Origin of the sequence: Sphaerotilus sp. FB-3 (assembly GCF_023706025.1) — a bacterium.
Taxonomy (GTDB): domain Bacteria; phylum Pseudomonadota; class Gammaproteobacteria; order Burkholderiales; family Burkholderiaceae_C; genus Sphaerotilus; species Sphaerotilus sulfidivorans.
Genome location: NZ_BQWE01000002.1, coordinates 1 through 55,930, shown reverse-complemented (window position 1 = coordinate 55,930; position 55,930 = coordinate 1). Strand labels below are relative to the sequence as shown.

General features: G+C 70.9%; 48 protein-coding genes and 2 pseudogenes. 19 read left to right on the top strand and 31 right to left on the bottom strand.

Annotated features, from left to right (window positions below; all coding sequences use genetic code 11):
* Nucleotides 1–200: 200 nt before the first annotated feature.
* Complete coding sequence (locus NFT33_RS00585) at nt 201–395, bottom strand: hypothetical protein (RefSeq protein WP_251672547.1); 195 nt, start codon at nt 393–395, stop codon at nt 201–203.
* 432 nt (nt 396–827) lie between these two features.
* Here NFT33_RS00585 and NFT33_RS00580 point away from each other — a divergent pair, with 432 nt between their 5' ends.
* Together NFT33_RS00580 and NFT33_RS00575 are read left to right on the top strand one after the other, a co-directional pair.
* Nucleotides 828–2,069 carry a tyrosine-type recombinase/integrase gene (locus NFT33_RS00580; RefSeq protein WP_220786284.1) on the top strand — a complete coding sequence of 414 codons (1,242 nt, stop codon included), beginning with the start codon at nt 828–830 and terminating at the stop codon, nt 2,067–2,069.
* 339 nt (nt 2,070–2,408) lie between these two features.
* Nucleotides 2,409–3,086, top strand: a complete 678-nt coding sequence (locus NFT33_RS00575) for a tyrosine-type recombinase/integrase (RefSeq protein WP_251672546.1) — start codon at nt 2,409–2,411, stop codon at nt 3,084–3,086.
* Here the strand turns inward: NFT33_RS00575 and NFT33_RS00570 are convergent.
* A pseudogene (locus NFT33_RS00570) lies at nt 3,080–3,316 on the bottom strand (transposase); the annotation flags it as partial. The gene NFT33_RS00575 and the pseudogene NFT33_RS00570 sit on opposite strands and share 7 nt — an antisense overlap.
* A gap of 149 nt (nt 3,317–3,465) precedes the next feature.
* On the opposite strand from NFT33_RS00570, the gene NFT33_RS00565 reads away from it, so the two are divergent.
* Nucleotides 3,466–4,581: a Fic family protein gene (locus tag NFT33_RS00565; protein WP_251672545.1), complete on the top strand. Its 1,116-nt coding sequence runs from the start codon at nt 3,466–3,468 to the stop codon at nt 4,579–4,581.
* A 162-nt stretch (nt 4,582–4,743) separates the two neighbouring features.
* Here the strand turns inward: NFT33_RS00565 and NFT33_RS00560 are convergent, their stop codons facing one another.
* Nucleotides 4,744–5,331: a hypothetical protein gene (locus tag NFT33_RS00560; RefSeq protein ID WP_251672544.1), complete on the bottom strand. Its 588-nt coding sequence runs from the start codon at nt 5,329–5,331 to the stop codon at nt 4,744–4,746.
* Between the two features lie 159 nt (nt 5,332–5,490).
* Between NFT33_RS00560 and NFT33_RS19185 the strand changes: the two are divergent.
* From NFT33_RS19185 to NFT33_RS00550, 3 genes and pseudogenes are all read left to right on the top strand, one after another.
* Nucleotides 5,491–6,567 (top strand): annotated as a pseudogene (locus NFT33_RS19185) (histidine kinase dimerization/phospho-acceptor domain-containing protein); the annotation flags it as partial.
* Nucleotides 6,545–6,772: an ATP-binding protein gene (locus NFT33_RS19290; RefSeq protein WP_376744108.1), complete on the top strand. Its 228-nt coding sequence runs from the start codon at nt 6,545–6,547 to the stop codon at nt 6,770–6,772. The pseudogene NFT33_RS19185 and the gene NFT33_RS19290, both read left to right, overlap by 23 nt.
* On the top strand, nt 6,769–7,476 hold the full coding sequence (locus NFT33_RS00550) for a response regulator transcription factor (RefSeq protein WP_251672548.1): 708 nt from the start codon (nt 6,769–6,771) through the stop codon (nt 7,474–7,476). The genes NFT33_RS19290 and NFT33_RS00550 overlap by 4 nt, the downstream gene beginning before the upstream one ends.
* Before the next feature lie 19 nt (nt 7,477–7,495).
* On the opposite strand, the gene rpiA is transcribed toward NFT33_RS00550, so the two are convergent.
* A complete protein-coding gene (gene rpiA / locus NFT33_RS00545) occupies nt 7,496–8,158 on the bottom strand; it encodes a ribose-5-phosphate isomerase RpiA (RefSeq protein WP_251672543.1) in 663 nt (220 codons plus the stop codon).
* 57 nt (nt 8,159–8,215) lie between these two features.
* Here rpiA and NFT33_RS00540 point away from each other — a divergent pair, with 57 nt between their 5' ends.
* Together NFT33_RS00540 and NFT33_RS00535 are read left to right on the top strand one after the other, a co-directional pair.
* Nucleotides 8,216–9,256 carry a quinone-dependent dihydroorotate dehydrogenase gene (locus tag NFT33_RS00540; protein WP_251672542.1) on the top strand — a complete coding sequence of 347 codons (1,041 nt, stop codon included), beginning with the start codon at nt 8,216–8,218 and terminating at the stop codon, nt 9,254–9,256.
* A gap of 41 nt (nt 9,257–9,297) precedes the next feature.
* The gene (locus tag NFT33_RS00535) at nt 9,298–9,636 is read left to right on the top strand and encodes a hypothetical protein (protein WP_149502687.1); all 339 of its coding nucleotides are present in this window, start codon (nt 9,298–9,300) and stop codon (nt 9,634–9,636) included.
* Between the two features lie 2 nt (nt 9,637–9,638).
* Here NFT33_RS00535 and NFT33_RS00530 read toward each other — a convergent pair whose 3' ends face one another.
* From NFT33_RS00530 to NFT33_RS00480, 11 genes are read right to left on the bottom strand one after another with little or no spacing between them, the layout of a single operon-like run.
* Nucleotides 9,639–10,745, bottom strand: coding sequence for an FAD-dependent oxidoreductase (locus NFT33_RS00530; protein WP_251672541.1), 1,107 nt, complete (start codon nt 10,743–10,745; stop codon nt 9,639–9,641).
* Entirely contained in the window at nt 10,742–11,491 is a 750-nt protein-coding gene (locus NFT33_RS00525; RefSeq protein WP_251672540.1) for a DUF3047 domain-containing protein, read from the bottom strand. Before NFT33_RS00525 ends, NFT33_RS00530 begins: the two co-directional genes overlap by 4 nt.
* Nucleotides 11,488–13,665, bottom strand: a complete 2,178-nt coding sequence (locus NFT33_RS00520; RefSeq protein WP_251672539.1) for an FAD-dependent oxidoreductase — start codon at nt 13,663–13,665, stop codon at nt 11,488–11,490. Before NFT33_RS00520 ends, NFT33_RS00525 begins: the two co-directional genes overlap by 4 nt.
* Nucleotides 13,665–14,285 carry a CDP-alcohol phosphatidyltransferase family protein gene (locus NFT33_RS00515; RefSeq protein WP_251672538.1) on the bottom strand — a complete coding sequence of 207 codons (621 nt, stop codon included), beginning with the start codon at nt 14,283–14,285 and terminating at the stop codon, nt 13,665–13,667. The genes NFT33_RS00520 and NFT33_RS00515 overlap by 1 nt, the downstream gene beginning before the upstream one ends.
* Nucleotides 14,278–14,937: an ATP-binding cassette domain-containing protein gene (locus tag NFT33_RS00510; RefSeq protein WP_251672537.1), complete on the bottom strand. Its 660-nt coding sequence runs from the start codon at nt 14,935–14,937 to the stop codon at nt 14,278–14,280. The genes NFT33_RS00515 and NFT33_RS00510 overlap by 8 nt, the downstream gene beginning before the upstream one ends.
* The gene (locus NFT33_RS00505) at nt 14,934–16,661 is read right to left on the bottom strand and encodes an ABC transporter permease family protein (RefSeq protein WP_251672536.1); all 1,728 of its coding nucleotides are present in this window, start codon (nt 16,659–16,661) and stop codon (nt 14,934–14,936) included. The genes NFT33_RS00510 and NFT33_RS00505 overlap by 4 nt, the downstream gene beginning before the upstream one ends.
* The gene (locus tag NFT33_RS00500; protein ID WP_251672535.1) at nt 16,658–17,887 is read right to left on the bottom strand and encodes an ABC transporter substrate-binding protein; all 1,230 of its coding nucleotides are present in this window, start codon (nt 17,885–17,887) and stop codon (nt 16,658–16,660) included. The genes NFT33_RS00505 and NFT33_RS00500 overlap by 4 nt, the downstream gene beginning before the upstream one ends.
* A 38-nt stretch (nt 17,888–17,925) precedes the next feature.
* Complete coding sequence (locus NFT33_RS00495) at nt 17,926–18,417, bottom strand: DoxX family protein (RefSeq protein ID WP_251672534.1); 492 nt, start codon at nt 18,415–18,417, stop codon at nt 17,926–17,928.
* 5 nt (nt 18,418–18,422) lie between these two features.
* Nucleotides 18,423–19,268, bottom strand: a complete 846-nt coding sequence (locus tag NFT33_RS00490) for an HvfC/BufC N-terminal domain-containing protein (protein WP_251672533.1) — start codon at nt 19,266–19,268, stop codon at nt 18,423–18,425.
* A complete protein-coding gene (locus tag NFT33_RS00485; protein ID WP_251672532.1) occupies nt 19,265–20,167 on the bottom strand; it encodes an MbnB/TglH/ChrH family RiPP precursor modification enzyme in 903 nt (300 codons plus the stop codon). Before NFT33_RS00485 ends, NFT33_RS00490 begins: the two co-directional genes overlap by 4 nt.
* 9 nt (nt 20,168–20,176) lie before the next feature.
* The gene (locus NFT33_RS00480; RefSeq protein ID WP_251672531.1) at nt 20,177–20,458 is read right to left on the bottom strand and encodes a BufA1 family periplasmic bufferin-type metallophore; all 282 of its coding nucleotides are present in this window, start codon (nt 20,456–20,458) and stop codon (nt 20,177–20,179) included.
* 115 nt (nt 20,459–20,573) lie between these two features.
* On the opposite strand from NFT33_RS00480, the gene NFT33_RS00475 reads away from it, so the two are divergent.
* The 5 genes from NFT33_RS00475 (at nt 20,574) to NFT33_RS00455 (ending at nt 26,638) form a co-directional block, all read left to right on the top strand.
* Entirely contained in the window at nt 20,574–21,155 is a 582-nt protein-coding gene (locus NFT33_RS00475) for a sigma-70 family RNA polymerase sigma factor (protein WP_220786263.1), read from the top strand.
* Between the two features lie 41 nt (nt 21,156–21,196).
* Nucleotides 21,197–21,418, top strand: coding sequence for an anti-sigma factor family protein (locus tag NFT33_RS00470; RefSeq protein WP_251672530.1), 222 nt, complete (start codon nt 21,197–21,199; stop codon nt 21,416–21,418).
* A gap of 268 nt (nt 21,419–21,686) precedes the next feature.
* Nucleotides 21,687–22,244, top strand: coding sequence for a protein phosphatase CheZ (locus NFT33_RS00465; RefSeq protein ID WP_251672529.1), 558 nt, complete (start codon nt 21,687–21,689; stop codon nt 22,242–22,244).
* A gap of 245 nt (nt 22,245–22,489) precedes the next feature.
* Complete coding sequence (locus tag NFT33_RS00460; protein ID WP_251672528.1) at nt 22,490–26,062, top strand: class I SAM-dependent DNA methyltransferase; 3,573 nt, start codon at nt 22,490–22,492, stop codon at nt 26,060–26,062.
* A gap of 177 nt (nt 26,063–26,239) precedes the next feature.
* Nucleotides 26,240–26,638, top strand: coding sequence for an endonuclease domain-containing protein (locus NFT33_RS00455; protein ID WP_219341021.1), 399 nt, complete (start codon nt 26,240–26,242; stop codon nt 26,636–26,638).
* 54 nt (nt 26,639–26,692) lie between these two features.
* On the opposite strand, the gene NFT33_RS00450 is transcribed toward NFT33_RS00455, so the two are convergent.
* The 3 genes from NFT33_RS00450 to NFT33_RS00440 all read right to left on the bottom strand — a co-directional run bounded on the left by NFT33_RS00450 (nt 26,693) and on the right by NFT33_RS00440 (nt 29,019).
* Nucleotides 26,693–27,049, bottom strand: coding sequence for an FKBP-type peptidyl-prolyl cis-trans isomerase (locus tag NFT33_RS00450; RefSeq protein WP_251672527.1), 357 nt, complete (start codon nt 27,047–27,049; stop codon nt 26,693–26,695).
* A gap of 84 nt (nt 27,050–27,133) precedes the next feature.
* Nucleotides 27,134–28,054 (bottom strand): tRNA glutamyl-Q(34) synthetase GluQRS, encoded by a 921-nt coding sequence (gene gluQRS / locus NFT33_RS00445; protein ID WP_251672526.1) that lies wholly within the window; start codon nt 28,052–28,054, stop codon nt 27,134–27,136.
* On the bottom strand, nt 28,051–29,019 hold the full coding sequence (locus tag NFT33_RS00440) for a LysR substrate-binding domain-containing protein (protein ID WP_251672525.1): 969 nt from the start codon (nt 29,017–29,019) through the stop codon (nt 28,051–28,053). Before NFT33_RS00440 ends, gluQRS begins: the two co-directional genes overlap by 4 nt.
* Before the next feature lie 125 nt (nt 29,020–29,144).
* Between NFT33_RS00440 and NFT33_RS00435 the strand changes: the two genes are divergently transcribed.
* From NFT33_RS00435 to NFT33_RS00425, 3 genes are read left to right on the top strand one after another with little or no spacing between them, the layout of a single operon-like run.
* On the top strand, nt 29,145–29,858 hold the full coding sequence (locus NFT33_RS00435) for a pirin family protein (RefSeq protein ID WP_251672524.1): 714 nt from the start codon (nt 29,145–29,147) through the stop codon (nt 29,856–29,858).
* A 49-nt stretch (nt 29,859–29,907) separates the two neighbouring features.
* On the top strand, nt 29,908–30,468 hold the full coding sequence (locus NFT33_RS00430; RefSeq protein ID WP_173804843.1) for a flavodoxin family protein: 561 nt from the start codon (nt 29,908–29,910) through the stop codon (nt 30,466–30,468).
* Between the two features lie 53 nt (nt 30,469–30,521).
* Nucleotides 30,522–31,241 carry a DUF599 domain-containing protein gene (locus NFT33_RS00425; RefSeq protein ID WP_251672523.1) on the top strand — a complete coding sequence of 240 codons (720 nt, stop codon included), beginning with the start codon at nt 30,522–30,524 and terminating at the stop codon, nt 31,239–31,241.
* Between the two features lie 24 nt (nt 31,242–31,265).
* Here NFT33_RS00425 and NFT33_RS00420 read toward each other — a convergent pair whose 3' ends face one another.
* Together NFT33_RS00420 and NFT33_RS00415 are read right to left on the bottom strand one after the other, a co-directional pair.
* Entirely contained in the window at nt 31,266–32,876 is a 1,611-nt protein-coding gene (locus NFT33_RS00420) for a hypothetical protein (RefSeq protein ID WP_251672522.1), read from the bottom strand.
* The gene (locus tag NFT33_RS00415; protein ID WP_251672521.1) at nt 32,873–35,833 is read right to left on the bottom strand and encodes a tubulin-like doman-containing protein; all 2,961 of its coding nucleotides are present in this window, start codon (nt 35,831–35,833) and stop codon (nt 32,873–32,875) included. Before NFT33_RS00415 ends, NFT33_RS00420 begins: the two co-directional genes overlap by 4 nt.
* 238 nt (nt 35,834–36,071) lie before the next feature.
* Between NFT33_RS00415 and dnaE the strand changes: the two genes are divergently transcribed.
* On the top strand, nt 36,072–39,665 hold the full coding sequence (dnaE, locus tag NFT33_RS00410) for a DNA polymerase III subunit alpha (RefSeq protein WP_251672520.1): 3,594 nt from the start codon (nt 36,072–36,074) through the stop codon (nt 39,663–39,665).
* A gap of 297 nt (nt 39,666–39,962) precedes the next feature.
* Here dnaE and NFT33_RS00405 read toward each other — a convergent pair whose 3' ends face one another.
* The 8 genes from NFT33_RS00405 to urtA form a co-directional block, all read right to left on the bottom strand.
* Nucleotides 39,963–41,255 (bottom strand): TIGR03862 family flavoprotein, encoded by a 1,293-nt coding sequence (locus tag NFT33_RS00405; protein ID WP_251672519.1) that lies wholly within the window; start codon nt 41,253–41,255, stop codon nt 39,963–39,965.
* 36 nt (nt 41,256–41,291) lie between these two features.
* Nucleotides 41,292–42,785: an RCC1 domain-containing protein gene (locus tag NFT33_RS00400; RefSeq protein WP_251672518.1), complete on the bottom strand. Its 1,494-nt coding sequence runs from the start codon at nt 42,783–42,785 to the stop codon at nt 41,292–41,294.
* Nucleotides 42,786–42,924: 139 nt separating this feature from the next.
* The gene (locus tag NFT33_RS00395; protein ID WP_251672517.1) at nt 42,925–43,602 is read right to left on the bottom strand and encodes a glutathione S-transferase; all 678 of its coding nucleotides are present in this window, start codon (nt 43,600–43,602) and stop codon (nt 42,925–42,927) included.
* A 66-nt stretch (nt 43,603–43,668) separates the two neighbouring features.
* Entirely contained in the window at nt 43,669–44,361 is a 693-nt protein-coding gene (urtE, locus tag NFT33_RS00390) for an urea ABC transporter ATP-binding subunit UrtE (protein WP_251672516.1), read from the bottom strand.
* Between the two features lie 31 nt (nt 44,362–44,392).
* Nucleotides 44,393–45,271, bottom strand: coding sequence for an urea ABC transporter ATP-binding protein UrtD (gene urtD, locus NFT33_RS00385; protein ID WP_251672515.1), 879 nt, complete (start codon nt 45,269–45,271; stop codon nt 44,393–44,395).
* A complete protein-coding gene (gene urtC / locus NFT33_RS00380) occupies nt 45,268–46,389 on the bottom strand; it encodes an urea ABC transporter permease subunit UrtC (protein ID WP_251672514.1) in 1,122 nt (373 codons plus the stop codon). Before urtC ends, urtD begins: the two co-directional genes overlap by 4 nt.
* 11 nt (nt 46,390–46,400) lie before the next feature.
* A complete protein-coding gene (gene urtB / locus NFT33_RS00375) occupies nt 46,401–47,984 on the bottom strand; it encodes an urea ABC transporter permease subunit UrtB (protein WP_251672513.1) in 1,584 nt (527 codons plus the stop codon).
* A gap of 94 nt (nt 47,985–48,078) precedes the next feature.
* Entirely contained in the window at nt 48,079–49,356 is a 1,278-nt protein-coding gene (urtA, locus tag NFT33_RS00370; RefSeq protein ID WP_251672512.1) for an urea ABC transporter substrate-binding protein, read from the bottom strand.
* 286 nt (nt 49,357–49,642) lie between these two features.
* On the opposite strand from urtA, the gene galU reads away from it, so the two are divergent.
* Nucleotides 49,643–50,521, top strand: a complete 879-nt coding sequence (gene galU, locus NFT33_RS00365) for a UTP--glucose-1-phosphate uridylyltransferase GalU (protein ID WP_220786247.1) — start codon at nt 49,643–49,645, stop codon at nt 50,519–50,521.
* Nucleotides 50,522–50,534: 13 nt separating this feature from the next.
* Entirely contained in the window at nt 50,535–50,921 is a 387-nt protein-coding gene (locus NFT33_RS00360) for a DUF2177 family protein (RefSeq protein ID WP_037479230.1), read from the top strand.
* Nucleotides 50,922–51,079: 158 nt separating this feature from the next.
* On the opposite strand, the gene NFT33_RS00355 is transcribed toward NFT33_RS00360, so the two are convergent.
* The 3 genes from NFT33_RS00355 to NFT33_RS00345 form a co-directional block, all read right to left on the bottom strand.
* The gene (locus NFT33_RS00355; protein ID WP_251672511.1) at nt 51,080–51,793 is read right to left on the bottom strand and encodes a PEP-CTERM sorting domain-containing protein; all 714 of its coding nucleotides are present in this window, start codon (nt 51,791–51,793) and stop codon (nt 51,080–51,082) included.
* Nucleotides 51,794–51,896: 103 nt separating this feature from the next.
* Entirely contained in the window at nt 51,897–54,800 is a 2,904-nt protein-coding gene (locus NFT33_RS00350) for an EAL domain-containing protein (RefSeq protein ID WP_251672510.1), read from the bottom strand.
* Nucleotides 54,801–54,802: 2 nt separating this feature from the next.
* A complete protein-coding gene (locus NFT33_RS00345; protein ID WP_251672509.1) occupies nt 54,803–55,624 on the bottom strand; it encodes an alpha/beta fold hydrolase in 822 nt (273 codons plus the stop codon).
* Nucleotides 55,625–55,930: the final 306 nt, after the last annotated feature.

Genomic DNA, 55,930 nt, shown 5'->3' with positions numbered 1-55,930 from the left:
CGGTGCCATGCAGGTTGTACCCGCTGCTGTGGCCACAGCGCCCTGTTCGATTCGGATGCATGCGCACCCATGCGAACGATTTTTAGCCTGTTGTGGCCACTGTGGCCGCTGTGGCCAGTGCAAAAGCATCCGGGAAGGCTTCACGGGGCGTTCTTCTGCTCGAGGTGCGGGCACTGCCGGCCGGACTAGCGCTGGGCTGGTCAAGGTCGAGGGCCTGCCTTCTGGCGCTGAAGGCCGGTGCCGCGGCGCTGCCGGTCGGCCTGGCCACGCCGCACCAGTGCGCCAGACCTCGAGGTGCTGCCGCTGTTCGCCGGGCCGCCGCTGGCGAGCGCCGAGCCGGTCGAGGTCGAGTGCCTGCCGGTCGGTGCCGCAGCGCTGCCGGTCAGCCTGGCCACGCCAGTGCGCCCGGCCTCGAGGTGCGCCACTGCTGGCCGGGTCGGTGCCGGGCTGGTCGAGGTCGAGGGCCTGCCCTGCTGGTGCAGGGTCAGTGGCCGTGTGCGGACCTTGCCGGTTACACGCTGGCCGGGAAGAACCAATCATGAAGAATCAGGTTCTTCAAACCATAAAAAACATTGCAAATCAATTACTTACGCGCTCAATAAGGTTGGCCCCGGCCCACCAAACCAGTGAATCACGATGATTCACGACCGCTCAAGCCCCCTAGTTAGGATCATTCCTCTAGGGGGCTTTTTTTCACGTTGGCGCACGTTGGCGCGTTGCAGCGCACGGCGAACCGGGGAACAATCCGGGGCACGAATCGGGACACCGGGGCAAACCGGGGCACATGTTCCCCGGTTCACCTACCGGGACACCCGAGGAACGCCCCCATGCTCACCGATGCCGATTGCAGAAACGCCACCTGCCCGCCGGGCCTGAAGCGCCGCCGCCTGACCGATGGGGGTGGGCTGTACCTGGAGGTGTCGCCCGCCGGCTCGAAGCGCTGGTTCTGGAAGTTCTACCCCGACGGCAAGGAATCCCGCTTGGCGCTGGGGGGCTACCCTGACGTTCCCCTGAAGGCGGCACGGCTCGCGCGGGACGATGCGCGCAAGACCCGGCAGGAAGGCATCAACCCCGTGCAGAAGCGCAAGGCGGACAAGCTCCTAGGGGCCGCCAGTGCTGCAACCACCTTCGAGGCTGTCGCCCGCGAGTTCCACGCCAGCAAGGCGCCCGGGTGGAGCGAGACGCACGCCGCCAAGTGGCTGCGCGGCATGGAGAAGGACGTATTCCCCCGGATCGGCTCACTTCCGCTGGCCACCATCACGGCACCGATCCTGCTGGACGTGCTGCATCGCGTGGAGGCCCGAGGCGCAGGCGAGACGGCGCGCAAGCTGTCGGAGGGCATGGGGCAGGTGTTCCGGCGCGGCATGGTCACGGGCAGGTGTGAGCGCAACCCCGCCGACGGGCTGGCCAGCGAGCTGCGCCCGGCCACGGTCACGCACATGGCTGCCGTTCTGGAGCCGGTGAAGGTCGGCGAGCTGCTACGCGCCATCGAAGGGTATGCAGGCCAGCCCGTGACCCGCGCCGCGCTGGCGCTGTCAGCTCTGCTGTTCCAGCGTCCGGGGAACATGCGGGCGATGGAGTGGAGCGAGATCGACACCGCCGCCGCCCTGTGGACGATCCCGGCCACGAAGATGAAGCGCACGGTGCACGGCAAGACCAACGGCCGCCCGCACCTGGTGCCCCTGTCGGCGCAGGCGCTGGCCATCCTGGACGAGCTGCGCCCGCTCACGGGTCACGGGCTGTACGTCTTCCCTTCCGTGCTGGCAGCGGATCGGCCGATGAGCGACAACACCACGCGGTCAGCGCTGCGGCGCATGGGCTACACGAATGAGGAGATGACGCCCCACGGCTTCCGGGCGATGGCCCGCACGCTCATGGCCGAACGCCTGCCCGGAATCTCCCCCGAGGTGATGGAAGCACAGCTTGCGCACGGCAAGGCCGGGCCGCTGGGCATGGCCTATGACCGAGCGGAGTTCATGGACCAGCGCCGCCAGATGATGCAGGCATGGGCGGACTATCTCGACCGGCTGCGCGCCGGGGCGCAGGTGATCCCGATCCGGGCCGCGTGAACCGGCGGTATGCTGCTGTCCGGGCACGGTAGTTTCCGAAGGAACGGTTGTTGTTGGCCAACAGGCCCGCGCATGATTCAGGTTCGAGTCCTGACGCCGTGCCCACCCGCTGCGCCTAGGCTGATCCCCGAACACCGGCTTCCCCGGCCCATTCAAAGTTCCGCGACGACTTTCAAGCGTTCGCGGAAGTACAGAAAAGCCCTAGAGAATCAACGCTCTAGGGCTTTTTCTTTGCCCGCTTGCGCCCGCATCCGTTCGCTACCAACCGCGCCCCGTCTGCGGCAACTTCTGCAGTAACCGCCCCCCGTGGGGTTCCTGCACCTGAGAGTTACTGCACCCATGCCGCGACACCTGCTGACGGACCTGCACCTGAAGAACATCAAGCCCGACGACACCCGCAAGCGCCTGAACGATGGGGACGGGCTGTTCCTGCTGCTGTCGGTCAAGGGCGGTGCGCATGCCTGGCGCTTCAGCTACACGATCAACGGGACACGGAAGACGCTGAGCCTGGGCACCTACCCGGACACCGGCCTGGCCCTGGCACGACGGAAGGCGGATGAGGCACGGGCGCAGGTCGCGGCGGGCACGGACCCGAGCGACGCACGCAAGGCAGCGAGGGCCGACAGGGAGAAGAAGAAGGCGGCACAGCAGCGGGAGGCGGCCGGCCTGCCGGCGCTCGGCAGTTTCGAGGATGTGGCCCGGGAGTGGCTGCAGGAAGTGCATAGCGTCAAGGTCAGCCCGGACCACGCCGAGCGCACCCGCATCCGCCTGGAACAGCACGTCTTCCCGTGGCTGGGGAAGATGGCCCTATCCGCCGAGTGGGCAGAGCTGGACCTTGACGGGGGCATGTGGACCATTCCGGGGCACCGGATGAAGCGCAACCTGCAGGGCAAGACCACGGGACCGGATCACCTGGTCCCCCTGTCGCGGCAGGCGGTGGAGCTGCTGCGCGAGCCCAACCTCAGACGGACTCATGCCACGGCGGCCACCGGCTCGGTCTGCGCCCGGCCGATCTGACCGAAGCGGTTGAGCAGGGCCAGCCTGAACAGGCCCTTGATGCTCAGGCAGAACTGGATCACCGCGTCCGAGAAGGTCCTCTGGCGACCGCGCTTGCCCGAGGGCGCAGCCAGCCACTGCATGTCCCGGTCCAGCCACAGCGTCAGCGCCCCTCGCGCCTTCAGCGCCGCGTTGTAGGCCTTCCAGTTCTTCGTGCGGTACGTCGTCCGTCGCTTCTTGGCTTTGCTCACGGGCTCAGTCTACAAGCAGCGACGGCGGGCTTTGTGCAACAGAGCCCCCTACCTGGGCAGCGTGGTCTGCGGTAATTAAGCGCCACATTCTCCGCACATTACGCGGAGAATGACTTGCGCTTGCGGCGAATTGGGCGTTTAATCTCCGCATGTATAGCGGAGAAAATCTCTACATCTGGCAGTCTGCGGACTGGCCGAACTGGCGCTACGACCTGTCTGCGCTGACCGGGCCACTGACCGAGGTCAGTCGCGCCCAAGGACTGCTGCTGGGCCGTCTGGCCGACGTGGGCATGACGCTGCGAGATCAGGCCAGTCTCGCAGCCTTGACCGAGGACGTGGTCAAAACCAGCGAGATCGAAGGCGAAGTGCTGAACGTGGAATCGGTGCGCTCGTCCATCGCTCGGCGTCTGGGCGTGGACATCGGCGCAGTGGCCCCGGTGGACCGGCACGTCGAGGGTGTGGTCGAGATGGTGCTTGATGCCACGTCGCGTGGTTCCGACCCGCTGACCGCCGAGCGCCTGTTTGGGTGGCACGCAGCGCTGTTCCCCACGGGGTACTCGGGCATGAACAAAATCGCCATCGGCCAGTGGCGCGATGATGCCGATGGGCCCATGCAAGTGATATCGGGTCCGGTGGGGCGACGCAAGGTTCACTTCCAGGCGCCGCCCGCCGACCTGTTGTCATTCGAGGTGGACCGGTTCCTGACATGGGCAAACGATCAGACCGACGTGCCTGAACTCCTCAAGGCAGGACTCGCGCATCTGTGGTTCGTGACGCTGCATCCATTCGACGACGGCAATGGGCGTATCGCCCGTGCCGTGGGCGACCTGTTCCTGGCCCGTGCCGACGGCAGTCCGCTACGTTTCTACAGCCTGTCGGCGCAGATCCAACGCGAGCGCAAGGACTACTACGACGTGCTGGAGCGCACGCAGAAGGGCACACTCGATGTCACCGGTTGGCTGTGGTGGTTCCTTGGCACGCTCGGGCGCGCCATCGCCAGCGCGCAAATCACATTGGATGCCGTACTGGTCAAGGCCCGCTTCTGGCAACGCTGGGCAGGCCTGCCCTTGAACGAGAGGCAGGTGAAGATGCTCAAGCGGCTACTGGACGGCTTCGACGGCAAGCTCACCAGCAGCAAGTGGGCGGCAATTACCAAGTGTTCGCCCGACACAGCATTGCGCGATATCACCCAGCTATTGGAACTCGATGTGCTCAAAAAAGCACCGGGTGGTGGCCGCAGTACCGGTTACGAGCTTGCAGACTGACTTGGCCAAATCATCGAATCCACGTCCTCAAGGCCAATGCGTTACTATCTGACACAGAAGGCGGACGCGGGTTCGGTTCCGTGTTCTGCCACCAGCTGCAAACGACAAGGGCCCGGACAAGCTCCGGGCCCTCTGTTCTTTGGCGCTCGAAGAAGCCCGAACTCAGTTCGCCGCGACGTGTTCCAGCGACGAGTGGTGCACGACGATGCGCAGACGACCCGCATCGTCCTTGACGAACTTCCAGGTCTTGTCGACGGTGGTGACCTTGCCGTCCTTGCCAGTGATGTGGACCTTGCCCATGGTGGTGGCGCTGTCGCCGGCGATGAAGACCGCGGCATTGACCGGCTCGCAGCGGGTCCAGCCCTTCAGCGCGAAGCCGGTGTCCTTCGGGAAAGCGGTGTCGCCGCCGACGAAGTAGGCCAGCGCACCCGCACGGGTGGTGCGGAAGGTCTGCGGATTGACCGTCAGCGTCGGCTTGAACAGCACCGCGCCCATCTGGTAGCCGTAGGCGGCGTCGATCACCTTCTCGGCCAGCGCCTTGGCGGCCGGCTGGCCGTCGCGGACATGGGTGGTGCTGATGTCGACCAGCGCCTGGCACCAGGCCTTCTGGGCCGAGAGCACCTCGGCTTCGGTGATGGCCTGGTTGACGACAAGCGCCTGGGCCCGGGCGGCCAGGGGCGCAGCGCCCAGGGTGAGAGCCGCCAGCGCGGCGATCAGGACGGAGTGGCGGGTCGTGTTCGTGGTGTTCATGGTCGGTTCCGGTTTCCAGCTTTCCGTGGCGTCACGGCAGTCCTCATTGGAGCGAGCGGCCTTGAACCTGCGGTGATCGCCGCATGAGATCGCGCTGACATCCGGATGAACCGCAGATGACAGGGCGCACGGCCGACATGCAGCGGAGACAATCGCCCGATGTTCCGTCGTCGCATCACCCTGGTCCTGGCCCTGTTCGCGCTGGTGATGGCGCTGGCTGCGCTGCTGGCCGCCGCCTCGCTGGCGGTCACCGAACGCCAGGTGCTGCGCGGGCGGGTGGCCAGCGACATCGCCACCGGCTTCATCCAGCTCTCGGCGCAGAAGCAGCGCCTGCGCACCTGGGTCGCGCAGATGCAGCAGGGGGCACATGCCGACAGCGGCGCGCGGGCCGAGCTGCTCGCGGCCATGCAGGGCACGCTGCAGCGGCTGAAGGTGCTGACGCAGCAGGCCATCGAGCTCGACGGCAGCGCCGAGGCCCGAGAGGAGCATCTGCGCAGGCGCGAGACGCTGGTGGTTCTGGAGCGCAGCGTGGCTGCCCTGGCGCAGGCCGTCGACCGGGTGCGTCCGCTGGAGCCCGGCGCCGATGCGCCGCAGGCCTGGGAGGCACTGTCCCGGGTGTTCGACATGCCCCAGGGCCATGACGTGCGACGGCTGATCGCCGAGAACATCGCCCGCGAGACCGCCGCCGTGCAGCGCGAGCGGGCGGCCGCCGACGCCACGCTGGCCTGGGTGCGCTGGCTGTGGCTGGGCGCTGCGGCGATTGTCTCGGTCAGCGCGATGGCCGCGGCCCTGCACTTCGGCCGTGCGCTGCATCGTCCGCTGCAGCAGCTCAGCGAAGGCGCCCGGGCGCTGCAGGCGGGCCGGCTCGGCCACCGCATCGCGCTGGCCGGCCAGGACGAGTTCGCCGAAGTGGCCGGCAGCGTCAATGCGCTGGCGGCCGAGCTCGAGCAGCACCGCGAGCGCGAATCGGCGCAGCGCCAGCGGCTCGAGGTGCAGGTCGACACCCGCACCCGCGAGCTGGCCGATGCCCTGGCCTCGCTGCACCAGGCCGACGCGCAGCGCCGCAGGCTCTTCGCCGACATCAGCCACGAGCTGCGCACGCCCACCACCGTCATTCGAGGCGAGGCGGAGATCACGCTGCGCGGACGAGACAAGCCCGCCAGCGAATACAAGGAGGCGCTGTCGCGCATCGTCAGCACCGCGCGCCAGCTCGGTGCGGTCATCGACGACCTGCTGGCGATGGCGCGCAGCGTTCGACCGCCATTTCCGCGGTGCGCTGGCGCGCAGGCACAGCCCCGACGGCAGCGGCCTGGGGCTGTCGATCGCGCGCTCGCTGGCGCGCGCTCATGGCGGACAGCTCGAGCTCCACAGCAACGCCGACGGCACCCGTGCGGTGCTGACGCTGCCCCGCCTTGCGGCCCTGCCCCAGGACATCGCATGAACATCCTGATCATCGAGGACGATCCGCGCATCGCCGACTTCCTGGGCCGCGGCCTGCGCGCCGAGGGCCACCGGGTCGAGCTGGCCAGCACCGGGCCTCAGGGCCTGGAGGCCGCCCGCCAGGCCGCGCGCGAGGTGGCCGCCGGCGGCGCGCCGGTGGTGCTGATCCTGGACCTGATGCTGCCGGGCATCGGCGGGCTGGAGATCTGCCAGACGCTGCGCGCGGAAGGCGCGGCGCTGCCGATCCTGATGCTGTCGGCGCTCGGGGCGGTCGAGGACCGGGTCGCCGGACTGCGGCTCGGCGCCGACGACTATCTGGCCAAGCCCTTCGACTTCGAGGAGCTGCTGGCGCGGCTGGAAGCGCTGGCGCGGCGCGGACGCGACTGGACGCCGGCGACGCCGAGCCGGCTGGTGGTGGCCGATCTGGTGTTCGACCGCGAACGCATGCAGGCCAGCCGCGCCGGTCAGCCTCTGGCGCTGACCGCGCGTGAACTGGCGCTGCTGGAGCTGATGATGAGCGCGCCGGGCCGGCTGTTCAGCAGCGAGCGCATCCTCTCCAATGTCTGGGGCGCCAGCGAGGATCCGCTGACGAATGTCGTCGACGTCTACATCCGCCGGCTGCGCGCCAAGATCGACGAGGGCCACGCCCGGCCGCTGATCCACACGGTGCGCGGCCTGGGCTACCGGCTGGAGGCGCCGGCCTGAGGCGAAGATCGAACGAAGGTCAGAACGTCAGCATGCGCACGCCCTCCGACGTGCCGAGCAGGCAGACACTGGCCTTGTTGCGGGCGAAGATGCCCACCGTGACCACGCCCGGCCACTGGCTGATGTCGGCCTCCATCGCGGCCGGGTCGGTGATCTTCAGGCCGCGCACGTCCAGGATGTGGCAGCCGTTGTCGGTGACGCAGCCGGCGCGCAGCGTCGCCTCGCCGCCGTACTGCGCCTTCAGGCGGCGCGCCACCTGAACGGCCGCCATCGGGATCACCTCGACCGGCAGCGGGAAGCGGCCCATCACCTCGACCAGCTTGCTCTCGTCGGCGATGCAGATGAAGCGCTCGGCCAGATCGGCGACGATCTTCTCGCGCGTCAGCGCCGCGCCGCCGCCCTTGATCATGTTGCCCCGGGGATCGACCTCGTCGGCGCCGTCGATGTAGACCGGCAGCGACTCGACCTCGCTGGCCTCCAGCACCGGAATGCCCAGCGCCTTCAGGCGCTCGGTCGACGCCACCGAGCTGGAAACGGCGCCGCGGATCCGGTCCTTGATCGCGGCCAGCGCGTCGATGAACTTGTTGACGGTCGAGCCGGTGCCGACACCGACGATGGCGCCCGCGGGCACGTACTGCACGGCCGCCTGGCCGACGAGGGTCTTGAGTTCGTCCTGGGTCATGGGAGGAATCTTCGGGAGAGTTCGGGGAGGGGTTGTGATCGGGGACAATTCACGATTATGGCCCTCGTCCCCTACGCACTCACCCGCCCCTTCCTGTTCGGCCTCGACCCGGAGGCGGCCCACGAACTGACGCTCGACGCGATCGCGCGCTTCCAGAACACGCCCTTGCAGTGCCTGTGGGCGCATTCGCGCGTCAGCGACCCGGTCAGCGTCGCCGGCCTGAAATTCGCGAACCGCATCGGCCTGGCCGCCGGGCTCGACAAGAACGGCCGCTGCATCGACGGCCTGGGCGCGATGGGCTTCGGCTTCATCGAGGTCGGCACCGTCACGCCGAAGGGCCAGCCCGGCAACCCCAAGCCGCGCATGTTCCGCCTGCCCGAGGCCGACGCGCTGATCAACCGCCTCGGCTTCAACAACGAGGGCCTCGACAGCTTCCTGGCCAACGTCAAGCGTGCAACGAGCTTTCGCCGCAATGGGGGCATCCTCGGCCTGAACATCGGCAAGAACGCGGTCACGCCGATCGAGAACGCGGTCGACGACTACCTGATCGCGCTCGACGGCGTCTATCCGCACGCCGACTATGTGACGGTCAACATCTCCAGCCCGAACACCAAGAACCTGCGCGCGCTGCAGAGCGACGAGGCGCTCGACGCGCTGCTGTCGCGGCTGCAGGCGCGCAAGCAGCAGCTCGCGCGCCAGCACGGCCGCAACGCGCCGATGTTCGTGAAGATCGCACCCGACCTGGACGAGGCGCAGGTCAAGGTCATCGCCGCGACGCTGAGGAACAACGGCATCGACGGCGTGATCGCCACCAACACCACCATCGGCCGCGACGCGGTCAAGGGCCTGAAGCATGCCGAGGAGACCGGTGGCCTGTCGGGCCGGCCGGTGTTCGAGGCCAGCAACCGGGTGATCGCGCAGCTGCGCGCCGAGCTGGGCGCGGGCTACCCGATCATCGGCGTCGGCGGCGTGCTGAGCGGCGCCGACGCACAGGCCAAGCTGCGCGCCGGCGCCGACCTGGTGCAGGTCTACACCGGCCTCATCTACCGCGGCCCCGCGCTGGCCGGCGAATGCGCCCGGGCGATGCGCAGCCGCTGAACACAGGGAACCGGCGCGCCCGGAATCGCTCCAATCCGACCATGAACACACCCTCCGAAGCCCTCGGCCGCCTGTTCCGCCTTGTCGTGCGACTGTTCCTGGTCGCCGCCGGGGCGGTGTTCTTCTTCAGCCTGCTGCTGGCCGGGGCGATCGCCGCGCTCGGCTTCACGCTCTGGAGCCTGCTGCGCGGACGCCGGCCGCTGGTGGCCGACATCTGGCGGGTGCAGCGCCAGATGCGCGAACGCGCCCAGGCTCGCGGCTTCGCCGGCGGCTGGTCGACACGCGCCTCCGGCCCGGCAGCCACCGCCCCCGAGGACATCGTCGAGGTCCAGGCGCGGGAAGTCGTTCCTGGTCAGGGTCGCATCGGTTCGCGGTCCTGAACTCAGCGCTGAGCGCAGGCGGGGGTGCCGTGGCGGCGCATGAAACCGCGGTCGATGCGGTCCTTCCAGCGCCAGATCCATGGGCCCTGCAGCGCCAGCGGCCCCCAGCTGGCGATCGCATCGCGGTCGCCGAGCGACAGCAGATTGAGCGTGTGCTGCGGCGGATGCCAGAGCGGCGCAGGGGCGCCGGCCAGCGCCGCACGCAGCCCCGCCGCCAAGGCGACGCCGGCTCGCACCGCGTAGACGCCGCTGTGCGGCAGCGGCCGCTCCAGCCGGCTGGCCACATCGCCCGCCGCAAAGACCTCCGGATGCGAGACGCTCTGCAGCGTCGGCCCGGTGGCCAGGCCACCATCCGGCGCCCGCTGCAGGCCGCAGCCGTCCAGCCAGGACGGCGCCACGCTGCCGGTGGCCAGCACCACCTCGTCCGCCGCGACCTCGGTCCGGTCGGCCAGCACCACCCCGTGCGGCCCGCCTGATACCGCGCGAGTCTCGATCAGCGTCACCGCGCGCACCGCCAGCGCCTGTCGTCCGAGCCGGCGCACGCGCTCGGGATAGTTCGCCAGCAGCCCTGAATTCCCGCTCACCAGCGTCACCCGCGCCGCCGGGCCGAGCCGGTGACGCCAGGCCAGCGCCAGCTCGAAGCCGGCCGCGCCGCCGCCGATCACCACCACCTGCTGCGGTGGCGCCTCGGCCAGCCGCTGGCGCGTGCGCGCCAGCCAGCCCTCGATCGGCCGCAGCGGCGCCACGCCCCAGCGGGCGGCGTCCTGCGCGGGACCGGTGTTGACCGAGAGCCAGTCGTAGCCGAGTGTGCCGCCGTCGTCGAGCCGCACCTGCCGCGCATCAGCGTCCAGCCCGACCGCCGCCGCCCGGCGCAGCATCACGCCCGCCGCCTGCGCCAGCGGCGCCAGCGCGATCACGCACTGCGCCTCGGTGTAGTGGCCCGCCAGCCAGCCCGGCAGCATGCCCGAATACACCTGCCGCGGCTGCGGCGTCACCAGCACCGCCTCGACGCCTGCAGGCCGCGCGCGCGCCAGCCACGCCAGCACCGCGAGCTGCGCATGTCCACCGCCGAGCAGCACCAGCCGGCGCCGCGCGCCGCGCCCGCTCATGGCGCAGCCAGCGGCCAGACCAGCGCATCGACATGGCCGAGGCTGGATGCGCCGGTGTTGTCCGCATCGCCCGACACCGCGACCGCCGTCACCGCCGGCACCACGCCGGCGGCCTCGTCGCCGAACAGGCGAAGGAAATCAGCAGCCGGCTCGCGCCGCTCCTGCTGCCAGACGCCCAGCGGATCGCCCGCGCCGCGCACGACGATCATGCGCAGCCGGCGGCTGTAGATGTTGTCGAGCACGGTGCCGACCGGCAGCGCCGGATCATGCACATAGCAGACGGTGGCTGCCGGCAGCGCCGCACCGTGGCCGCTGCGGGCGCGTGCCAGCCGCAGCACCTGCCGCTCGACGAAGGGCACCTGCGCCAGCGGCAGATCAAAGGAGACACAGACCTTCAGCGCCACATCGTCGCCGGTGCGGCGGCGCAGATCGGCCTGGGCATTGGGCCGGTCGAGCCGCCAGCGCCAGACCAGCACGCCGGCCGCAGGCCGGGGCGGCACCAGCGGATGCACCAGATGGCCGTAGCTGCCCGCCGCCTCGACCCGCAGCACCGCACGCCCGTCGAGCTGCACCGCCTCGTAGCGGGTGCGCGGCAGCGTCTGCTCCGGCAGCGTCTCCAGACGCCAGCCCGGATGCACCCGGCCGGCCTCCACCAGCGGCGCCAGCGATGCCGATGGGGCCGGCTGAGCCCGGACCGATGCAGCAGACCCGCAAGCCAGCAGCCCGATCAGAACGACCCGCCTCATGCCCGCTCCCCGCGCCGCCAGGCATGGTGACGCGCCAGCAGGCGCAGCACCCGCTCGGGCTTGTGCGCCTCCTTCCAGCGTCCGGCCACGCCCTTGGCCGCATCCGACCAGGACGGATACGGATGAACCGTGGCCAGGATGCGCCCCAGCCCGAGGCCGTGGCGCATCGCCAGCGTGAATTCCGCCAGCATCTCGCCCGCCTGCGCGCCCACGATGGTCACCCCGAGCAGACGATCGCGCCCCGGCTCGGTCAGCACCTCGATGTGGCCGACGATGTCGCGCTCGATCAGGGCACGGTCAAGATCTTCCAGAGGAAAGCGGGTCACCTCATGCGCGATGCCCCGGGCCAGCGCCTCGCGCCGGTTCAGGCCGACACGCGCGATCTGCGGATCCAGCCAGGTCACCGCCGGCATCACCCGGCCGTCGACCGGAAAGCGGCGCAGATGACCGAACAGCGCGTTGACCGCCGCACTCCAGGCCTGGTGGCCCGCGGCATGGGTGAACTGCCACGGGCCGGCGACATCGCCGCAGGCCAGGATGTTCGGATGCAGCGTTTCCAGGTACTCGTTGGTCTCGATGACGCGGCCGTGCGCGATGCCCAGCGCCTCCAGCCCGAGCCCGTCGAGCCGCGCGCTGCGCCCGACCGCGACCAGCAGGTGGTCGAAGGCCAGCGTGTCGCCTCCGGCCAGCTGCAGCATGCCGCCGGCCCCGCCCGGCACGTCCGGCACGACACGCAGCACCTGGGCGCCCAGCCGCAGCGTCACCCCCGAGCCGGTCAGCGCCTGCGCCGCGATCGCCGAGACCTCGTCATCCTCGCGGGCGAGCAGGCGCTCGCCCTGCTCGACCAGCGTGACGCCGCAGCCCAGCCGCGCCAGCGCCTGCGCCAGCTCGCAGCCGATCGGCCCGCCACCGAGCACCGCCAGCCGCTGCGGCGCCTCGCGCAGCCGCGTCCACAGCGTGTCGCTGGTCAGGAAGGCCAGATCGGCCAGGCCGGGCAGCGGCGGCACGGTCGGCGCCGCACCGCTGGCGATGATGACGGCGCGGGTGCTCAGCACCTCGGTCGAACCGTCGGGGGCCGTGATCTCGACATGCCAGGGATCGAGCAGCCGGGCACGGCCGGTGCGCACCTCCACGCCCAGCGCGGTGTAGCGCTCGATCGAGTCGTGCGGGGCCACCGAGGCCACCGCCTGCGCCACCCGCGCCATCACCGCGCCGAAATCCGTGCGCACCGGCGCGGCCACCAGCCCGAACTCGGCCGCGCGACCGACCTCATGCGCCAGTCGCGCAGCCCGGATCAGCGCCTTGCTCGGCACGCAGCCGGTGTTCAGGCAGTCGCCGCCCATGTGGTGCGCCTCGACCAGCGTCACCTTGGCGCGCACCGCCGCGGCGATGTAGCTGCTGACCAGCCCGGCAGCGCCGGCACCGATCACGATCAGGTTGCGGTCATGGCGGCGTGGACGGCGTGCACGCCACGGTGCCTGCAGCCTCGCCACCTTCAGCCGCGCCAGCGCTGCCCGTGCGATCCACGGAAACAGCGCCAGCAGCACGAAGGCCCCCAGCAGCGAGGGCGAGACGATGCCCGCCAGCGACTGCAGCCGTGCCAGCTCGGTGCCGGCGTTCACATAGACCAGCGTGCCCGGCAGCATGCCGATCTGGCTGACGACCGCATAGCGCCAGGCGGGCATGCGGGTGAGCCCCATCAGCAGGTTGACGACGAAGAAAGGCACCAGCGGCACCAGCCGCAGCGTGAACAGGTGAAAGGCGCCGTCGCGCTCGATGCCGCGCTGCAGCTCCTCCAGCCGCGGGCCGAAGCGCGCGGCCACCCGGTCGCGCAGCAGATGGCGCGAGACCAGCATCGCCAGCGTCGCCCCGGCGGTCGAGGCGAAGGACACGATCAGCAGGCCCCAGCCCAGCCCGAACAGCGCGCCGCCGGCCAGCGTCAGCACCACCGCGCCCGGCAGGGACAGCGCCGTCACCGCGACGTAGAGCACCGCATAGCCGGCAGTGACGGCCAGCGGCTGCGCCTGGCGCAGCGCCAGCAGGGATTCGCGCTGCGCCTGCAGCGTCTCCAGCCGCAGCCAGCGACCCAGATCGAAAGCCCAGGCCAGCGCCAGAAGCACCAGCAGCAGCAAGACCAGCCAAGTGCGGCTGCCCGGACGGTGGCGAAGCTTCATCACGGTGCTCCCGAGGATGGCAGAGCCCAGCCGGCGGCCAGGCGGGTGACGATCGTGATCAGGCAGAGTCCGGCAAAGCCCCAGGCCAGCACCGCGAAGGCGGACGGCCACAGGCACATCGCCGCGAAGCAGGCCAGCGTCTCGGTGCCCTCGGTCAGCCCGCCCAGATAGTGGAAGCCCTTGTGCGGATAGCGCGTGCTGCGCAGCCCGAGCCGCTCGGCCTGGATGGCATAGGCGAGAAAGGTCGACCCGGTGCCGATGAAGGCCGCCAGCAGCACCGCCGCCGCCAGCGCGTTGGCCGTCGGGTCACGCAGCGCGAAGGCCAGCGGCACGCTGGCGTAGAACAGGAAATCGAGCGCGATGTCCAGAAAGGCGCCGCGCGGCGTGGTGGCCGTGTGGCGTGCCACCGCCCCGTCGAGCCCGTCGGCCAGCCGCCCCAGCGCCATCAGCGCCAGCGCCATGCCGGCAGATCCGCCCGCGGCCAGCACCGCACTGCCCGCCAGCCCGACAGCCGCCCCGGCCAGCGTGACCGCATCGGCAGACACCCCGCGGCGCACCAGGGCCCGGGCCAGCCGGTCGACCGGACCGGCCAGCCGCGCCAGCATCCATCGGTCAAGCATCCTCATCCTCCTGGGGCTCGGGATCGGGCGCCGCCAGCGGCAACACCACGGCGCCAGGCGGAATGTCGGCCGGATCATGCGTGACCAGCACCGCCGGCAGCCGGTGATGCGCCACCGTCGCCCAGACCTGCGCGCGCATCGCCGCGCGACGTGTTGCATCCAGCCGCGAGAAGGGCTCGTCGAGCAGCAGCGCGCGCGGCCGTGCCAGCAGCGTGCGCAGCAGCGCCACCCGCTGACGCTGGCCGCCGGAGAGCTGGTGCGGCCAGGCCTGCTCGCGTCCGGCCAGGCCCGCCTCGGCCAGCGCGGCGCAGGCCTCGGCCTCGCGTGCCGCGCGGGCGCCGGTCGGCATCGCGAACAGCAGATTGCCCAGCACCGTCAGGTGATCGAACAGCAGATCGTCCTGGAACATCAGACCGAGCCGGCGGGCTTCGGGTGGCAGCGCATGCAGCGCGATGTCGCCGAGCCAGAGCCGGCCGTGCGCCTGCAGCGGCGGCGCGGCCAGCCCGGCCAGCGCCAGCAGCAGCGAGCTCTTGCCACAGCCGCTCGGCCCGGTCAGTGCCAGCACGCCTCCGGGCGGCACCTCCGCCTCGATCGGTCCGGCCAGCACCCGGCCCTGCAGGGTCAGCACGAGGCCGTCGATGCGCAGTGTCATGTGCGCTCCCCTGCTCCACCGCCGCCGCCACGGCCAACCCGGGCCGCCAGCGCAAAGGCCAGCAGGGGCAGCAGCGCCTGCAGCACCGCAAAGGCCGCCGCAGTGGCGCGCTGCCCGCCAGCAGCCAGCGTGACCGCCTCGGTGCTCACGGTGGTCAGCCGGCCCGCGCCCAGGAAAAGCGTCGGCAGGTACTGCGCGACGCTGACCGCGAATCCCACCGCCAGCGCCGCCGCCAGCGGTCGCGCCAGCATCGGCCGGCGCACCCGCCAGGCCACCGCGGCGCGCGACAGGCCCAGCGCCAGCGCCAGCTGCATCGGTCGCGGATCGGCCTGGCGCCAGGCAGGCATCAGGCCGACCGCCACATACGGCAGCGCCATCAGCGCATGGGCCGCCACCAGTGCAGCCGCATGCCCGTCCAGTTGCCATGCCAGCGCCAGCCGGTACAGCCCGGCGGACAGGAGCAGCGGCGGCATCAGCACCGGCAGCGCCAGCACCACCGCGGCCGACCGATCCCAGTGCGGCGGCGTGGCCGCCAGCCACAGCAGCACCAGCAGCACCGCCAGCAGCGCTGCAGCCAGCCCGACCGCCAGCGTCAGCCCCAGCGTCGGCAGCGCCTCGGCCACCTGGCGCCAAGGCTGCAGCGTCCAGCCGCTCGGCCACAGCACCGGAAAGCGCCAGACACCGGTCACCGAGGCCAGCACCAGCGCCATGCCCACCGCCATCCACAGCGCGCTCAGCGCTCCGGCCAGCATGCCGGCCACCGCCACGCCGCTCACCCTCGGTCGGTTCGGAAGCGGCGAAGGAGACGACCTGCCGATGCCGCGGGTCTGCCAGCGCCGGCGCATCGGCCGGGTGAGCCGCCGCACCAGCCCGGCGCCAGCCACGACCGCGCCCAGCACGCCGGCCAGCAGCACCGCCGCTGCCGCACCCTGCGCGTTGCGGGCAGGATCGGCATCCATCAGTGCCTGCCAGGCCAGCACCGCCAGGGTCGGAGGCGATCCCGGTCCCAGGATCAGCGCCATGTCGACCACCGTCAGCCCATAGGCCAGCACCGCGCCCACCGGCCAGAGCAGCGCACGCGACCAGGCCGGCCAGAGCGCACGCCACCAGACCTGCGATGCGCTCATCCCCAGGCTGCGTCCGAGCGCGATCTGCGCCCGCAGACGCGGCCCGACCTCCGGCCGGGCCAGCCAGGCGGCCAGCGTCCAGACCAGGAACGGCAGCTCCTTGAGCGCCAGCGCCAGGGTCAGGCTCCATGCGGCGGGATCGTTGACGCTGCGCCAGTCAGGCGGCGACGCCCAGCCCGCCAGCGGCGCCAGCAGCCGCGCGATCCAGCCGGACGGTGCCAGCAGCAGCGCCAGCCCGATCGCGAAGGCCGCATGCGGTGCCGCCAGCATCGCCGGCAGCCGCGCCAGCCAGCGCGCGCCGGCCGGTCGGTCCCACAGCGCAGTCAGCAGTCCGAGGGCCAGCACGGCGGACAGCGCGGTGCTGCCGAGCGCCGACATCAGACTCAGCCGCAGCGCCGGCCCGGTCTGCACATCGTCGCGCAGCGCCTGCCAGGCTGCGACCGAGGCCGCCTCCTGCAGCGCCAGGCCGAGCGCGCCCCCCAGCGGCATCAGCACGCCTGCGACGACCAGCCCGCGGGCCGCCTGCTGCGCCAGCCTCCAGCGCCACGGCAAGGCGGCCGGCGACAGCACAGGCAGCACCGCCGCGCCCGTCCTCACCGGCCGTAGCGCTGCAGCCACGCCTGCTCGATCGGCTCGACCCAGGAGCCATGCGGCTCGGGCAGCACCGGCGCCTCGCGACGCACCGCGCCCGGCACCGCGCCGGCGGCCGGAAACAGCGCCCGCTCGGCCGGCGCGAGCCGATCGAGCGCCAGCACCGTCGGGTCACCCCAGTGACGGATGTCGGCCTTGCGCGCCTGCGCCAGCGGCGACAGGAAGAAGTCCGCCACCACCTGCGCACCGGCCCGGGCCGGCGCATTGAACGGGATGGCGACGAAATGGGTGTTGCCGACCGTCCCGCCGGCATGCTGGTAGCTGACGATGGTATCGGGCAAGGTGCCCGCAGCGATGTCGCCGGCCGCGTCATTCGGATTGAAGGTCAGGCTGATCCACAGCTCGCCATCGCCGAGCATCTGGCGCATCACCGCCGCGCTGGCCGGAAACTGGCGCCCCTGGCGCCACAGATGCGGATGCAGCGCGTCCAGCGCCGCCCACAGCGGCGCGGTGATGCGGGCAAAGTCCTCCGCCCGCCGGGGGCGCGCCAGCACGGCCCGATCAACCGGCGACAGGCTCTCCAGCAGCACCTGCTTGACGAAGGTCGTGCCATGGAAGGCCGGCGGACGCGGGTAGGTGAAGCGGCCGGGATTCGCCCGCGCCCAGGCGATCAGCGCGGCCAGGTCGGCCGGAGGCTGCGCAACGCGCCGGCTCTCGGCCTGGAAGGTGAGCTGCGCCATGCCCCAGGGCGCCTCCAGCCCCTCGGTCGGCTCGGCGAAGTCCAGCCGCACGGTCGGCTTGCCCTGCACGTCGACCGCCGCAAAGCCTGGCAGCGACTCCGCCCACGGGCCGAAGAGCAGGCCCTCGCGCTTCATCGTCAGGAAGTTCTCGCCGTTGATCCAGACCAGATCGACCGAGCCCTCGGCGCGGCCGGCTGCCTTCTCGGCGCGCACGCGGCGCACCACCTCGGCCGCATCGGTGATGCGCACATGCTGCAGCGTGACGCCGTGACGGCGCTGCAGCTCGCCTGCGGCCCACTGGATCCAGGCGTTGATGCGGTCGCTGCCCGCCCAGGCATTGAAGCGCACCGTCTGACCGCGCGCCTCGGCCTGCAGGCGGGCCCAGGCCGCCGGGTCCGGCGGGGGCGCGGTGCGGCCGGACAGCGGCCAAGTCAGCGTGGCGACGGCCGCAGCGCCCAGCAGACGGCGGCGGGAGGGGATCGGAGTGAGCATGGCAGTCGTGGCAGTCGTGGCAGTCATGGCCCGAGCCATCATGCCAGCGCAGCACGCCGACCGGCTGGGTCCGATGCACCGGAATTCAGCCAGCCATCCACCGACCAGCGCCCCGGCCCCCACAGCACCAGCCCGGCCAGCAGGCTGCCCCAGAACACATGCAGCATGAAGGCGGGCTCGGGCATGTCCGGCACGCTCAGCACCGCCATCACATTCACCACCGACAGCCCCAGCGCCGCCACCCGTCCGCCCAGCCCGAGCACCAGCAGCACCGGCAGCAGCACCTCGCCGGCGGTGCCCAGCACCGCGGCGACCGCAGGCGACAGCAGCGGCACCTGGTATTCCTCGGTGAACAGCAGCAGTGTGGTCTCCCAGTCGCGCAGCTTGGTCAGGCCAGCCAGAAAGAACACCTGCGCGACAAACAGCCGCGCGGCGAGCTGCGCCAGCGGCTGCAGCGCCTCGGCCAGCGTGACGAAGGCGGCGTGGGCACGCCGCAGCGGTGCGGGCAGCAGGGCATCGGGTCGGATCATCTCGGTCACTCCGGAAGTTCAGAAACAGGCAAACGCAAGTCAAGCCGCAGCACCAGGCCGTCGGCCACCGCCGGCGCCAGCCAGGCGGCGAAATCGAAGGTGTCGCCCGCACGCTCCAGCGCCTCGGCCAGCGGCCGGGCCGCGAGCAAGGCGGACCGCACGAAAGCGGCCACCGCCGGCGTGACGACCGCCACCCGCACCGCCCAGCCCTGGCGCCAGACGATCACCGTCTCGCCACGGCCTTCGGCCAGCGCCGCACGGGCCGCGGCAAAGGCATCAGGCCGGTCGCGCACCGCCGGCTCATGGTGCGCGCGCCAGATCGATCCCGCCGGCTGACGCCCCTCCAGCAGCGCCAGCCCGGGTGCGGCGCGCAGCACCAGCTGCTGCGCGTCGGTGTCGGCCAGGCGCAGCAGCGTGTCGGGCCGGGGCGCATCGGCGTCGGCCGCCGCTGCGGCCTGCGCCACCGCGTCATCCAGCCGGGCGACTTCGGCCAGATACGGCAGATCGGCCAGCCGCTCGTCATCGGCCAGCGCCACCGGCAGCCGCTCGCCCCAGCACGCCAGATCGGCGCAGGACGGCGGCGCCTCGCGCCAGTGGCGCGCCGCGACCTGCGCGAAGGTGTCCTCGCCGAGCAGCGTCTGCACCGTCGGGTAGCGCGCCGCCAAAGCCCGTGCGGCATGCTCGTCCGCATTGGCGGCATAGGCGAGCAGCCCGCGTGCGGCATTCGCGCGCGCCAGCGGCCGCAGCCAGCCGGCCACACCGCGCACATCGCGCCGGCGCAGCGCGTCCATCAGCAGCTGCTGGCGCAGCTGCTCGCGGCGGATCGCCTCGCTGTCCGTCAGCGGGTTCATGCCAGCACCTCGCTCATCGCGGCCTGCGCACGCGCCGCCTCGTCGAGCAGCACATCCAGCGCCGGCAGGTCGGTGTCCCATTCGATCAGCGTCGGCACCGCGCCGAAGCGCCGCACCGCATGGCGATAGACCGGCCAGACCGGCGCATGCACGCGGCTGCCATGATCGTCGACGACCAGGCCGTCGTCGGCCACCGTGTAGCCGGCCAGGTGGATCTCGCCGACCGCACCGGCCGGGGCGGCGGCGGCCAGGCGGTCGATCCAGGCACAGGCCCGGCGGCCGGCCTCGGCGTCGACGGCTGCGGCCGGCGTGCCTGCCGGCTGCGCGTTCAGCGCGTTGACCACCAGATTGTTGACATCGAGCAGCAGGCCGCAGCCGCTGCGCCGCGCGAGTTCGGCGAGAAAGTCGGCCTCGGCCATCGTGTCGTCGGCCCAGGCCAGGCTGGCGCTCAGGTTCTCGACCAGCAGCGGCCGGCCGAGCCGCTCCTGCACCCGCTGCACATTGGCGACCATCACCGCCAGCGATCCCGGCGTGAAGGCCACCGGCAGCAGGTCCGCCCCATGCCAGACCGGCCGGCCGCGTCCCGGATCGACCCGGGCGAAGCTGGCGTGATCCGACACCCGCACCGGCTCGACTGCCGCCACCAGCGCGGCCAGGCGCTCCAGATGCTCGGCATCCAGCCCGGTGGCGCTGCCCAGCGACAGACCGACGCCGTGCAGGCTGACCGCATGGTCGGCGCGCAGGCCCAGCAGCGCGGCGCGCGCCGCGCCCCCCTCGGCGAAGAAGTTCTCGCTGTGGACTTCAAGAAAGCCGATCTCTGGCCGGCGGGCCCGCACCTCGGCAAGGTGCGGGGCGCGCAGGCCGATGCCCGCGGCGGGAGGCGATGCGCTGCGCGTCATGGGGCTGGCTTACTTCTTCATCGCCATCGCGGCACGGGCCTCGTCGGCCGTCATGCCCTTGAGGTCCTTGCAGCTGCCCTTGGCGACGTACTTCCACTCGTCGGGCGCGTTGTCGACCTTGCTCTGGCCGGCGCAGGAGTGCGTGCCGGAGAGGTTGCCGCAGTCGTTCTGGCCGGCCTTGGCGATGCCATAGCACTTCTCCTTGGACTGCGCCGCGGCAGGCGCGACCAGGCCGGCGGCCATCACGGAGGCCAGGGCGGACGACAGGATCAGGCGGGTGGTGGTGCTCATGAAGACTCCTCGAAAAGATGCGCGGAAGGGTGAAACGTCGGGATCGACCCTGCTCTGTCGCGCCAGAGGCTGCGGTCCTTACACTGCGCGCATCTTTTTTCCGGTGCCCTCTTCGATGAGCGATTTCACGAGCGACTTCGCCACCCGGGTCCAGGCCCTGCGCCCCGAGCTGCTGCGCTATGCCCGCCACCAGCTGCGCCAGGACAGCTGGGCGGAGGATGCGGTGTCCGAGACGGTGCTGGCGGCACTGGAGCGGCCGCAGGCCTTCCAGGGCGGCTCGCAGCTCAAGACCTGGCTGGTGGGCATCCTCAAGCACAAGGTCATCGACCAGATCCGCCGCCACCGCCGCGAGTTCGCCCTGCCCTCGCGCGACGATGCGGACGAATCGCAGGATCTCGACGAGCTGCTCTTCCACCCGGACGGCCACTGGCGCGAGATGCCCGCCGACTGGGGTCAGCCCGGCCCGGCGCTGCAGCAGCGCCAGTTCCTGACGGTGCTCGACGCCTGCATCGAGCGCCTGCCCGGCCAGCAGGGCCGGATCTTCCTGATGCGCGAGTGGCTGGAGCTCGACACCGAAGAAATCTGCAAGGAAACCGGCGTCAGCGCGACCAATCTGTTCGTGCTGCTGCACCGCGCGCGGCTGCGGCTGCGCGAATGCCTGCAGATCCACTGGTTCGCGCCAGCGGCCGGGCGCTGAGCGCCGCCGCATCACTCACTCTCCCTCCCGACGGACACCCCATGCGCAAGATGCCGCTGCTGCCCGACTGCAAGGAAACCACCCGCCTGGTGCTCGAGGGCGAGGACCGCCAGCTCCGGCTGCTCGAGCGCGCCGGGGTGCGGCTGCACTGGCGGATGTGCGCCGGCTGCGCCCGCTTCGGCCGCCAGGTCGAGCTGATGCGAGAGGCCATGGGAAGCTGGCGCCGCCATGCGGAGCCTCGGGAGAACGAGTCGGGCGAATGAGGCCGCAGCGCCGCAAGAAGCCCCCTGTTCACCCCTCTTTTGTGCAAGACGGCACAGCCGTGACGCGGCGCAATCACGGCACCACCCGGCCGGTGCGGATGTGATCCGCCACGAATCCCGATGGATCGCACCCCGCCCCGAGATGGCCGCTCAAGTTGCCCGCGATGCTGTCCGACATCCTCCACATGCCCGCCCGGCACCATCGCGTCCGCAGCCCTGCGCCCTGTCAGGCGATGCCACCGACGTGCACACGAGGAGTCGATTCCGAATGAGCCAGAACCTGATGCCCGACGAAACCCGCCAGCAGATCGGCGGCATCGTCCGACAGCTCCATGACGCCCTGCAGACGCTCGGCTACGACGCCGTTCTGCACGAGGTCACCCAGGAGATCCCCGACGCACGCGAGCGGCTGGCCTATGTCGGCGCGATGACCGAGCAGGCGGCCGACCGGGTGCTGACCCTGGTCGACATGGCCAAGCCGGAATGCACCTCGCTGATGGAGCAGGGGCGCGCGCTGCTGGCGGCCGATCCGCCGCCCGACCAGCTCAAGGCGTTTGCCGAGCGCTCGGTCGAGGTGGCCAGCCTCCAGCAGGACGCGCTCAACGACATCATGATGACGCAGGACTTCCAGGACCTGTCCGGCCAGGTGATCAACAAGGTCATCAAGATCATCTCGCGCACCGAGAAGCAGCTGCTGGAGCTGCTGGTCAGCACCACGCCACCGCCCAAGGTGGAAACACCCGCAGTCCTGGAAGGCCCGCAGACGCCCGACAAGGCGATGAAGCAGGACGATGTGGACGACCTGCTGGCCTCGCTGGGCTTCTGAGCCCGCCTGCCGCCCCAGCCTTCTCCCGCCTTCCCTCGCCTGACCGCTTTCTCCCTGTCGTCTCCGACTTGGCGCCAGCCCTTCTTCAGAACAGAAGGGCTGGCGTCTGTTTTTTCACGCGCCGACGTGCGGGAGTCGCCGATCTGAAACTGGCTGTATCCACTGACGCGCCTTGCCGCAGGAGAGACGGCAGCCGCTCCCTATGATGCCCGGCTTGCCGATCGGATCATCACCAGGGAGACAGAATGAACCACAGCAGCAGCAGCATCGGTACCGCTCCGCCCGCGGCCGACATCGAGGCTTTCGTCACCCGCTGGCGCGGCTCGACAGCCTCGGAGCTGTCGACGGCGCAGAGTTTCACCATCGAGCTGTGCGAGCTGCTCGGCGTGCCACGCCCGCACGCGACCGCCGAGCAGGACTACATGTTCGAGCGCCCGCTGACGCTGATGCATGGCGACGGCACGAGCAGCGCGCGGCGCATCGACTGCTATCGCCGCGGCTGCTTCGTGCTGGAGTCGAAGAAGCTCGATCCGGGCGCACAGGCGGCCACGACGGGGCGCACGCGCAAGAGCTTCGACAACGCGCTGCTGCAGGCGCTGTCGCAGGCCGAGGGCTATGTGCGTGCGCTGCCCGCCGCCGAGGGGCGCCCGCCCTTCATCGCGGTGGTCGATGTCGGCCATGTCATCGAGCTGTACGCCGAGTTCAGCCGCTCGGGCGGTGCCTACACGCCCTACCCCGACGTGCGCACGCACCGCATCCGGCTCGACGACCTGCACCGCCCGGAGATCCGCGAGCGGCTGCGCGCGCTGTGGCTCGATCCGATGTCGCTCGACCCGTCGCGCGTCAGCGCGCGGGTGACGCGGGCGGTGTCGGCCGAGCTGGCGGAGCTGGCGCGCAGCCTGGAGCAGGCCGGGCATCCGGCCGAGCAGGTCGCCGCCTTCCTGACACGCTGCCTGTTCTCGATGTTCGCGGAGGATGTCGGGCTGCTGCCGCGCGACGACGACGGGCGGGGCGCCTTCGTCGGGCTGCTGACGCGCTGGCGTGACGAGCCGCCGCGGCTGGGCAAGATGCTGCAGGCGCTGTGGGCGACGATGGACAGCGGCGGCTTCAGCCCGGTGCTGGCGCAGGACCTGATGCGCTTCAACGGCAAGCTGTTCAAGGGCGCCGGGCAGCCGGGCTATGTGCTGCCGCTGACGACCGCGCAGATCGACGGCCTGCTGCGCGCGGCGCGGGCGAACTGGCGCGAGGTGGAGCCGGCGATCTTCGGCACGCTGCTGGAGCGCGCGCTCGATCCGGGCGAGCGCCACGCGCTGGGCGCGCACTACACGCCGCGGGCGTATGTGGAGCGGCTGGTGATGCCGACGGTGATCGAGCCGCTGCGCGCCGAGTGGCAGCACGCGCTGGGCGCGGCGCTGGTGCTGGCGGGCGAGGCCGACGCGCTCGACGGCAGGAAGCGCGAGGACAAGCTGGCCGAGGCGCGCGCCGAGCTGCGGCGCTTCCATCACCGGCTCTGCCATGTTCGGGTGCTCGATCCGGCCTGCGGCAGCGGCAATTTCCTGTATGTGACGCTGGAGCACCTGAAGCGGCTGGAGGGCGAGGTGCTCGACCGGCTGGAGGCGCTGGGCGAGTCGACGCAGGGGCAGCTCGGGATGGAGGGCGGCACGGTCACGCTGCGCCAGATGCTCGGCATCGAGCTGAACCCGCGCGCGGCGGCGCTGGCCGAGCTGGTGCTGTGGATCGGCTGGCTGCAGTGGCAGATCCGCACCGGCGGCGAGAAGAGCGTCGCCGAGCCGGTGGTGCACGACTACGGCAACATCGCGTGCCGGGATGGGGTGCTGGCCTACGACGGCCGCGAGCCGGCCACCGACGCCGAGGGCCGGCCGGTCACGCGCTGGGACGGCAAGACGACCAAGGTGCATCCGGTGACGGGAGAAAAGGTGCCCGACGAGTCGGCGCAGGTGCCGGAGTGGCGCTACGTGAACCCGCGTCAGGCCGAATGGCCGCAGGCGGATTTCATCGTGGGCAATCCGCCGTTCATTGGCGCCGGGCCGATGCGGCTGGCGCTGGGCGACGGCTACACGCAGACGCTGCGGGCGACGTGGCCCGAGGTGCCGGAGAGCGCCGATTTCGTCATGTACTGGTGGCACCACGCGGCGCTGCAAGTCCGCACCCGACAGGCCGAACGCTTCGGCTTCATCACCACCAACAGCCTGCGCCAGACCTTCAACCGGCGCGTGATCGAGCAGCACCTGAACGCCAAGGAGCCGCTGACGCTGGCGTTCGCGGTGCCGGATCACCCGTGGGTGGACAGCGCGCACGGCGCGGCGGTGCGCATCGCGATGAGCGTCGGCACGGCGGCGGCTGGGGAAGGCCGGCTGCTGACGGTCATGGCCGAGCACGGCAATGGTCAGGACGAGATTGACGTTCAGCTCGACGAGCGGCGCGGGGTGTTGCACGCCGACTTGCGCGTCGGCGCCAACGTGGCGAGCGCGCAGACGCTGCGGGCCAACGTCGGGGTGTCATCGCCTGGGGTGAAACTGCACGGCGCGGGGTTCATCGTCACCGACGAGGAAGCGCAGGCGCTCGGTCTTGGCACGGTTCCGGGCCTGGAGCAGCACATCCGCGACTACCGCAACGGCAAGGATCTGACGGCCCGGCCGCGCGGCGTGAAGGTGATCGACCTCTTCGGACTCGAAGCCGACACCGTGCGGCAGCGGTTCCCGGCGGTGTACCAGTGGGTCATGGAGCGGGTGAAGCCGGAGCGCGATGCCAAAGGCAACACCAAGGACGGCGCTGGCTACGCCGCCAACTGGTGGCTGTTCGGCAAACCACGGCAGGAAATGCGCAAGCAACTGGCGGGACTGTCGCGCTACATCGCCACGGTTGAAACCAGCAAGCACCGGCATTTCCAGCTTCTGGATGCCAGCATCCTCCCGGACAACATGCTCATCGCGGTCGGCTCGGACAACACAGCGCACCTGGGTGTGCTGTCGAGTCAGGTCCACGTCGAATGGGCCTTGGCGGCGGGCGGCCGGCTCGGCATCGGCAATGACCCGCGTTACAACAAGACCCGCTGCTTCGAGACCTTCCCGTTTCCGGTGCTGGACCCTGCATCAGCCGCCCGCATCGGCCAACTCGCCGAAGAACTCGACGCCTTCCGCAAGGCCCGCCAAGCCGCCCACGAGTCCGTGACGCTGACGGGCATGTACAACGTGCTGGACAAGCTGCGCCGCGAGGAGCCGCTGAACGCCAAGGACAAGGCGCTGCACGAACAGGCCCTGGTCGGCGTGCTGCGCACCCTGCACGACGACCTCGACGCCGCCGTGCTGGAGGCCTACGGCTGGCAGGATCTCGGCCCCGTGCCCTGGTCGGACGACGAGGCGCGACAGGCCTGGACCGAGCGGCTGCTGGAACGCCTGGTCGATCTCAACACCCGCCGCGCCGCCGAGGAAGCCCGCGGCACCATCCGCTGGCTGCGCCCTGCATTCCAGAACCCCACGGCGCCGACGGCCGAGCCGCAATCCGCCATCGAACTCGTCGGCGGCGCCCCGGCCCCCGAAGCCGACACCGAAGACGAAGCGCCGGCCACAGCCGCCGCACCGGCCTCCCGCCAGCCCTGGCCCGCCGACCTGCCCGCGCAGATGCGCGCCGTCGCCGATGCGCTCGCCACCAGCGCCCAGCCGCTCGACGAGGACGCGCTGGCCGCCCGGTTCACCGGCCGCGGGCCGTGGAAGAAGCGGCTGCCGCAGATCCTGGAGACGCTGGAGGTGCTGGGCAAGGCGCAGCGGGAGGCGGGGGGGCGCTGGCGCGGCGCGTGAGCCGAGCAGCGTTTCGGCACGCCCTGTCTTGTCGTGTCTTGCTCCTCCCCCCAGCGGGGGGAGGCCGGGAGGGGGGCCTCGGAAGTCAGCCGACATCTCGGTACCGATCACCCCCCTCCCCAACCCTCCCCCCGCTGGGGGGAGGGAGCAATTCAGCAGGTTCTTTCAGAATGGGGCGTGGCAGATGATGACAACGCACAACCCCGGATCTGGGTGCCGGAGACCGTCAGCCGGCCGCTGCTGCTGGCGGCGCGGCGGCTTCGGCGGGAGATGACAGAGGCCGAGCGCGTGCTGTGGGAGCACTTGCGCGCCGGGCGGCTCGGCGGCTGGCGCTTTCGGCGGCAGCATCCGGTGGACCGGTTCGTGCTCGATTTCTACTGCCCGGCCGCGCGGCTGGCGGTCGAGCTGGATGGCGCACAGCACCACACACCCGACGGACGGGCTCGTGACACCGAGCGCGACGACTGGCTCCGGCGGCGACACGGCATCAGGATGCTGCGGTTCGACAATGCCAAGCTGCTGCGACAACCCGATGCCGTACTGGACCGCATCCGACAAGCACTCGACCCGCGCTGAACAGTCTTGCATGGCCTTGTCTTGCCCTCCCCCAGCGGAGGAGGGAGCAACACATCAATACCCGAGGAAATCCACCTCGAACACCAGCGTCGCGTTCGGCGGGATGACGCCGCCGGCGCCGCGGGCGCCATAGCCCAGGTTCGGCGGGATCACCAGCACGCGGGTGCCGCCGACCTTCATGCCCTGCACGCCCTCGTCCCAGCCACCGATGACCATGCCGGCGCCCAGGCCGAAGCGGAAGGGCTGGCCGCGGTCCTTGCTGGAGTCGAACTTGCGGCCGCGGCCGTTCGGCTGCGCCGGATCGTGCAGCCAGCCGGTGTAGTGGACGCTGACCTGACGGCCGGCGACCGCCAGCTCGCCGTTGCCCTCGACGGTGTCTTCGTACTGCAGACCGGAAGCGGTGGTGATCATGGGATCAGCCTTTCTTGTGTGTGGGGGATGAACTGACAGAAAAGGCCGCGATGATGCCACCAGCCGCGGCCGGCCGCATCCGCATCACTCCTGCTCCAGCCGCAGGCGCCACTGCCGAAGCGCCTCGGCGCGCACCGCGTCAGCGCTCAGGCCCTCGGCCAGGTCCAGACCGAGCGCCCGCGCGGCCGCAGCCAGCACCTCGGCCGGACGGCCGGTGTCGACCGGCGCGGCGCCGTTCTGCTTCGACAGCTTCTGGCCGTCGGCGGCCAGCACCAGCGGCGTGTGCAGATGGCGTGGCTGCGGCAGGCCGAGATGGCGGCGCAGCAGGATCTGGCGCGGGGTGTTGTCGGCCAGATCCTCGCCGCGGACGATGTCGGTCACGCCCTGCGCCGCATCGTCGACCACCACCGCGAGCTGGTAGGCCCACAGCCCGTCGGCGCGGCGCAGCACGAAGTCGCCCACCTCCCGGCTGAGGTTCTGGCGCTGGGCCCCGAGCCGGCGGTCCGTCCAGTCGATGACGGTGTCGCGCCCGTCGTCCGCGCAGGTCAGCAGCCGCACCGCCCGCGCCTCGGGCCAGGGCACCGGCTGCGGCCCGCCGGGCCGGCAGGTGCCGGGATAGACCAGATCGCCATGGCGCTCGCGGTCCAGGCCGCGCGCCTGCAGCGCCTGCGCGATCTCGCGCCGGGTGCAGCGGCAGCCGTAGGCCAGGCCGGCCGCGTGCAGACGCTCCAGCGCCTGCGCATACAGCGCGCCCCGATCGGACTGGCGCAGCGGCGGCGCGTCCGGGTGCAGGCCGCAGTCGGCGAGCTGGCGCAGGATCGCGTCGTCGGCGCCGGCGATGCAGCGCGGGCCGTCGACATCCTCGATGCGCACCAGCCAGCGCCCGCCATGTGCGCGCGCGTCCAGCCACGAGGCCAGCGCCGCGACCATCGAGCCGGCATGCAGCCAGCCGGTCGGCGACGGCGCAAAGCGGCCGACATAGGACAGACCGGGGCGCGCGCTCACAGGATCAGCCCCGCATGCTGCTCCAGCAGCGCCCGGCGGGTGATCTCGCTGCCGAGCTGCTCGAGCCACCAGCCCAGCGCGCGACCGCGCCCCGGTGCATCGCGCCAGACATAGTGCAGCTCGACCACTGTGGGCGGCGGCTCGGTGCGCTTGACCACCAGCCGCCCGGCCTCGACATGCGGTCGCAGCAGCGGCTCGGGCAGCCGGCCGCAGCCCAGGCCGCGGATCTGCGCCTCCAGCTTGGCCACCAGCGAGGGCACCGTCAGCACATCCTGGCCGGGCAGGATGCCGGTGGTGCTCCGGTCCATGCGCTGCGCGGTGTCGGCGATCGCGATGACCCGGTGCTGCGCCAGCGTCTGCGCCGACAGCGGCTCGCTCGCCTCGGCCAGCGGATGGTGCGGCGCCACCGCCATCAGCATCGGCAGCCGGCCGATCAGCTCGGAGCGCAGGCCCTGCGGCAGGCCGCCGGTCACCGGCACGCCGATGGCCAGATCGGCCTGGCCGCTGGAGAGCGCCTCCAGCGTGCCGGTCATCACTTCGGTGCGCAGCTTCAGCCGGGTGGGCAGCGGGCCGGCCTCGGCCTGATCGGAGCAGCGCAGCGACAGAAAGGCCTCGATCAGATCGAACACCGCCCGGGGCGCCAGGATGTTGTCGACCGCGATCGTCAGCGACGGCTCCCAGCCGGTGGCCACCCGCTGCACCCGGTGCGCCACCGCGTCGATCTGCTGCAGCAGCCGCCGGCCCTCGCGCAGCAGCTCCTCGCCGGCGGCGGTGAGCTGCGCCTGGCGCGAGCTGCGGTCGAACAGCAGCACATCGAGCGATTCCTCGAGCTGGCGCACGCTGTAGGTCAGCGCCGAGGGCACCTTGCCCAGCTCGCGCGCAGCTGCGGCGAAGCTGCCGGTGCGCGCGATGGTGTCCATCATCTCGAGGGCATCAGGGGTCAGGGCGCGGCGGCGCTCGGGCATGGGGACGACTCCGGCAGGATCGGCTCAGGCGATCGATTCAAGGAATTTGAATGATGCCATCATCGCCACGCCACCCGCAGACGCCGCGGCCGGGCGACCATGACGGCACAGAAAGAGAGTTCGCCATGATCGAGTTCCGCCCCTCCGCCAAGCGCGGCCATGCCCACCACGGCTGGCTGGAGAGCTACCACAGCTTCTCCTTCGCCGACTACTTCGACCCGAGCCGCATGGGCTGGGGCAATCTGCGCGTCATCAACGAGGATTGGGTGGCCGGCCACCGCGGCTTCGGCACGCACGGTCATCGCGACATGGAGATCTTCACCTGGATGCTCGGCGGCGAGCTCAGCCACCGCGACAGCCTGGGCAACGGCGAGACCATCCGCCCCGGCGAAGCCCAGCGCATGAGCGCCGGCACCGGCGTGCGCCACAGCGAGATGAACCACGGCACCGAAGTCGCGCACCTGCTGCAGATCTGGATGCTGCCGAGCCAGGCCGGCCTGCCGCCGAGCTACGACCAGCACACGGTCGACGACGCCGAACTGCGCGGCCGGCTGCGCCTGGTCGGTGCCCCGGTCGGCAGCGCCGAGGCCGCGCAGGCAGCGGTCGCGCTCAACGCCGACGTGCGGCTGCACATCGGCCGCTTCGACGGCCCGGCCGAGCGTGCCGAGCTGAAGCTCGACCCGGCTCGCAAGGCCTATGTGCACCTGGCACGCGGCCGGCTGACGGTGAGCGGCCATGCGCTGAACGCCGGCGACGCGCTGGCGATCGACGGCGAGACCGCGCTGAGCCTGCACGACGGCCAGAACGCCGAGGTGCTGGTGTTCGAGCTGCAGCCCTGAACCACTCTTTCTCCCCCACCCCGTTCACTTCCCTGAAAGGAACCCCGCCATGAGCAAGAAGATCGTCATCGTCCACCACAGCGGCTACGGCCACACCGCCAAGGTCGCCGCGGCGGTCGCCGAGGGTGCCGGCGCGGGCGCGAGCCTGCTGGCCATCGACGCCGAGGGCAACCTGCCCGAAGGCGGCTGGGAGCAGCTCGACGCCGCCGACGCCATCGTGTTCGGCTCGCCGACCTACATGGGCATGGTCAGCTGGCAGTTCAAGAAGTTCGCCGACGCCTCGAGCAAGGCCTGGTTCACCCGCAAGTGGCAGGACAAGCTGGCCGCCGGCTTCACCAACTCGGCCTCGCTGTACGGCGACAAGCACACCACGATGTCCTACCTGACCACGCTGGCGATGCAGCACGGCATGCTGTGGGTGGGCGCCGGCATGATGCCCGCCAACACCAAGGCCTCGACCCGCGACGACCTGAACAACCTGGGCATGTCCGCCGGCCTGATGACCGCCACCCCGTCGGACGCCAGCGTCGACGAGATGGTGCCGGGCGACCTGGCCACCGCACGCGCCTTCGGCGCCCGTGTGGCGGCCGTCGCAGCTCGCCTGGCCTGATCGGCCGGCCGGCGGCGACCACCCGGGGCGGCGCCAGCCGCTACAGTCGCGGCATGGATTTCCTGCTGCGAGTGATTCAGGTGCTGCCGCTGGCCGACTGGCTGGCGCTGGGGGTGTTCTTTGCCGGCTGGATCGGCTACGTGAAGTTCGCCAAGGCGCGTGCGGTGCGCCGCCCCTCGGTGCTGGCCAGCACCAATCGCATTCGCCAGGAGTGGATGCTGCAGACCACCTACCGCGACAACCGCATCGTCGACGCGGCGGTATCGCAGAGCATGGCCACCAGCCCGAGCTTCTTCGCCTCGACCACCATCTTCATCATCGGCGGTCTGATCGCGGCGGTGGGCGCCACCGACAAGACGGCGGAAATGGTCCAGGAGCTGCCCTTCGCCGCGCGCACCTCGGTGCTGGTGCTCGACCTGAAGCTGCTGGTGCTGACCGGCATCTTCGTGCACGCCTTCTTCCGCTTCACCTGGTCGATGCGCCAGTACAGCTTCGGTGCCCTGCTGATCGGCTCGGCGCCCTCCCCCCAGGATTTCGAGCGTGCCGAGGACACCCAGCTACGCCGCCGCTATGCCGAGCGCGCCGGCCGGGTCATGGGCCTGGGCGCCGAGACCTTCAACGACGGTCTGCGCGCGGTCTACATGAGCTTCGCCGCGGTGCTGTGGTTCCTGTCGCCGCTGGCGATGGTGGTGGGCACGCTGGCGGTGATCTGGGTGCTCTACCGGCGCGAGTTCCACTCCGACGTGTTGGCGCTGCTCAACGAGCCGATGTGATCCGGAGCGAGCCGACAGGCCCGGTCAGGCCGCCGAGGCCGCGGCTGCGGCCGACACCGGCGCCTCGCCGGATGCGGCCTCCGACGCCCGCCCCGGTCCGGGCGAGCAGCGGAAGGGCGGCGGCTGGCGCAGCGGCGTCTCGCTGATCCAGATCTCGGCGCGGCGCTCCATCGTGGCCACCGGCGCCGCATCCAGCCCGGCCGGACCGAGGCGACCGATGCCGCGCACCACATCGACCTTCACCCCGACCTCGCCCAGCACCCGGGCGACCTCCGCGGCCCGCCGCTCCGACAGCGAGCGGTTGCCGCAGAAGCCGCCAGGGTCATTGGCGCTGGCCAGCACCAGGATCGCCGCGCCACGCGGAATCTGGCCTGCGGCCAGCAGCCGCCCCAGCCGCTCGGTCTCGGCCCGCGCCGCCGCATCGAGCGTGTCGGCGCCGGCCTCGAAGCCGATGTGCCCGCCCAGCAGCCGTGCCTGGCGGATCAGCGCGGTCTGGTCGCGCGGCAGGCGCGGCGCCGGCAGGGCCTCGGCGGTGGCGGGCTGACCGGCCGCCAGCAGCTGCGGCGCGGCCGGCACCGCCAGCCGGGTGGCCAGGCGCTGCTGCGCCGCCGGGCCGGCCAGATAGCTGGCCAGCCGCTGCAGCCGTGCGTCCGAGCCGGCCGGCAGGTGCATGACCACCCGGTGCGTCAGCGGATAGCGCTCGGCGGCCAGAGTCTGCGGGTCGGGCATCCAGGCCGCACCCGAAGCGTCGGCCACCGGCAGCACCCGCGCGGCGCCGACCTCGGCCAGCGGCACCAGGCCGATGGCGCCCGGATCGGCCGCCACCGCCTGCAGCAGCGCGCGGCTGTCGGCATGGGCGGGCAGCGCGGCCGGCAGGCCCTCGCCGCCGAGCAGCTGGCGCGACACCAGCGCCTGCAGCGCGGGATCGGCCGGCAGATGCACCGCGTCCGCGCGTCCGGCGCGGCCGAGCAGGCGCTGGCGCAGCTGCCCCGGCGTCAGCGAACGCAGCGGACTGTCCGGATGGACCACCACCGCCAGCGCGTCCAGGCCGAGGGTGATGTCGTCGGCGCCGATGTCGCCGCCCAGCACCGAGACACGCTTCAGCCCGGCCGCGCCCGAGAGCGAGAGCGCCGGCTCGAGCCGGAACTCGAGCCGCGCGCCCGCCGGGGTGCGCGCCACCAGCAGCGGCACGGTCGGATCCGGACGCCGCGCATCGCTCAGGCCGTCGGCACGCAGGAAGGCCTGGACCAGCTCGACCATCAGGTCAGGGCCCAGCAGCGCGGCGCCATGCAGCGTCAGGGTCGCGGGCAGGCCGGCGGCGGGCGGCTGGGCATCCAGCGTCGCATCCGCCTGGGTGACCAGCGCGGCACCTGCCCCGGCCCGCACGCCGGACTGCGACGCCGACTCGCCACGCCCGGACAGGAAGAAGCCGGCAGTGGCCACCAGCGCGACACCGACCACCGGGACCAGCCAACGCGCCGCACCGGCCGGCGAGGACTCGACCGCCGCGTCGACGGGCAGCAGCGCGGCGCCGCATTCCGGGCAGCGATCGTCCGGCGTCTTCAGCGGCAGCAGCGCACGGGAAGCCGCCTTGCTGCAGGCAGCGGGAAGGTTGGTGCAGACAGCACGGCTCATCGGGGGCATTCCTGACGGATCAGCTTCATCGCCTCGCGGGCGGCTTCGTTCCAGTCGCGACTGATGGTGTCCCACTGGGTGGGCGGCGACTGCCGGCGCAGCATCTCGATGCGGTCGCGCATGCGGTCGCGCAGCCCGGCGATCGCCTCGGGCGAGCCGTGGCGACCCGACTGCAGCTCGGCGCAGACCTCATCGAAAAGATCGTGCAGCACCCGCTCGCGGGCCTGGTCGACCGCCTCGAGCGGATCGCGCCCGAGCCGCACCCGGGCGATCTCGAAGCCGTCGGCATCGAGGCTGACATGCACCAGCACCGGCGCGCCGGTCAGCGGCTCGGGTTCGTGGCGCAGCAGGCCCAGGGCCTCGGCCAGGAGCACGACGGTGCGCGCACGCGCCTGCTGCGCCTGCACGTCGACCGCCAGCAGCTCGGGCAGGCAGGCCGCCTCGTCGAGCTGCAGCCACAGGGCCGCACGCCCCGCCTGCAGCCGGTGCGCCTCGTGCAGCCGGTGCAGCTCCTGCACCGGGCGCAGCGACTGCAGCGGCAGGCCGCGCACCAGGCGCATCAGCACCAGCGCGCCCTCGCCTTCGGCGCGCATCTGCAGCGTCGGAGCGGTGCCCGCACCGCCGGGCCGGCGCAGCAGCCGGGCCAGATCCGCCGGCAGCAGCGTCGGCGCCGGCCGGGTGGCGGTGCGGGCCGCCACCTCGCCGCCGCCCTCGTCCTCGTCGGCCGCGTCGGTCTCGTCTGCCGGGGCCTCGCCGGGCTCCGGCGGCACCGGCACCCGCAGGCATTCCTGGATGCTGGCGCCGGGCGCCTCCTCGGACGACCACAGCAGCGAGACCGCCGCCTGCGCACGCAGCGCCGCCTGCTCGCGCGCCAGCCGCTCGGGCTCGGCCTGCAGGCCCGCCAGCCAGGCGTCCCAGGCGCCGGCAGCGACCGGCTGCAGCTGCGCCGGCGGCAGGCGCTGCGCACAGGCCGCCAGCAGCGCGTCGCAGGTGGCCGCCTCGCCGATGCGCTGCGCGAAGATGCGGAAGCTCGCCTGCTCGCCGAGCCGGGCGAACAGGCCGGCGCGCAGCACCCGCAGATGCTCACGCTGCATCGTCTCGCGGGTGATGAGCTGCTGGCGCCAGTGGTTGAGCAGCTCGCGCGTCTCCAGCCGGGACTCGCCGGCCTCCGGCCGGGCCGGCGGCAGCGCGGCAGCGGCGGCCGCATCGGTGGTCTCGACCAGCGCGGCCAGCTCCATCTCGCCCGCGTCGATCATGCCCTGCAGCGTGGTGAGCTGCGCCTCGATCTCGGCGACCAGCCGCAGCGTCAGCGTGACCGCCGCCGAGCGGGTGCGCGCCAGCGCGTACTCGCGCAGCCGCTCGATCAGCGCCTCGACATCGACCGGCGCGGTCTGGCCCCGCAGCCGCGCCAGCATGCCCGGACGCACCGCGGCGGCCTGCTCGGCCGCCTCGATCTGCTGCCACAGCAGCGCGGCCTGGGTCTCCAGCCCGTGCTGCTCCTGGCGCAGCGGCTCGATGCGGTCGGCCAGATCGGCCAGCACCGCCGCCAGCAGCTGGCCGCACTCATGCAGCGCGCGCCGGCCCTCGCGCCAGTCCTCCCACAGCGTCGACTCGACCCGCTGGCGCACCACCACCGCGCGGCGGCGCAGCGCATGGTCGGGCAGATCGAAGGCCGCATCGATGCCCTGGCCGCGGAAGCGCTCCTCCAGTCCCTGCTCGAACAGGCGGCGCAGCTCGGTGGCGCGCCGGGCCGGTGCGACCAGCTCGATCAGCTGTCGGTAGTGCGCCTCCAGCGCCTGCCATTCCTGCTCGATCGGCGTGCCGGGCGGACTGTCGCCGTCGATCTCGGGCAGCGGTGCGGCCAGCTGCAGATGCGCCTCGCTCAGGCCCCAGCCGACCAGCAGCGTCTCCATCGCGTCCATCGCCTCGACCGGCACCGGGCGCGGATGGGTGACAAAGCCCAGGCCCGGGCGCCAGTGGTTGTAGCGCAGCTGGGCCAGCAGCCGCAGCAGCAGCTCGTGGCTCAGATGGCTGCGCAGCTCGACCCGGTCGGCCGCACGCTCGGCCAGGCCGAAGGCGGCGAACTCGCCCCGGCGGGCGGCCTGTCCCGCGGCGCGCGGCGGCGCCAGCCACTCCGGCTCGCCGCTGACCCGCTGGAAGATCCAGTCGGCCAGACGCTGCTCGCGTCCGGCGGCGTCCAGCGGCTGCAGGCCGCGCTCGTCGGTGCGCGCCGACAGCAGGCACAGCTCGAACAGACCCTCCTGCGCGGCGGCCTGCAGCTCGCGCAGCACCGCATAGGCCTGGATCTCGGCCAGCGGCGCGGGCCGACCGGCGACGGTGTCGTCCTGCGGCAGCAGCGCATGCAGATGCACGCTGCAGCGGGTGGCCGGCGGATGCTGGCGCAGCAGCTGCAGCAGGTCGATCAGCAGACCGGCACCCGTGGCCCCGCCAAGCTGGACCACCAGATGCAGCGTCAGCGACGGATGCGTGTGGCGGGCCTGCAGCGCCTGCGAGACCGCATCCAGCGCCAGCCGCACCCGCCCCTGGCAGTGCGCCAGCAGCAGCCGGCCGAGCCGGCGCGAAGGCCAGCCCGGCAGCCGGGCCGCCACCTGCGACAGCGGTGCGTCGAAGGCGCCAAGCTCGAGCAGCCGCGCCTCCCAGTCGAGGCCCTCGGGCGCCAGGCAGGCGCGCAGCTCAGGCCGGGCGCGCAGCAGCGCATGCAGCTCGGCGGCGCTGGCGCCCAGAAGCAGCCGCTGCTGGGCCGGCGGCACCAGGCTGCTGCCGAGATGACGCCAGCCAGGCGCCTCGTCCCGGAACTCCTTCGGATCGGTGTCGATCAGCAGCGGCTCCAGCACCGCGCGACGACCGGCAGGCTCGATGCGGCAGGCCAGCCTGCGGCGCAGGGCCTGCCATACCCGGACACCGGCCCCCCCGAGCCCGAGATACAGATGATTCATGTCAGCGTCGTATCCAGCAATGTCGTCATGCCGGTCGCGGCAGCACTGCCGCCCGGCCGGTCGCTATGGTCCCGGCAAACCGCCGGCCCCCCGCCGCCGGATCGCCCCGCATGGCCCCCGGAATTACGGGGTAATCGCGCGGCATTTTGCGTTATTTCCACTTCCAGTCCGGCACCCGAAGTTGCAGAGATCACGACATCTGACACGAGTTGCAACAGCCGCTGCCTACAATCCCGCGATGACTGCCCCGAAGAACTTCGTCCACCTGCGCTCCCACACCGAATTTTCCGTGGTCGACGGCACGCTGCGGATCGACGACGCGGTCGATGCGGCCGCGAAGGACGGCCAGGCCGCGATGGCCATCACCGATCTGTCCAATCTGTTCGGCGGCATCAAGTTCTACAACGCCGCGCGCAAGAAGGGCGTGCAGCCGATCATCGGCGTCGACATCTGGCTCGAGCCCGACGGCCCGGCCACCGCCGGCGATGCCCGCCCCGCCACCCGGCTGCTGCTGCTGGTGCAGGACCGCCAGGGCTATCTGAACCTGAGCGAGATCCTGTCGCGCGCGTGGATCGGCAATGTGCAGCGCGGCAACCAGGCCTGGGTGAAATGGGCCTGGCTGGAGGAACTCGGCGGCGGGCTGATCGCGCTCTCCGGCGGCCTGATGGGCGCAGTCGGCCAGGCGCTGGCGATGGGCGACACGGCGCGCGCACGCGATGTGGCGCAGCGGCTGGCGGCGCTCTTTCCGGGCCGCTTCTACCTCGAGCTGCAGCGCGCGCAGCTGGCCGGTCACGAGGCGAACGTGCGCGCGACCGTGCCCCTGGCGGCGAAGCTGGGCCTGCCGGTCGTCGCCACCCACCCGATCCAGTTCCTCGAACCCGACGACTTCGAGGCCCACGAGGCGCGGGTCTGCGTGGCCGACGGCGACACGCTGGGCAACGCCAAGCGCGTGCGCCGCTTCAGCCGTGACCAGCATTTCAAGACGCAGGCCGAGATGGCCGCACTCTTCGCCGACATTCCCAGCGCGATCGACAACACCGTCGAGATCGCCCGGCGCTGCAGCCTGACGCTGGTGCTGGGCAAGCCGCAGCTGCCGAACTTTCCCACGCCGCTGCTGGCCGACGGCTCGGCCATGCCGATGGCCGACTACTTCCGCCAGCTCTCCTTCGAGGGCCTGGAGGATCGCCTGAAGCTGCTCTTCCCCGACGCCGCGAAGCGCGATGCCGAGCGCCCGCGCTATGTCGAGCGGCTGGAGTTCGAGCTGACGACGATCCTGAAGATGGGCTTTCCCGGCTACTTCCTGATCGTGTCGGACTTCATCCGCTGGGCCAAGGCCAACGGCTGCCCGGTGGGCCCAGGCCGGGGCTCGGGCGCGGGCTCGCTGGTGGCCTATGTGCTGTCGATCACCGACCTGGATCCGCTGCAGTACAACCTGCTGTTCGAGCGCTTCCTGAATCCCGAGCGGGTCTCGATGCCCGACTTCGACATCGACTTCTGCCAGGGCAACCGCGACCGCGTCATCGACTACGTCAAGGACCGCTACGGCCGCCCCGCGGTGAGCCAGATCGCCACCTTCGGCACGATGGCCGCCAAGGCGGCGCTGCGCGACATCGGCCGGGTGCTGGGCATGGGCTACGGCCATGTGGATTCCATCGCCAAGCTGATCCCGGCGCCGCCCGGCAAGACGGTGACGCTGGCGCCGCTGCCGGCCAACTTCGACCCGGCCAAGTCCAAGCTGATCTACGCCCGCCACGAGGCGCCGGAGATCGAGGAGCGCGAGAAGAACGACGAGGAGGTGGCCGAGCTGCTCAAGCTCGCCACCCGCGTCGAGGGCATGGTGCGCAACATCGGCATGCACGCCGGCGGCGTGCTGATCGCGCCGGGCAAGATCACCGACTTCTGTCCGCAGTACCAGCAGCCCGGCAGCGACTCGGCGGTCAGCCAGTACGACAAGGACGACGTCGAGGCCATCGGCCTGGTGAAGTTCGACTTCCTGGGCCTGGCCACGCTGACCATCCTGGAGCTGGCCAAGGAGTTCATCGTCGCGCGCCATGCGCACCGCAAGGACTTCGCCTTCGAGACCATTCCGCTCGATGACCCGAAGGTCTACAAGCTCTTCTCCGACGGCCTGACCGAGGCGGTGTTCCAGTTCGAATCGGGCGGCATGCAGCGCATGCTGCGCGACGCCAAGCCCAGCCGGCTGGAGGACCTGATCGCGCTCAACGCGCTCTACCGCCCCGGCCCGATGGACCTGATCCCCAGCTTCGTGGCGCGCAAGCACGGCCGCGAGGTGGTCGAGTACCCGCACCCGCTGGTGGAGCCGGTGCTGGCCGAGACCTACGGCATCATGGTCTACCAGGAACAGGTGATGCAGACCGCCCAGGTGCTGGGCGGCTACAGCCTCGGCGGCGCCGACATGCTGCGCCGCGCGATGGGCAAGAAGAAGCCCGAGGAGATGGCGCAGCACCGCCTGCTGTTCCGCGAGGGCGCCGCGAAGAAGGGCATCGACCAGGACAAGGCCGACGAGGTCTTCGACCTGATGGAGAAGTTCGCCGGCTACGGCTTCAACAAGTCGCACGCCGCCGCCTATTCGCTGCTGGCCTATCACACCGGCTGGATCAAGGTCCATCACGCCGCCGAGTTCTTCGCGGCGAACATGACCATCGAGCTGGACGACACCGACAAGCTCAAGATCCTGCGCGACGACGCCACCAAGCATTTCGGCATCGCCTTCGAGGCGCCGGATGTCAACGTCGGCGTCTACCGCTTCGAGCCGGCGCCGGGCAAGGCCGGCGACAAGCTCATCCGCTACGGCCTGGGCGCGATCAAGGGCACCGGCCAGGGCGCCATCGAGGCCATCCTGCGCGCGCGCGCCGAGGGCGGCCCCTTCCGCTCGATCTTCGACTTCGCGCACCGCGTCGACAGGAAGAGCATCAACAAGCGCGTCGTCGAGGCGCTGATCAAGGCCGGCGCCTTCGACCAGCTGCATCCGCTCGGACTGGACGGACGCGCGCAGCTGCTGGCCAGCGTCGGCCTGGCCTTCGAGTACGCCGACAACCAGGCCGCGCACGCCGACCAGGGCGGCCTGTTCGACTTCGGCGACGAGGCGGACGCGCACGGCAGCTCCACCCGCGAGCCCGACTATCCGGCCGTCGAACCCTGGGACGTGAAGACCCGCCTGTCGCACGAGAAGGTCGCCATCGGCTACTACCTCTCGGGCCATCTGTTCGACCAGAGCGGCCCGGAGGTGCGCCAGTTCGTGCGCCGCGAGATCGCCGACCTGCAGGACAGCCGCGAGCCGCAGACGGTGGCCGGCATCGTCGCCGATCTGCGTGTCGTCAACGGCCAGCGCGGCCGCGCGGCGATCTTCAAGCTCGACGACAGGAGCGGCGCAATCGAGGCGGTGGTGGCCGAGGAGCTGCTCAACGCCAACGCCGAGCGGCTCAAGGACGACGAGCTGCTGATCCTGACCGGCAAGGTCCAGCCCGACCGCTTCAGCGGCGGCCTGCGCTTCAACGTGCAGCAGATCTCGGACCTGGCCGAGGCGCGCTGCCGCCATGCGCGCTTCCTGCGCGTGGTGGTCGGGCGCACGCTGCCGCCGCTCGACGCGGTGCTGGCCGCGCATCCGCCGAAGCAGGAAGACACCGACTACGGCGAGACGCTGACGCGCGGCGTGCCGGTGCGCCTGCGCATCGTGCGCGAGCAGGCGGTGGGCGACGTCGACCTGGGCGAGCGCTCGCGCTTCTGGCCCAGCGACGAGGCGCTGGCGCAGTGGGCGGCGCAGTGCGGCGCGCAGGCCCAGCTCGTCTACACCGACGACAGCGCAGGCTGAGCACAGGCTGAGCCGGGGGCCGGGCAAGGCCGGAGGAAGTGCGCAGGCCTTCACGCCGCCCCTTGTCCTCGGGAGACCGATCCGGAAAAGCGGGCTCGGCGTCAGGGATTCACGCTGCTAACCTTCATCCCAGGTTGACGAGTTCCTGCAGGCCGGCCTACTCAACCGGCCTGATCGTCAGACCTGAACCCTTGATGAGCGCATGAAGCATGAAGGGCCGGGCCTGCTCCCGGGTCCGGCCAGGGACGCCCCCGCAAGGGGGCGTCTTTTTTTCTGCCCTGGCCTCAGCCCTTGTTCTCAGCCCTGGGGGCAGCCCTGGCGCCAGTCCAGCGCCCCCTGCCCCGCCGCGCGCCCGCTGGCCAGGCAGGCCGTCAGCAGATAGCCGCCGGTCGGTGCCTCCCAGTCGATCATCTCGCCGGCGCAGAACACGCCCGGCAGCGCCGCGAGCATCAGCCGCGCATCCATCGCCTCGAAGCGCACGCCGCCGGCGCTGCTGATCGCCTCGTCGATCGGGCGCGCGGCCAGCAGCCGCAGCGGCAGCGCCTTGATGCGCGCGGCCAGCGCCGCCGGATCGGCGCACAGCGCGGTCCACTGCGCCGCATCCAGCCCCTCGCGCAGCAGCGCCGCACGCACGCCGTGAATGCCGACCTGCTCCTTCAGATGATTGATCATCGAACGCGCACCACGCCCCCTGGCCAGCGCGGCGGCCAGCGTGGCCTCGTCCTTGGCCGGCAGCAGATCGAGCGTGATGTCGGCGTGGCCGCAGGCGGCGATCTCGTCGCGCAGCAGCGCGCTGGCGGCATAGACCAGATTGCCCTCCAGCCCGCCGGCGCCCAGCACCGCCTCGCCCAGGCGGTCGAACACCTGGCCGGTGCGATCGGTGAACTTCAGGCGCACGTTCTTCAGCGGCGTGCCGGCGTGGCGCTCGCGCAGGAAGTCGCTCCAGGCGATGTCGAAGCCGCAGTTGGCCGGCACCAGCGGCGCCACGTCGACGCCCTGCCCGGCCAGCCACGGCTGCCAGGCGCCGTCCGAGCCCAGCCGCGCCCAGCTCGCGCCGCCCAGCGCCAGCACGACGGCATCGTGCGTGCTCGCCCGCGGCCCCTGCGGCGTGTCGAAGCCGAGCGTCCAGCCACCGCCCTGCGCGGCCTCGAGCTGTCCGGTCCAGCGGTGGCGCGCATGCAGCACCAGCCCGGCCGCGCGCAGCCGGTGCAGCCAGGCGCGCAGCAGCGGCGCGGCCTTCATGCCCTCGGGAAAGACCTTGCCGGAGCTGCCGACGAAGGTCGGGATGCCCTGCGCGTGCACCCAGGCGCACAGCGCCTCGGGGCCGAAGCCGTCGAGCCACGCGCCGACCTCGGCGGCGCGCTCGCGGTAGCGACCGCGGAAGGCCGCCTCGGGTTCGGCATGGGTGATGTTGAGCCCGCCCTTGCCGGCGAGCAGGAACTTGCGGCCCACGGAGGGCATCGCGTCGAAGAGATCGACCTGCGCGCCGCCGGCGAGCAGGACTTCGGCGGCCATCAGGCCGGCGGGCCCGCCGCCGACGACGAGGGCGCGGCCGGCGGAAGGGACAGGGGCGAAGGAAGGGACAGGCATCCGGCGGAGTCTAGAGGCTCCGGCCGGACGGCGCCGTCAGGGCGAGGAGGTCAGCACCGGCGAGGGGACCAGGCCAGGGGTCTGGTAGCCCCAGGCGTAGACCGTGCCGTTGGTGCGCACCACCACCGAATGGTCCTCCCGCGTCGCCATGGCGCGGATGCCGGTGAGCGCCGCACCCTGCGCCGTCTGGGCGCGCACCGGGTAGACGACGGCCGCGTTGATGCCGCCCATGCCGAGCTGGTTCTTGCCGCCCACGCCCCAGACGCTGCCGTCCGTCTTCAGGAACAGCGTGTGGCTGGCGCCCGCCACCGCGGCGACCACGCCGGTCAGCGGCACGCCCGCCGACGCCAGCACCCGCACCGCCCGCATGGACGAGGCCGAGTAGCCCACGGTGCCGATGCCGAGCTGGCCGTAGCCGTTGTAGCCCCAGGCGTAGACGGTGCCGTCGCGCAGGACCGCCACCGAATGCGTCGAGCCGGCGGCGATGGCCGCGACATTCGTCAGCGGCACGCCGGCCGCGGTGAGCACCGGCCGGGCCAGCGAGCGGTAGAACGCGGCGGTGCCGTTGGCGAGCTGACCGTACTGCTCGGTGCCCCAGGACCAGACGGTGCCGTCGCCCTTGAGCGCCAGGGCGTGCAGGTTGCCCGCACCCGCGGCCACCTTCACGACCCCGGTCAGCGGGGTGCCGGCGCTGGTCAGCACCTGCGCGGCATGCAGCCCCGGCTGCGCGGAGGGCGAGCACAGCCGCGCGTCGGTGCCGAGCACGCACATCGTGTTGCCGCCCCACGCCCAGACGGTGCCGTCGGAGCGGGCCGCCACGGCGAAGTCCCCGCCCGCCGAAGCCGAGACCATGCCGCCGACCGCCACCCCGCTGGCGTAGCGCACCGCCACCGGATAGCGGCGGTAGGCCGTGCCGCCGTCGCCGAGGCGGCCGTCGCCCCAGGTGAGCAGCGTGCCGTCGGTGCGGCGGGCGAGCAGGAAGTTCATCCCCGCCGACAGCTCGGCCACGCCCGCCAGCCCCGCCCCGGTCGCGGAGACCTTGGCGCGCGAGAGCTTCTCGGTGCTGAAGGCGGTCGGGTTGGCACGCAGGTTGGGCAGCGTGCTGCCCCAGTTCCAGACGGTACCGTTGTCGCCGATCACCTCGCTGTGGCCCGAGCCGGTGCTGGCCGACGCGAAGCCGGGCACGACCGTCAGGCGCGCGGCGGCGCTGGTCACCGTCACGCCGGCCGAGCGGACCTGCACGCTGTAGAGCGCGTTGTCGTCGGACAGGGTGGTGGCCGGCGTGGTGTGGCTGGCGGCGGTGGCGCCCGCGATGGCCACCCCGTTGCGCCGCCACTGGTAGGTGATCGCGGTGGCCGGCGCGGCCGAGACCGCGCGCACGGTGAACACCGCCGTGCCGCCGCGCTGCACGCCCAGGGCCGCGGGCTGCTGCGTGATCGAGGGCGCCCCCGCCCAGCCGGCCAGGCATGCGGCGGACAGGGCCGCGGCCAGGGATGGCTCGCGCAGACGGACCAGACGGCTTCGGGACATCGCTTCCTCCTTGCCCAGCCTGCCACGCGCCCGGCGACACCATGACCCGGACCGGCCACAACGGCTGGTACCGTCAAGTCTTCTGCCCGCGTCCCGGCGCCGCAAGTGACCAAAGTCCCTCCCGGACGAAGGGCCGATGTCAGGCAAGCGCGTAAGGGCCGCCGCGCGCCAGGGCCTGCCGGTAGGCGGGCCGGGCATGGATGGCCTGCAGCCAGCGGTGCAGCGCCGGGTGGGTGTCGGCGCGCAGGCCGGCGCGCTGCGCGGCGGCCTCCAGGGGGAAGCTCATCATCACGTCCGCCGCCGTGAAGGCCTCGCCGGCGAACCAGGGCCGCGCCGACAGCTCCGACTCCATGAAGGCGAGCTGCCGCACGAGGTTGGGCGTGACGAAGGACGACAGCACCCGGTCGGCGATGCCCCGGGCCACCGGCTTCGCGAAGAACGGCATCGGCGCGGACGCCACCTTGTCGAACACCAGCTTGAGCAGCAGCGGCGGCATGGCCGAGCCTTCGGCGAAGTGCAGCCAGTAGCGGTGGCGCAGGAACTCGGGCGTGCCCGGCGCGGGCCGCAGCGGCGTGCCGGGGCAGGCGTCGAGCAGGTACTCGACGATGGCGCCGGTCTCGGCCACGGTCAGCCCGGTGGCGTCATCGGCGATGACCGGCGACTTGCCCAGCGGGTGGACCTGCAGCAGCGCGGGCGGCGCCAGCATCGTCTGGGGATCGCGCGCATGGCGGCGCACGTCGTAGGGCAGGCCCAGTTCTTCCAGCAGCCACAGCACGCGCTGGGAGCGGGAGTTCTCGAGGTGGTGAACGGTCAGCATCGGGCGATGCTAGCCGGAAGGCGGGAGGCCGGGAGTCGACAGGGCGATCCCCGGCACGGGCCCCGCTCAGATCGCCATGCGCTGCCGAACCCCTTCGGCCTCCATGTCCTTGCCCCGCCCCCGCTGGATGATCTCGCCGCGCTCCATCACCAGGTACTGGTCGGCCAGCTCGGCGGCGAAGTCGTAGAACTGCTCGACCAGCACGATGGCCATGTCGCCGCGGTCGGCCAGCATGCGGATGACGCGGCCGATGTCCTTGATGATGCTGGGCTGGATGCCCTCGGTCGGCTCGTCGAGGATCAAGAGCTTCGGCCCCGGCGCCAGCGCACGGGCGATGGCGAGCTGCTGCTGCTGCCCGCCCGAGAGGTCGCCGCCGCGGCGGTGCATGAACTGCTTCAGGATCGGAAAAAGCTCGAACAGCTCGGCGGGAATCGGTGTGCGCGCCGGCCGGCTGGCCAGGCCCATGCGCAGGTTCTCCTCGACCGTGAGCCGGCCGAAGATCTCGCGGCCCTGCGGCACATAGCCCATTCCCTTGCGCACCCGGTCGTAGGAGGTGTCCTTCGAGATGTCCGCGCCGTCCAGCGTGACGGCGCCGCTGCGGATCGGCACCACGCCCATCAGGCTCTTCAGCAGCGTGGTCTTGCCCACGCCGTTGCGACCCAGCACGACCGTCACCTCGCCGAGCCTGGCCTCGAAATCCAGCCCGCGCAGGATGTGCGAGCCGCCGTAATACTGGTGCAGACCGGAAACCTTCAGCATCGCGTCGCTCCTTTCCTGATGAATCTGGGCATCATCGGCCGAGGTAGACCTCGACCACCTTCTCGTTGGCCTGCACCTCGCTGAGCCGGCCCTCGGCCAGCACGCTGCCCTCGTGCAGCACGGTGACCTTCTTGCGCCCCTCGGTGAGCTGGTCGACGAACTTCATGTCGTGCTCGACCACCACCAGCGAGTGCCGGCCCTCCAGGCTCAGGAACAGCTCGGCGGTGCGCTCGGTCTCCTCGTCGGTCATGCCGGCCACCGGCTCGTCGAGCAGCAGCAGCTTGGGGTCCTGCATCAGCAGCATGCCGATCTCCAGCCACTGCTTCTGGCCGTGGCTCAAGAGACCTGCGGTGCGCTGCGCCTCGCCCTTGAGGTGGATGAGCTGCAGGATCTCGCCGATGCGGTCGAGCTGCTCGCCCGAGAGGCGGTGGAAGAGGCTGGCGCGCGCACGCCGGTCGGCCTTGAGCGCCAGCTCCAGGTTCTCGAACACGCTGAGCTGCTCGTAGACGGTGGGCTTCTGGAACTTGCGGCCGATGCCGATCTGCGCAATGTCGTTCTCGCGCAGGCGCAGCAGGTCGATGGTGGAGCCGAACGAGGCCTTGCCGGCGTCCGGCCGGGTCTTGCCGGTGATGACGTCCATCATCGTCGTCTTGCCGGCGCCGTTCGGGCCGATGATGCAGCGCAGCTCGCCGACGTTGATCGCCAGGCTGAGCTTGTTCAGCGCCCGGAAGCCGTCGAAGCTGACGGTGATGTCGTCGAGGTAGAGCGCCACACCCTGGGTGAAGTCGGGCTGACCGGCCTGCAGCAGGCGGCCGAAGGAGGCATCACCGCCGGAGGCGCCGGCCTGCTGGGTGCGCGCCTCGTGGCGCTCGCGCACCTCGCGCATGGATTCCATCAGGTCGGGCGTCATGCGCGGGTCTCCTTCTTCTTGGACGAGAACTTGTCGAACAGGCCGACGATGCCCTGCGGCAGGAACAGCGTCACCGCGATGAACAGCGCGCCGAGGAAATACAGCCAGAACTCCGGGAAGACCTGGGTGAACCAGCTCTTGGCGCCGTTGACGAAGAAGGCGCCCAGGATCGGGCCGATCAGCGTGGCGCGCCCGCCCACCGCCGCCCAGATCGCGATCTCGATCGAGGCCGCGGCGCTCATCTCGCCGGGATTGATGATGCCGACCTGCGGCACATAGAGCGCCCCGGCCACCGCGCACATCACCGCCGACAGCGTCCAGATCGCCAGCTTGTAGGCCAGCGGGTCGTAGCCGGTGAACATCACCCGGCTCTCGGCGTCGCGGATCGCCTGCAGCACCCGGCCGAACTTGCTGTGCACGATCCAGCGGGCCATCAGGTAGAAGCCGATCAGCGTCAGGCCGGTCAGCACGAACAGCATCATCCGGGTCTCGGGCAGCGCGATCGGCACGCCCAGGATGCGCTTGAAGTCGGTGAAGCCGTTGTTGCCGCCGAAGCCGGTCTCGTTGCGGAAGAACAGCAGCATCGCCGCGAAGGTCATCGCCTGCGTGATGATCGAGAAGTACACGCCCTTGATGCGGCTGCGGAAGGCGAAGAAGCCGAAGACCAGCGCCAGCAGCCCCGGCACCAGCACCACCATCGCCATCTGGAACAGGAAACTGTCCGAGAAGGTCCAGTGCCAGGGCAGCTCCTTCCAGTCCAGGAAGACCATGAAGTCGGGCAGATCGCTCTTGTAGTTGCCGTCGCGGCCGATCTGGCGCATCAGGTACATGCCCATGCCGTAGCCGCCCAGCGCGAAGAACAGGCCGTGGCCCAGGCTCAGGATGCCGGTGTAGCCCCAGATCAGGTCCATCGCCAGCGCGCAGATGGCGTAGCACATGATCTTTCCGATCAGCGCCACCGCGTAGTCGCTGAGATGGAAGGCGTGGCCCTCGGGCACCACCAGGTTGAGCAGCGGCGCCAGCACCGTCACGGTGATGGCGGCGGCCATCACCGCCGCCCAGCCCTTCGGGCCGAGCAGCAGGCCGCGGCGCGGCGTCAGGTCCAGGGAAGAAGTCATCGGGATGGCACTCATGCTTCGGCACTCCGGCCCTTCATGGCGAACAGGCCTTGCGGACGTTTCTGGATGAAGATCACGATGCACACCAGCACCATGATCTTGGCCAGCACCGCGCCTGCGAAGCCCTCGAGGAACTTGTTGAGCACACCCAGGCCCAGCGCGGCGTAGACCGTGCCGGCAAGCTGGCCCACGCCACCGGTGACCACCACCATGAAGGCGTCGACGATGTAGCCCTGGCCCAGATCGGGCCCGACGTTGCCGACCTGGCTGAGCGCGCAGCCCGCCAGACCGGCGATGCCCGCGCCGAGGCTGAAGGCATAGGTGTCGATGCGCGCGGTCGGAATGCCGACGCAGGCGGCCATGCGGCGGTTCTGGGTGACACCGCGCACGAACAGGCCCAGGCGCGTCCTGTTGATCATCAGCGTCACGCCCGCCAGCACCAGGAAGGCGAAGGCGATGATGGCCAGCCGGTTGTAGGGCAGGATCAGGTTGGACATCACCTGCACGCCGCCCGACAGCCACGCCGGGTTCTCGACCGCGACGTTCTGCGCGCCGAACAGGCTGCGCACGCCCTGCATCAGCACCAGCGAGATGCCCCAGGTGGCCAGCAAGGTTTCAAGCGGGCGGCCGTAGAGCCAGCGGATCACCGAGCGCTCCAGCGCCGCGCCCACCAGCGCCGACACCAGGAAGGACACCGGAATCGCCAGCACGATGTACCAGTCGAAGGCTCCGGGCAGGTACTGGCGGAACAGGTTCTGCACGACGAAGGTGGCGTAGGCGCCGATCATCATCAGCTCGCCGTGCGCCATGTTGATCACGCCCATCAGGCCATAGGTGATTGCCAGGCCGAGCGCCACCAGCAGCAGGATCGAGCCCAGGCTGGCGCCGGTGAACAGCACGCCCAGCCGCTCGCCCCAGGCCAGACGACCCTCGACCGCGTCCAGCGCCGTCATCAGCGCGCCGCGCACCGCCGGGTCCGTCTCGACGCCCGGGGCCAGGCGCTCCTGCAGCAGGCTCTTCACGGCCGGCTCGCTGCTGGCGGACAAGGCCTGCGCCGCAGCCAGGCGCTTGGCGACATCGGACGACGAGACCAGGATCGTGGCGCGCATCACTTCCAGCCGCGCCTTCAGCGCAGCATCGCTCTCGGCGGCCCAGGCCTTCTCGATCAGCGGCAGCTGCGCCTCGTCGAGCGACTGCTTGCGCAACTCCTCGACCGCCTCGGCGCGCACCTTCGCGTCGGGCGAGACCAGCTTGAGCGCGCCCAGCGCGGCTTCGAGCGCACCGCGCATGCGGTTGTTGTTGACGACATCCTCGGCCGCCTCCGGCAGCTCGACCGCCTGCTCGGTGCCGGCGACGACCACCTTGTCGCCCTGCATCTGGAACACCCGCCCGTCGAGCACCTTGACCTCGCCGTCGAGCAGCGCGCGCACGAAGCCGGGCAGCTGGGCGTCGCCCGCGGCGGCGGCCTGGTTGAGCGCCTCGATGCGCGCATCGGTCTCGCCGCTGGCGATCGCGGCGGCCTGCTCGGGCGTGAGCGCATGGGCGACGGGCAGGCAGCCGGCCAGCGCGAGGGTCAGGATTCGCAGGAATTTCACGGCAGGATCTCGTGTCGAGGCCCTCGGCACGGCAAGCCGCGACGATGGCCGTCAGGAAGGCGCCCGGCGCGGGCCGTTCAGGCCCGCCGCACGCTCACTTCTTCTCAGGCACGTTCTTCTTGCCCTTGTTCTCGGCGATGTAGTCGCTCCACGGATCGGCGACCACCGGGCCCGGGGTCTTCCAGACCACGTTGAACTGGCCGTCGGCCTTCACTTCGCCGATGAAGACCGGCTTGTGCAGGTGATGGTTTTCCTTGTCCATCGTGGACGTGAAGCCGCCCGGCGCCTTGAAGGTCTGGCCGGCCATCGCGGCGATGACCTTGTCGGTGTCGGTGGACTTGGCCTTCTCGACCGCCTGCGCCCACATCTTGATGCCGATGTAGGTGGCTTCCATCGGGTCGTTGGTCAGCGGCTTGTCCTTGTGGCCGGCGATGTTCTTGGCCTTGGCGTAGTCGCTCCACTGCTTGATGAAGGCGGCGTTGGTCGGGTTCTTGATCGACATGAAGTAGTTCCACGCCGCCAGGTGGCCGACCAGCGGCTTGGTGTCCACGCCGCGCAGCTCTTCCTCACCCACCGAGAAGGCCACCACCGGCACGTCGGTCGCCTTCAGGCCCTGGTTGCCCAGTTCCTTGTAGAAGGGCACGTTGGAGTCGCCGTTGATGGTCGAGACCACCGCGGTCTTCTTGCCTTCGCTGGAGAACTTCTTGATCTTGGCGATGATCGACTGGTAGTCGCTGTGCCCGAAGGGGGTGTACTCCTCCATGATGTCCGAGTCGGCCACGCCCTTGGACTTCAGGAAGGCGCGCAGGATCTTGTTCGTGGTGCGCGGGTACACATAGTCGGTGCCCAGCAGCACGAAGCGCTTGGCCGAGCCGCCGTCCTTGCTCATCAGGTATTCCACCGCGGGAATGGCCTGCTGGTTGGGCGCCGCACCGGTGTAGAACACGTTCTTCGACAGCTCCTCACCCTCGTACTGCACGGGGTAGAACAGCAGCGAGTTCTTCTCCTCGAACACCGGCAGCACCGACTTGCGCGACACCGAGGTCCAGCAGCCGAACACCACCGAGACCTTGTCCTGGTCGATCAGCTGCTTGGCCTTCTCGGCGAACAGCGGCCAGTTGGAGGCCGGATCGACCACGACCGGCTCGAGCTTCTTGCCCAGCACACCGCCCTTGGCGTTGATCTCGTCGATCGTCATCAGCGCGACGTCCTTCAGGACGGTCTCCGAGATGGCCATCGTGCCCGACAGGCTGTGCAGGATGCCGACCTTGATGGTGTCGGCGGCCTGGGCCAGCATCGGCAGCGTGGTCACGGCGACGCCCAGGGCGACGGCGCTGAGCTTGGCGGCAAAGGAGCGACGGGAAGCTTGCATGACAGGTTGACTCCGGGAAGAGGCTGAGAAGCTGACGGTGTGCGTTGGCAGCGTTGGAATGGAGTCAGTGTCGAAGTCGCGGCCGATTCGTGAAATACGCCGGATGGCGTAGTGTTTCTCCCCCCTGGATGTGCGCGACAGCGCGCGGCAGCCGATCAACTTTCATGCAGTCCCCCTGGCTCTGGTGCAGACTGCATGGCAGCAGTCTTGCCTTTCCCTCGCCCATTCACTCTCCCCTTTCCCCTTCTTCTGCAACGTCAAGCCAAGAGCACGGAGCACACACGTGATGACGACCAAGATCACCAAGGCCATCTTTCCGGTGGCGGGTCTGGGAACCCGCTTCCTGCCGGCCACCAAGGCCCTGCCCAAGGAAATGCTGCCGGTGGTGGACAAGCCGCTGATCCAGTACGCGGTCGAGGAGGCCTATGCCGCCGGCATCCGAGAGATGATCTTCGTCAACGGCCGCAACAAGCGCGCCATTCCCGACCATTTCGACACCGCCTACGAGCTCGAGACCGAGATGGAGGCCGCCGGCAAGACCGAGCTGCTGGAGACGGTGCGCTCGATCAAGCCCGACGACATGCACTGCATCTACCTGCGCCAGCCCAAGGCCCTGGGCCTGGGCCACGCGGTGCTGTGCGCCGAGCCGGTGGTGCGCGAGGAGCCCTTCGCGGTGCTGCTGGCCGATGACCTGATGGTCGGCGAGCCGCCGGTGCTCAAGCAGATGGTCGAGCAGTTCCGCGAATGGCGCACCTCGATCCTGGCGGTGCAGGAAGTGCCGGCCGAGCACACGAAACGCTACGGCATCGTCTCCGGCCGCCCGGTGGGCGAGCGCATGCTCGACCTGACCGGCATCGTCGAGAAGCCGGCGCCCGAGGTCGCGCCCTCGCGCCTGGGCGTGGCCGGTCGCTACATCCTGACGCCGGGCATCTTCAAGGAGATCCGCAACCAGCCGCGCGGTGTCGGCGGCGAGATCCAGCTCACCGACGGCATCGCCGGCCTGCTGCGCCGCGAGAAGGTCTTCGCCTACACCTACCAGGGCCAGCGCTACGACTGCGGCAGCAAGGAAGGTTTCCTGCAGGCCAATGTCGAGCTGGCGCTGGCGCACCCGACGCTGGGCGCCGAGTTCAAGCGCTATCTCGACGCCCGCTACGGCGTGGCCTGAGGAAGATCGCCCGATGCTGTGGCTGAAGGCCTGGGGCGCGGCGCTGCTGGCCGTCGGCGTGCTCGACGCGCTGTGGCTGGGCTGGCTGGCGCGCGGCTTCTATGTGCGCGAGCTGGGCGACCTGATGACGCCGCAGGTGCGTGCGCTGCCGGCGCTGCTGTTCTATGTCGGCTATCCCGCCGGGCTGGTGACGCTGCTGCTGTGGCCCCGGCCCGACGCGATGGGCGAGGCGGTGCTGCGCGCCGCACTGATCGGCCTGCTGGTCTACGGCACCTACGACCTGACCAACATGGCGACGCTGCGCCACTGGAGCCTGCGCCTGGCGCTGGTCGACATCGCCTGGGGCACGCTGGTCAGCGCCGCTGCCGGCGCGGCCGCCTTCGCGGCCACACGTCCCTGATTCCAGCCCCCTGGTTCCAGCCCCCTGGTTCCAGCCCGGAATCCAGGCCAAAAAAAAGCCGCTCCCGGCATGGGAGCGGCATCAAAGGTACGGATTGAAGAGACAAAAGAGCAAGAACAAAGAGCGACGGTCGGCAGGGGGACCGACCGGAAGATCGATCAGGCGCGCGGGCGCGACCTGACACGAACCAGCACGCCGAGGCCCAGGGCCATCAGCGCGAAGGATGAGGGCTCCGGCACCGAAGCGACGGAGAAGTCGATGGCCACCAGCGGCGCATTGCTGCCATCGATGCTGTAGCGATTGCTCAGCGTGAACTGCAGATGCTGGGTGCCGGCCGGCAGCGCAAAAGGCTGCCAGCCCGAGTCGCCCGACCAGCCGGCCGCCAGGATGTCGGACGCCCGCCAGACATCGGGATTGGCGGTGTCGCCGTCGTAGACCACGGACACGCTGTCGTCGTAGGCCGGAATGCCCGGGCCCGCGTCCGAGTACAGATAGTCCGCCGCCAGCAGACGCAGGAACAGCTTGTCGCCAGCCGCCGAAGGCAGATCCAGCGTGAACTCCGCCTGGCTGCTGTGGCTCACCGGCGTGGTGGTCCCGGTCGGGGGCATCGGGCCCATCTGCAGCAGGCCGAAATAGCCGCCGCTCACCGGCGTGACGGTGGTGGTGTAGGCAAACGACGGGTCATGATCGTCGGTCAGCGTGACGGTGTAGCTGCCCTGCGCCGTCAGCGTCACACCATCGGCGCTGACCGTCCAGCCCTGCGTGTCGCCCGACTCGAAACCGGCCGGCGCAGCATGTGCCGGCAGCCCGCCCAGGCACGCGGCCAGAGCCAGCGCGGCGGGCTTGCACAGTGACGACAGTGACTTGAACATCGGGTTTCTCCTGAAACTGCAGATCCGTGAGATCGGATGCTGTGCAGTCTAGAAAAAACGGCCGGCGTTCGATGGACGGAATACCTCGCGTCGCCCGGCCAATTCAAGTTTGGTGCCGGCCTGATTCCTTCATTTCAGGCGCTGACTCCAGCAGATTCTCGAGCGGCTCGGGCCGATGGAGCAGGAAACCCTGCGCCCGGCTCACACCCATGGCCTGCAGCCGCTGCAGCACCTGCGGGTGATCGACGAATTCGGCCACCGTGGACAGGCCCATGACCCGGGCCACATCGACGAAGGAACGCACAGCCGCCTCGTCGAGCGGATCGTCCAGCAGGTCGCGCACGAACTGACCGTCGATCTTGAGCCAGTCGACCGTCAGATGCTTCAGGTAGCCGAAGGAGGAAGCACCGGCGCCGAAGTCATCCAGGGCCACCTGCACGCCGTGCTCGCGCACCTGGCTGGTGAAGCGGGCCGCCTCGCTCATGCTGCCGATCGCGGCGGTCTCGGTGATCTCCAGGCAGAGCTGACGGCAGATCGACGGGCCCGCCCGCTCGAGCATGTCCAGCACATCCTGGCAGAAATGGCGGTCGCCGATCGACTGGCCCGACAGGTTCACCGACAGCAGCCAGGGCGGCGCCGCGGCCGGCTGCCGGCCCAGCGCCTGCAGGCTGAGCTGCAGCACCCGCCGGTCGATGCGCGAGGCCAGGTGGAAGCGCTCGGCCGCGGGCAAGAAGGCGCCCGGCGCCACCAGCTGGCCATCGGGCTCGCGCAGGCGCACCAGCACCTCGGCATGCAGCGCCGGCCGCGCCTGCGCCGGCTCCGGCCGGCACGGCAGGATGCGCTGCGCATGCAGCACGAAGCGGTCCTCGTCCAGCGCCTGCTCCAGCCGGGAGGCCCAGCGCATCTCGCCGTGGCGCTGGCGCACCGCCTGGTCGCTGTCGAACCAGACATGCACCCGGTTGCGCCCGGCCTCCTTGGCCGCGTAGCAGGACACATCGGCCGCCTGCATCAGCGCGGTGATGCTGCGCCAGCGCCTGTCCAGCGGCACCAGGCCGACGCTCGCCCCCACCCGGAAGCGCCGCTCGTCATGGATGAAGCGGAAGGCATCGAAACGCTCGCAGATCAGATGCGCGACCCGCTGCGCCTGGGCCTCGTCGCAGTGCTCGAGAATCACCGCGAACTCGTCGCCGCCCAGCCGGGCCAGCGTGTCGCGGCTGCGCACCGTCTGGCGCATCAGCCGCGAGACCTGCTGCAGCAGCAGATCGCCGGCCGCATGACCGCAGGCATCGTTGACCAGCTTGAACTGGTCCAGATCGATGAACAGCAGCGCATGGTGGCTGCCCTCGCTCTGGGCACGCAGCAGCGTGCGCTCCAGCCGCGCCTCGAACTCCATCCGGTTGATCAGCCCGGTCAGCGCATCATGGGAGGCGCGGTAGCTCATCTCGCCGGCCATGCGGCGCTGCTCGGTCACGTCGCGGAAGACCAGCACCGCGCCATGCACACGGCCGTCGGCACCGCGGATGGCCGCGGCCGAGATCTCGACGCCGGCCTCGCTGCCATCGCGCGAGATCAGCAGCGGCGCCCCGGTCTCGGCCGCAGCGCCCATGCCACCATTCAGGCTCGGCACAACCGGATCCGGCAGCGGCCGGCGATCGCGTTCGTCGACCGCCTGGAAGACCTGCATCAGCGGCCGGCCGGCGGCCTCGGTCTGCAGCCAGCCGCTCAGCCGCTCGGCCACCGGGTTGAGCCAGGTCACCCGGCCCGCGACATCGGTGGTGATGACCGCATCGCCGATCGACTGCAGCGTCACCCGCAGCAGCTCATGCTGCTCGGCGAGCTGAGCGGCGAGCTGGTGCAGCTCGGCACGCTCGCGCACCCGTTCGCTGATGTCCTGCACCGCGCCGATCAGTCGCACCACCCGGCCCTGCTCGAACTCCACCCGGCCGAGCGCACGCACCCACAGCACCGCACCGTCGCGGCGTCGCAGCTGCAGCTCCAGATCCCAGCCGAGGCCTTCGGTGATGCCGCGCTGCACCGCTGCCTCGATGCGGTGCCGATGCTCGGGCAGGAAGAAGCCGATGGCCTCGTCGAGCGCGGGCTGATAGCCCGGTGGCACGCCGTGAATCCGGCAGGTCTGCTCGGACCAGTAGAGCAGCGGCTGCAGCGGATCATGCAGGTCGACTTCCCAGCCACCGACACCCGCCAGCTCGTTGGTGCGGTCCAGCAGTGCCTTGCTGCGGCGCAGCGCTTCCTGCTGGCGCTGGATCGGGTCGATGTCGATGTGGGTGCCGAACATCCACTCGGGCTGGCCGTCGGGCGTGCGCGAGATCACCCGCCCGCGCTCCTGCACCCAGACCCAGCTGCCATCGAGACGGCGCAGCCGCACCTCGTCGACATGAGTCTCGCTGCGGCCGGCGAAATGGCGCATCAGCCGGCGCAGCGTGCGCGTGCGCTCGGCCGGATGGGCGATCTCGAGGCGGAAGCGGTGATCGAGCCGCAGCGGCCGCGCCTCGCCCGGCGCCAGGCCGAGAATGCGCCAGCCGCGCTCGTTCAGGCGCAGCTCGCCGGTCTGCACATTCCACTCCCAGGTGCCGGCATCCGTGCTCTCGATCAGATGCTGCAGCCGCTGGCGGGCCTGGACCAGCTCGGCCTCGAAGCGCTGGCGCTCCCGGGCCGGGAACAGCACCCAGGTGAAGCGCTGGCCCGCCGGATCGGGCGCGTCCTGCGTGCGCCGGGCACTGAGCAGCACCGGCAGACGGGTGCCGGCGGCTTCGCGCAGCATCAGCTGCAGCTCGTGCACCCGCTGCTGATGCAGCAGCAGCGGCCAGACATGGGTCTGCAGGAAGATCCGGCTGGCCGGCACCAGCAGCAGCTCGAGGCGCCGGCCGATCCAGTCGGCCGACTCGCCGCCGACCCAGGCCAGCAGCTCGGCGTTGAGCTCCTGCAGCAGACCCTGGCCGTCGGTGACCAGCACCGCGCAGGGCAGCGCATCCAGGCCAGTCGGCATGATCAGGTGCCGATGTCGGTGCCGGGCTGGCCCAGGAAGTCGCGCATCGCCGCAATCACCAGCTCGGGATGGCTCAGGTGCGCGCAATGGCCGGCCACCTCCAGCACCCGCAGCGTGCTGCCGGCAAGCTGGCGGTGCAGGTAGTCACCGACCTCGGGCGGCACCAGCGCGTCGTGCGCATGCTGCAGGATCAGGCTCGGGCAGCTCACCCGGGGCAGATCGGCGCGGTTGTCGGCGAAGAAGGTTGCCCGGGCGAAGACGCGTGCAGTCTGCGGATCGGTCGAGCAGAAGCTGTCGTGCAGCCGGTCGCTGGTGGCCTCGCTGCCACCGGAGACCACCGGGGCCAGATGATCGGCCCAGCCGATGTAGTTCTGGTCCATCAGCGCCAGCAGGCCCTCGAGATCCTCGCGCTCGAAGCCGCCGTGATAGTGCGGCGGATGATTCAGGAAACAGGGCGAGGGGCCGACCAGCACCAGCCGCTCGAACAGCCCCGGCCGGGCGATCTGCGCCAGCATGCCGATGCTGCAGCCGACCGAATGGCCGACAAAGGTGACGCCGCGCTCCAGGCCGAGCGCATCGCAGACCTCCAGCACATCGCGGGCATAGCCTTCCAGCCGGGCATAGCGGCTCGGCATGAAGGCGGAGCGGTCGGAGCGCCCGCTGCCGACATAGTCCATCAGCACCTGCCGATGGCTGTGCGCGAAGCCCGGCGTGACACCCGACCACATGCCCTGGTGGCAGCCGAAGCCGTGGCCGTACAGCAGCACCGGCCCCTGCTCGCCGATGCAGTTGACATGGTTGCGCTCGAGAATGGATGGGGACATGGCCGCTCCGGATCAGGTCGGTCGCACATTGTCCGGCGACTCGGCATCACGACGCTGCCTGATCTGCAAGTCATGCGCGGGATGAGGTGATTTGGGGTGATTTGGCGCATCACAGTACCAATTGGCCGCCCAGCCGGCTCATGCCATACCAAGGATGGTTGACATCCTCCCCGCCCTAAAGGACGGGGATTCCGGCGGGCACGACCGCTTGCGCGGCCGAGCTTTCGGCGGGTTCCTGCTTCCTCGCGGCTGCGTGTCGTCCCCTCACGGGTCTGGCACGTCTGACCTCCGCTCCACAGGCTTCGG

Coding starts and splice junctions, on each gene's coding strand:
- urtA (WP_251672512.1), bottom strand. CDS start 49,356: ATGCAAGCTTCCCGTCGCTCCTTTGCCGCCAAGCTCAGCGCCGTCGCC.
- NFT33_RS00425 (WP_251672523.1), top strand. CDS start 30,522: ATGGATTTCCTGCTGCGAGTGATTCAGGTGCTGCCGCTGGCCGACTGG.
- NFT33_RS00580 (WP_220786284.1), top strand. CDS start 828: ATGCTCACCGATGCCGATTGCAGAAACGCCACCTGCCCGCCGGGCCTG.
- NFT33_RS00450 (WP_251672527.1), bottom strand. CDS start 27,049: ATGATCACCACCGCTTCCGGTCTGCAGTACGAAGACACCGTCGAGGGC.
- NFT33_RS00465 (WP_251672529.1), top strand. CDS start 21,687: ATGAGCCAGAACCTGATGCCCGACGAAACCCGCCAGCAGATCGGCGGC.
- NFT33_RS00515 (WP_251672538.1), bottom strand. CDS start 14,285: ATGCTTGACCGATGGATGCTGGCGCGGCTGGCCGGTCCGGTCGACCGG.
- NFT33_RS00530 (WP_251672541.1), bottom strand. CDS start 10,745: ATGAGCGGGCGCGGCGCGCGGCGCCGGCTGGTGCTGCTCGGCGGTGGA.
- NFT33_RS00560 (WP_251672544.1), bottom strand. CDS start 5,331: ATGAACACCACGAACACGACCCGCCACTCCGTCCTGATCGCCGCGCTG.
- NFT33_RS00415 (WP_251672521.1), bottom strand. CDS start 35,833: ATGAATCATCTGTATCTCGGGCTCGGGGGGGCCGGTGTCCGGGTATGG.
- urtE (WP_251672516.1), bottom strand. CDS start 44,361: ATGCTGAAGGTTTCCGGTCTGCACCAGTATTACGGCGGCTCGCACATC.
- NFT33_RS00525 (WP_251672540.1), bottom strand. CDS start 11,491: ATGAGGCGGGTCGTTCTGATCGGGCTGCTGGCTTGCGGGTCTGCTGCA.
- NFT33_RS00345 (WP_251672509.1), bottom strand. CDS start 55,624: ATGTCCCCATCCATTCTCGAGCGCAACCATGTCAACTGCATCGGCGAG.
- NFT33_RS00360 (WP_037479230.1), top strand. CDS start 50,535: ATGCTGTGGCTGAAGGCCTGGGGCGCGGCGCTGCTGGCCGTCGGCGTG.
- NFT33_RS00470 (WP_251672530.1), top strand. CDS start 21,197: ATGCGCAAGATGCCGCTGCTGCCCGACTGCAAGGAAACCACCCGCCTG.
- NFT33_RS00400 (WP_251672518.1), bottom strand. CDS start 42,785: ATGTCCCGAAGCCGTCTGGTCCGTCTGCGCGAGCCATCCCTGGCCGCG.
- NFT33_RS00350 (WP_251672510.1), bottom strand. CDS start 54,800: ATGCCGACTGGCCTGGATGCGCTGCCCTGCGCGGTGCTGGTCACCGAC.
- NFT33_RS00495 (WP_251672534.1), bottom strand. CDS start 18,417: ATGATCCGACCCGATGCCCTGCTGCCCGCACCGCTGCGGCGTGCCCAC.
- NFT33_RS00405 (WP_251672519.1), bottom strand. CDS start 41,255: ATGCCTGTCCCTTCCTTCGCCCCTGTCCCTTCCGCCGGCCGCGCCCTC.
- NFT33_RS00565 (WP_251672545.1), top strand. CDS start 3,466: ATGTATAGCGGAGAAAATCTCTACATCTGGCAGTCTGCGGACTGGCCG.
- NFT33_RS00440 (WP_251672525.1), bottom strand. CDS start 29,019: ATGCCCGAGCGCCGCCGCGCCCTGACCCCTGATGCCCTCGAGATGATG.
- dnaE (WP_251672520.1), top strand. CDS start 36,072: ATGACTGCCCCGAAGAACTTCGTCCACCTGCGCTCCCACACCGAATTT.
- NFT33_RS00550 (WP_251672548.1), top strand. CDS start 6,769: ATGAACATCCTGATCATCGAGGACGATCCGCGCATCGCCGACTTCCTG.
- NFT33_RS00575 (WP_251672546.1), top strand. CDS start 2,409: ATGCCGCGACACCTGCTGACGGACCTGCACCTGAAGAACATCAAGCCC.
- NFT33_RS00460 (WP_251672528.1), top strand. CDS start 22,490: ATGAACCACAGCAGCAGCAGCATCGGTACCGCTCCGCCCGCGGCCGAC.
- NFT33_RS00420 (WP_251672522.1), bottom strand. CDS start 32,876: ATGAGCCGTGCTGTCTGCACCAACCTTCCCGCTGCCTGCAGCAAGGCG.
- urtD (WP_251672515.1), bottom strand. CDS start 45,271: ATGACGCCCGACCTGATGGAATCCATGCGCGAGGTGCGCGAGCGCCAC.
- NFT33_RS00520 (WP_251672539.1), bottom strand. CDS start 13,665: ATGAAGCTTCGCCACCGTCCGGGCAGCCGCACTTGGCTGGTCTTGCTG.
- NFT33_RS00485 (WP_251672532.1), bottom strand. CDS start 20,167: ATGACGCGCAGCGCATCGCCTCCCGCCGCGGGCATCGGCCTGCGCGCC.
- NFT33_RS00435 (WP_251672524.1), top strand. CDS start 29,145: ATGATCGAGTTCCGCCCCTCCGCCAAGCGCGGCCATGCCCACCACGGC.
- NFT33_RS00480 (WP_251672531.1), bottom strand. CDS start 20,458: ATGAGCACCACCACCCGCCTGATCCTGTCGTCCGCCCTGGCCTCCGTG.
- NFT33_RS00430 (WP_173804843.1), top strand. CDS start 29,908: ATGAGCAAGAAGATCGTCATCGTCCACCACAGCGGCTACGGCCACACC.
- NFT33_RS00500 (WP_251672535.1), bottom strand. CDS start 17,887: ATGCTCACTCCGATCCCCTCCCGCCGCCGTCTGCTGGGCGCTGCGGCC.
- galU (WP_220786247.1), top strand. CDS start 49,643: ATGACGACCAAGATCACCAAGGCCATCTTTCCGGTGGCGGGTCTGGGA.
- NFT33_RS00490 (WP_251672533.1), bottom strand. CDS start 19,268: ATGAACCCGCTGACGGACAGCGAGGCGATCCGCCGCGAGCAGCTGCGC.
- NFT33_RS00540 (WP_251672542.1), top strand. CDS start 8,216: ATGGCCCTCGTCCCCTACGCACTCACCCGCCCCTTCCTGTTCGGCCTC.
- NFT33_RS00510 (WP_251672537.1), bottom strand. CDS start 14,937: ATGACACTGCGCATCGACGGCCTCGTGCTGACCCTGCAGGGCCGGGTG.
- NFT33_RS00475 (WP_220786263.1), top strand. CDS start 20,574: ATGAGCGATTTCACGAGCGACTTCGCCACCCGGGTCCAGGCCCTGCGC.
- urtC (WP_251672514.1), bottom strand. CDS start 46,389: ATGACTTCTTCCCTGGACCTGACGCCGCGCCGCGGCCTGCTGCTCGGC.
- rpiA (WP_251672543.1), bottom strand. CDS start 8,158: ATGACCCAGGACGAACTCAAGACCCTCGTCGGCCAGGCGGCCGTGCAG.
- NFT33_RS00355 (WP_251672511.1), bottom strand. CDS start 51,793: ATGTTCAAGTCACTGTCGTCACTGTGCAAGCCCGCCGCGCTGGCTCTG.
- NFT33_RS00535 (WP_149502687.1), top strand. CDS start 9,298: ATGAACACACCCTCCGAAGCCCTCGGCCGCCTGTTCCGCCTTGTCGTG.
- NFT33_RS00395 (WP_251672517.1), bottom strand. CDS start 43,602: ATGCTGACCGTTCACCACCTCGAGAACTCCCGCTCCCAGCGCGTGCTG.